A 57,280-nucleotide genomic window follows, 5' to 3' on the forward strand; every position below is an offset into this window, starting at 1 on the left:
CGGCGGGATCATCCCGGACGACGACATCGCCGAGCTCAAGGCGATGGGCGTCGCGGACATCTTCACCCCGGGCACGTCCACCCGGGACGTCGTGGCCTGGGTCGCGGCCAACCTGCGCGCGGCCGGCTGAGGTTGACGGTGCGGGACGGGCCGGCCCGGCCCCAGGCTTCGGCGGGGCCGGCCCGTCCTGTCGTTCTGCCGTTCTGCCGCTTCGGGAGCGGGCGCCGGACACTCGCTAGGCGTCAGGCGTCAGGCGTCAGGCGTCGAGTTCGGCGAGCATCGCGGCCCGGAAGCGCAGCGTCCCGGCCAGCCGGGCGAAGGTCTCCGACCAGGCGGAGTCGGGCGCGGCCCCGGCGGCCAGCTCCTCCACGGCGGACGCCGTCTCCGGGGCGAGCGCGCGTTCCGTCATCCCGAGCACTCCGCTGTGGCTCCACGGGTACGCGCCGGAGCCGGCGGCGCGGGCCAGGGCCGTCACCACGGCGGTGGACAGCGGCGGCGTCCACGGCGTGCCGCAGGCGCCGAGCAGTTGGAAGGCCTCGCCCAGGCCGTGCACCTCGATGAACGCGGCCGTCCAGGCGGCCCGCTCCTCGGGCGGGAGGACGGCCAGCAGCTTGGCGGGGGCGCCGGTGACACGGGGCGCGCGGGCCCGTCCGGCGCCGCGGGCGGGCGGTGCGGGCGCCGGGCCGAGCAGCGCCCGGGCCCAGTCGGCGTCGTGCTGGCGGACGGCGGCGCGCGCCCAGGCCTCGCGCAGGTCGTCGGCCCAGCTGCTGCTGGTCTCGTCGATGCTGTCGCCGACCCGCAGGGCGAGCAGCTGCTCGGGTGTCAGGCCGGTGCTCTCGGGCCAGAGCCGCAGCGGCGCGGCGGCGATCACCTCGCCGAACCACCAGGCCCGTTCGCCGCGCCCGGTGGGGGACTTGAGCGGTATGCCGTCGCGCTGCATGGCCGCGTCGCACTCGGCGGGCGGGGTGACCAGCAGGTGCGTCCCGGTCGCGGCGAGGCGGACGGCGGCCCCCGCCCGCTCGGCCATCCGCCGGGCGAGGGCCGAGCCGGGCAGGGTGGAGAGCAGTTCGGCGGCGGTGGCGCGGACGTTCTTGCTGCGGTCGCCGAGGGCGGCCTCCAGGAAGGGCTCGTCGGCGGCGGAGAGGCCGTCCTGGAGGGAGTCCAGGAAGAGCAGGCGGTCCTCGGCGCGCTCGGTGGACCAGGTGCCGCTCAGCAGCTCCAGGCCGGCGGCCGGATCGCGGCGGCGCAGCAGGGTGAGGTGGGTGACCCGCTCGGCGAACAGGCCCTCGTGCCACAGCTGGTGGTCGACGGGGCCGCCGGGCTGCTCGGCCGGATCGGGGGCGGCGGTGCGCAGCACGAAGCGCCAGTCGGGGTTCTGTTCGGCCAGCCAGCGGCCCAGCGGTCCGGCCAGCGCGACGGCGTCGGAGCGCAGTTCGCTGCGGGCGCGGGCGGCGTCGAGCAGGCCGGGTATCAGTGCGCCGGGCGGGCGCAGGCCCCGGGTGCGGGCGGTGGCGAGCCACTGCGGGAGCAGTTCGGCGAGGTTGGCCAGGGTGGCGCCGCCGCTGCCGCCGGACCGGCCGGCCAGCAGGACGGCGAGCCGGCGGGCGGCCGCCGCGGGCAGCTCGGGGCGCCCGTCCTCGGGCGCGGGCGGGCCGGGCGGTCCGGCGGCGGGGACGGGCAGGGCGCCGGCCCGGCGGCGGACGGTGGCGAGGGCGGCCAGCTCCAGCAGCGCGGTGGCCGGGTCGGCCTGGTCGACGGTGTCGGCGAGCGGCAGGGTGGTGGCCGGGAGCGGGCGGCGGTCGGTGCCGAGCAGGGCGGTGGTGTGCAGGGTCTCCCACGGGTCCTGGGTGATCGTCATCTTCGATGCTCCTGAGGTGTGCTGGACGCTAGACGGTGGTGAGGCCGATCGGGCGGTCGTGGCCGGCCCAGGCCGTGACCGGGGCGAAGCCCTGGTGGCCGTACTCGCCGAAGACCGTCAGCGGGCGGCCGGTGGAGACCGCGGCCAGCCGCCACAGGGCCGCCTCCGGGAGGGCCGAGGTGCGGACGGGCAGGGTGTGGTGGCCGTCCGTCAGGTACCAGCCGTCCGGGGTGCGGACGGGCATGGCGCCGGCGAGGACGGTCGGCCAGCTGTCCAGCCACGGGTCGTCGGCGACGGCGGTGCCGTAGCCGGCCACCGCCTCGGCGACGGTGAGGCCGTCGGGCGGGCCGGCCGGGCCGGGCCCGGGGGCGCCGTAGCGGGTGCCGAGGGCGGCGCGCAGCGGGCGGGCGCCGGGGTGGAAGGCCAGGTCGGCCTCCAGCAGGTGGCCGGTGGGCAGGGCGAGGTCGGGGGCCTGGCCGGGGCGGCCGAAGGCGAGCAGCAGGGCGGGGCGGCCGGTCTTGGCGCCGCGCAGCCAGACCCGGCGGGTGGTGAGCCGCTCGTCGGCGGAGTCGCGGCTGCCGAGCACCTGCCAGCGGTCGCGCACGGTGGGGCCGGCCAGGATCTCGGCGGTGTCGGTGGGGTAGCCGACCCGGGTGCGGACGGTGGCGGCCAGTTCGGCCGGCAGCTCGTCGACGCGGGTGGCGGCGGTGGCGAGCAGGTGCAGCATCGCGTACTCCTCCAGGAGCCGGTCCTGCGGGGCGGCGTCGAGTTCGCGGACCCGGGTGGCCAGGCCGGGGGCCTGGGCGTCGACCATCCGGGCGGCGACCTCCTCCCAGGGCCCGGCGGTGGACTGGTCGGCCAGGCCGTGCCGGATCCGGTCGGCCAGGCGCAGCCGCAGCTCGGCCGCGCCGGCCGCCACCCGGGCGCCGCGCCGCTCGGCCCGGCGGCGGGCGGCGACCGGGTCGGCCGGGGGTGCGGCGCGCTTCTCGGCGCGCTCCTCGCGGGACGTGAGCCAGTCGGCCGCCCACGCGGCGGGTTCGGCGGCGGGGACGGTCTCCGGGGCGCCGCTCCACAGCAGGAGGAGCCCGAGCGCGTGCTTGCACGGGAACTTCCGGCTGGGGCAGCTGCACTGGTAGGCGGGCGTGGCGAGTTCGATCACGGTGCGGTACGGCGTGCTGCCGCTGCCCTTGCACTCGCCCCAGAGCGCGGTGCCGTCGGTGCCCGCCCCGGACCAGGACGCGGGCGAGGAGAGCTTGCCGGCCGCCTTCTGCGACGCGGCGTCAGGTGCCAGGGACAGGACGTGTTCGGTGCTCCAGCGTTCCTCCATGCGACCGACGGTAGGCGGTGCCACTGACATCGGCTGACTGCCCGTCGGGAGCGCCCCGGGGTTTGTCAGTGCCGGGGTGCAGGGTGGTTCCCACAGGCCGGGACGCCGGCCCCAGCTCCCCCCGATCACCCTGCCGCCGGGGCACCCGTGTGCCCGGCGGCCGACCCGAAGGAGCCCCCGTGACCGACGTTCTGCGGCAGCATGCCGAGGACGCCTTCGCCGGTGAACTGGCCGCGCTGGCCGCGCAGGACGACCGTCCGCGCCCGGAGCGCTGGAAGCTCTCGCCGTGGGCCGTGGCGACGTACCTGCTCGGCGGCGAACTGCCCGACGGCACCCCGATCACCCCCAAGTACATCGGCCCGCGCCGGGTGGTGGAGGTCGCCGTCACGACCCTGGCGACGGACCGCGCGCTGCTGCTGCTCGGCGTGCCCGGCACCGCGAAGACCTGGGTGTCCGAGCACCTGGCCGCCGCGATCAGCGGCGACTCCACCCTGCTGGTGCAGGGCACCGCCGGCACCCCGGAGGAGGCCGTCCGGTACGGCTGGAACTACGCCCGGCTGCTCACCGACGGCCCGAGCCGGGACGCCCTGGTGCCCTCGCCGCTGATGCGGGCGATGGCGGACGGCAAGCTCGCCCGGATCGAGGAGCTGACCCGGATCCCGGCCGACGTGCAGGACAGCCTGATCACCATCCTGTCCGAGAAGACGCTGCCGGTGCCGGAGTTGGGCGGCGAGACGCAGGCGGTGCGCGGCTTCAACGTGATCGCCACCGCGAACGACCGCGACCGCGGCGTCAACGAGCTGTCCAGCGCGCTGCGCCGGCGGTTCAACACCGTCGTGCTGCCGCTGCCGGGCTCGCTGGAGGAGGAGGTCGACATCGTCACCCGCCGGGTGAACCAGCTCGGCCGCTCCCTGGAACTGCCCGAACTGCCCGGCGGCGCCGAGGAGATCAGGCGGGTGGTCACCGTGTTCCGCGAGCTGCGGGCCGGGATCACGACGGACGGGCGGACGAAGGTCAAGAGCCCGAGCGGCACCCTCTCCACGGCGGAGGCGATCTCGGTGGTGGCCAACGGCCTCGCCCTGGCCACCCACTTCGGGGACGGCGTGCTGCGCGCCGGGGACGTGACGGCCGGCATCCTCGGTGCCGTCGTCCGGGACCCGGTGGCGGACCACGCGGTGTGGCGCGAGTACGTCGAAGGGGTGGTGCGCGAGCGCGACGGTTGGAAGGACTTCTACCGGGCCGCCCGCGAGGAGGTGCGATGACCGAGGACGTCGCGCTGCTCGGCATCCGGCACCACGGCCCGGGCTCGGCCCGGGCGGTGGCCGCCGCGCTGGAGCGCTGGCGGCCGGACGCGGTGCTGATCGAGGGCCCGCCGGAGGCCGACGGCATCGTCCACCTCGCGGCCGGGAACGGCCTGGTGCCGCCGGTCGCGCTGCTGGCCCACGCGGTGGACGACCCGGCGAGGGCCGCGTTCTGGCCGTACGCCGAGTTCTCCCCGGAGTGGGTGGCGATCCGCTACGGCGTCGAGCGGGAGCTGCCGGTCCGCTTCATCGACCTGCCCGCCGGGTACGGCCTCGGCCCCGCCCCGGAGGCCGGGGAGCCCGGGGAGCCGGGGGAGCCCGCCGGGCCGGTCGCCGACCCGCTGGCGCTGCTCGCCGAGGCGGCCGGGTACGACGACCCGGAGCGCTGGTGGGAGGACGTGGTCGAGCACCGCGCGCCCGCCGCGCCCGGTGCGGACGGCGGCGGGGACGACCCGGACGGACTGGCGCCGTTCGCCGCCGTGGCGGAGGCGATGGCGGCGCTGCGCGCGGAGGGCCTCGGCGAGTCCCGGCGGGACGACCTGCGCGAGGCGTACATGCGCCAGCAGATCCGGGCCGCCCGCCGCGCCGGGCACCGCCGGATCGCCGTGGTGTGCGGGGCCTTCCACGTGCCCGCGCTGGCGGTGCTGCCGACGGTCGCGCACGACCGGGCGCTGCTCGCCGGACTGCCGCGGAAGGTGAGGACGGACATCACCTGGGTGCCGTGGACGCACCGCCGGCTCTCCCAGGCCACCGGCTACGGCGCGGGCGTGCGGTCACCGGGCTGGTACCACCACCTGTTCAGCACCGAGGGCGATCCGGTGCCGCGCTGGCTCGCCCGGGCCGCCGAACTGCTGCGCGCCGAGGACCACCCGGTCTCCTCCGCCCACGTCATCGAGGCGGTCCGGCTCGCCCGCACGCTGGCGGTGCTGCGCGGCCGCCCGCTGGCCGGGCTGACCGAGACCCTGGACGCCGTCCGCGCGGTGCTCTGCGAGGGTTCGGACATCGCCCTGGAGCTCGTCCGGGACCGTCTGGTGGTCGGCGACGCGCTCGGCGAAGTCCCGGACGCGGCACCGACGGTGCCGCTCCAGCGGGACCTCACCCGCTGGCAGCGCACGCTGCGGCTCAAGCCCGAGGCCGCGCCGAAGGACCTCGACCTCGACCTGCGCAAGGACACCGACGCGGCCCGCTCGCGGCTGCTGCACCGGCTGCGGCTGCTGGGCGTCGACTGGGGCGTGCCGGCCCGCTCGGCGGTCAACTCGACCGGGACGTTCCGGGAGAGCTGGCGGCTGTGCTGGCAGCCCGAGTTCGCGGTCCGGATCGCCGAGGCCGCCCAGTGGGGCACCACGGTGGAGGAGGCGGCGACCGGCAAGGCCGTCGGCACCGCCCGCGCCGCCGTCGAACTCGCCGAGCTGACCGGGCTGGTGGAGACCTGCCTGCTGGCCGGGCTGGCCGGCGCGCTGCCCGCCGTGATGCGGGTGCTCGCCGACTGCGCTGCCCTGGACACCGACGTCGCGCACCTGGCCGGGGCGCTGCCTGCGCTGGTCCGGGCGCTGCGCTACGGCGATGTGCGCGGCACCGACCACGGCGCGCTCGGCGAGGTCGCCACCGGCCTGGCCGACCGGATCTGCGTCGGACTGCCGCCCGCCTGCGTCGGGTTGGACGCCGAGGGGGCGGCGGCGATGCGCGGCCGGCTCGACGAGGTGCACGGCGCGATCGGCCTGCTCGGCCCGGCCGCTCGTCCGGAGCCGGAAGGCCCGGAAGGCCCGGACGCCCCGGACGAATCAGCGGGCCCGGGCACCCCGGCAGCCTCCCCGGGCCCGGACGGTTCAGAGGGCCTGGCCGGTTCCGAGGGCCTGGCCGACCGCTGGGCCGCCGCCCTGCGTTCGCTGGCCCGCCGCGAGCCGGCCGGCGGCCCGGCCACCGGAGCCCCCGGCCTGCTGCGCGGGCGCGCCGTCCGGCTGCTGCTGGACGACGGCCGGCTCGACTCCGAGGAGGCCGCCGGCCGGCTGCGGCTGGTCCTGTCCACCGCCAACGCCCCGGCGGACGCGGCCGGCTGGATCGAGGGCTTCCTCACCGGCGGCGGCGCCCTGCTGCTGCACGACCCGCGCCTGCTCGCCCTGCTCGACGAGTGGCTGACCGGCGTGCCCGGCGAGGTCTTCACCGACGTCCTGCCGCTGCTGCGCCGCACCTTCGCCGGGCTGGAGGCGGGCGTCCGCAGCACCATCGGCGGCCGGGTCGCGGCCGGCCCGCTCGGCGAGGCCCCGGCGGCCCGGACCCCGGGCGGCGCCCTCGACCGGGCCCGGGCCGACGCCGCCGTCCCGGTGGTGGCCCTGCTGCTCGGCGCCCGCCCCCGGATCCCCCGGCAGGCCGCCGGCCGCAACACCTGACACCCGTGAAGGAGGACCTGATGGCGACCACGACCGACGAACGGCTGCGCCGCTGGCGGCTGGTGCTCGGCGGCGAGGCCGACGGCACCGGCTGCGCCCTGCGCGGCCGGGACGCCGCGATGGACGGCGCCCTGGCCGCGCTCTACCGCGGCGCGCCCGAGGAGGGCGGCCGGGCGGCCCGCGGCGGCCGGCGCGGCGCCGGGCTGGGCGGCTCGGCCCCGCAGGTGGCGCGCTGGCTGGGCGACATCCGCGAGTACTTCCCGTCCACCGTCGTCCAGCTGATGCAGCAGGACGCGATCGCCCGGCTCGGTCTGGAGCGGCTGCTGCTGGAGCCCGAGATGCTGGAGGCCGTCGAACCGGACGTGCACCTGGTCGGCACCCTGCTGTCGCTCAAGCACGCGCTGCCCGAGACCACCCGGGAGACCGCCCGGACCGTGGTCGGCAAGGTGGTCGCCGATCTGGAACGCCGGCTCGCCGACCGCACCAGGGCCACCCTGGGCGGCGCCCTCGACCGCAGCGCCAAGGTCAACCGGCCCCGCCACCGCGACATCGACTGGGACCGCACCATCCGGGCCAACCTGAAGAACTACCTGCCCGAGCACGGCACCGTCGTGCCCGAGCGGCTGGTCGGCTACGCCCGCGCCCAGCGCGCGGTGAAGAAGGACGTCATCCTCTGCATCGACCAGTCCGGCTCGATGGCCCCGTCGGTGGTGCACTCGGCGGTGTTCGGCGCGGTGCTCGCCTCGATGCGCACGCTGGACACCCGGCTGGTCGTCTTCGACACCTCGGTGGTCGACCTCACCGAACAGCTCACCGACCCGGTCGACGTCCTGTTCGCCACCCAGCTCGGCGGCGGCACCGACATCAACCGCGCGCTCGCCTACTGCCAGTCGAGGATCACCCGGCCGTCCGAGACCGTGGTCGTGCTGATCAGCGACCTCTACGAGGGCGGTATCCGGGACGGCATGCTCAAGCGCGTCGCCGCGATGAAGGCGGCCGGCGTCCAGTTCATCGCCCTGCTGGCGCTCTCCGACGAAGGTGCGCCCGCCTACGACCACGCCCACGCCGCCGCCCTGGCCGCCCTGGGGGCCCCGGCCTTCGCCTGCACCCCGGACGCCTTTCCGGAGATCATGGCCGCGGCGATCGAGAAGCGCCCGCTGCCGGTGCCTGACCAGGGAGTGTGAGGATTCACCCGGACGTGCGAACCGGCCGACCGGCGGACGGGGGGTGCGCCGACCGCCCCCGTAGGCTGTCTGTGACGGTTCTCACCACGGACGGGCAGGCCCCGGGCGAAACAGTCCCGTCGTACGGGGATAACCTGCCAGACGGACGTGACGCGCGTGTTGATTGACGTGTGCGCCCGTGGCTGTGTGGGCCGCAAGGCCGTACCTCTGCGTACCCGCACCGCCCCGACGACCCGCAGCGAAGATCCTGCCGTGGCACGCTCGTAGAGACACAATCCGCGACCACGAACAAGGACAAACACGTGGACCTGTTCGAGTACCAGGCGAGGGACCTCTTCGCCAAGCACGGTGTGCCCGTGCTTGACGGTGATGTGATCGAGACCGCCGCAGACGCTGCCGCCATCGCGGAGCGCTTCGGCGGCCGCGCCGTCGTCAAGGCTCAGGTGAAGGTGGGTGGCCGAGGCAAGGCCGGTGGCGTGAAGCTCGCCTCCGACCCGGCTGACGCCGTCGCCAAGGCCGAGGCGATCCTCGGCATGGACATCAAGGGCCACACCGTCCACAAGGTGATGCTGGCCCAGACCGCGGACATCAAGGACGAGTACTACGTCTCGTTCCTGCTGGACCGCACCAACCGCACCTTCCTGGCGATGGCCAGCGTCGAGGGCGGCGTGGAGATCGAGGTCGTCGCCGAGGAGAACCCCGACGCGCTCGCCAAGATCCCGGTCGACGCCAACGAGGGCTGCACCCCGGAGAAGGCCGCCGAGATCGTCGCCGCGGCGAAGTTCCCGGCCGAGATCGCCGACCAGGTCGCCGACGTCCTGCAGAAGCTGTGGAAGGTCTTCATCGCCGAGGACGCCCTCCTCGTCGAGGTCAACCCGCTGATCAAGTCCGGCGAGGGCAAGATCATCGCGCTTGACGGCAAGGTCTCGCTGGACGAGAACGCCGAGTTCCGCCAGCCCGAGCACGAGGCCCTGGAGGACAAGGCCGCGGCCAACCCGCTGGAGGCCGCCGCCAAGGCCAAGGGCCTGAACTACGTCAAGCTCGACGGCCAGGTCGGCATCATCGGCAACGGCGCGGGCCTCGTGATGAGCACCCTCGACGTGGTCGCCTACGCCGGTGAGAAGCACGGCGGCGTCAAGCCCGCCAACTTCCTCGACATCGGCGGCGGCGCCTCCGCCGAGGTCATGGCGAACGGCCTGGAGATCATCCTGGGCGACCCCGACGTCAAGTCGGTGTTCGTCAACGTCTTCGGCGGCATCACCGCCTGCGACGCGGTCGCCAACGGCATCGTGCAGGCCCTGGAGCTCCTGAAGAGCAAGGGCGAGAACGTCACCAAGCCGCTGGTCGTCCGTCTGGACGGCAACAACGCGGAGCTGGGTCGCAAGATCCTCGACGACGCCAACCACCCGCTGGTCCAGCGCGTGGACACCATGGACGGCGCCGCTGACCGCGCCGCCGAGCTGGCCAACAAGTAAGGAAGGGGACTTTCACACCATGGCTATCTTCCTTACCAAGGACAGCAAGGTCATCGTCCAGGGCATGACCGGCTCCGAGGGCATGAAGCACACCCGCCGCATGCTCGCCTCCGGCACCCAGATCGTCGGCGGTGTCAACCCGCGCAAGGCCGGCACCACGGTCGACGTCGACGGCACCGAGGTGCCCGTCTTCGGCGGCGTCGCCGAGGCCATGGAGAAGACCGGTGCCGACGTCACCGTCATCTTCGTGCCGCCGAAGTTCACCAAGGACGCCGTCGTCGAGGCCATCGACGCCGAGATCGGCCTGGCCGTCGTCATCACCGAGGGCGTCCCGGTGCACGACACCGCCGCCTTCTGGGCGTACGCCGGTTCGAAGGGCAACAAGACCCGGATCATCGGCCCGAACTGCCCCGGCCTGATCAGCCCCGGACAGTCGAACGCCGGCATCATCCCGGCCGACATCACCACCTCCGGCAAGATCGGCCTGGTCTCGAAGTCCGGCACCCTGACCTACCAGCTCATGTACGAGCTGCGGGACATCGGCTTCTCCTCGGCCGTGGGCATCGGCGGTGACCCGGTCATCGGCACCACCCACATCGACGCCCTCAAGGCGTTCCAGGAGGACCCGGAGACCGAGCTCATCGTCATGATCGGTGAGATCGGCGGCGACGCCGAGGAGCGTGCCGCGGCCTACATCGCCGAGCACGTCACCAAGCCGGTCGTCGGCTACGTCGCGGGCTTCACCGCCCCCGAGGGCAAGACCATGGGCCACGCCGGCGCCATCGTCTCCGGCTCCTCGGGCACCGCCCAGGCGAAGAAGGAGGCCCTCGAGGCCGCCGGTGTCAAGGTCGGCAAGACGCCGTCCGAGACCGCCCGCCTGGCGCGCGAGATCATCGCCGGCTGACGTCGGTCGACCGCGCAGCGAGCGCCCCTGCCCTTCACGGGCAGGGGCGCTCGCGCGTCCGCGGACGCCGTCAGTACGGCGTGGGCCCGGTCGTGCACGGCAGCGGTGACCACAGCGGGCAGACCTCCGGACCCTGCGGCGGCGGGGCGCCCGCCCCCCGGGCGACCGCCGGCAGCTCCCACCGCGCGGCGGCCTGCGGCGCCGACTCCATCACGACCGCCTCCACCCCCGGCGTCGGGCTGCACCACAGGCTGCGGACGACGTTCGGCGGCCCGCCCGGCAGCGCCGGCACACCCGGCTCGCCCGGGCCCGCCGCCGACAGGCACATCGCCGGCTCCGGCGGCTCCGGGGACCGGAACAGCGTCACCGGCCGGATCCCCACCAGCGTCGCCAGCGCCGCCCCGCCCACCGCCGCCGTCAGCAGCGCCGCCGCCCCCGTCCGGCTCGCGGTCCACAGGCGGTGCCGGGCCCGCAGCACCGGCACCGGGGGCCGGTGCGGTTCCGGGCAGCCCCGGACCGCCGCCCGGTGCAGCAGCCCGCTCAGGCCGTCCGCGAACCCCGGCGCCGCCGGATCCGGCCCCAGCAGTTCCGGTACCCACCGGGCCAGTGCCGCCCGGGCCGCCCACACCCGCCCCTCGGCCGCCGCCAGCGTCGACTCCACCTCCACCGCGACCGCCGCCGCCGGCAGGCCCAGCCCGTCGTGCAGCACCAGCGCCCGGCGCTGCGGCCGGGACAGCCGCCGCAGTGCCTTCAGCAGCGCCCGGTCCCGGTCGGTCAGCCGGTCGTGATCGGGCAGCACCGCCTGCGACTCGTCCGCCGGCCGCACCCGGATCCGCCGGTGCGGCAGCTTCCAGGCGTGCATCCGCCGGGGCCCGCCCCGGTGCCACGGGGACAGTGCCAGCTCGCACGCCCGTACCCGCACCCACCCTTCCGGATCCCCCGTCGCGGCCACCTCCGCCCAGCCCCGGCGCGCCGCCCCGAACGCCAGCCGGACGCAGTGCGCCGCCCGGTGCCGGCAGGCGGTCAGCAGGAACACCTGCTGCACCAGCCGGGTGTGCGCCTGCTCGTACAACTCCTCGAAGCTCCCGGCCGGCCCGGCCCGCTCGCCGTCGGCCGGCGTGGCCACGTGGGCGGGCCGCCCGGGGTCGGCGGCCGGGCCGTCGGGTCGGTCCTGCGCCGCGGGCGGGGTGTCGCGGGTGCCAGGCGGTGTCGTGGTGACGGCGGGTGTGCTGATGCTCCCTCCCGGGGCGTTCGGGGCGTTCGGGGCGGTCTGGGCGTGGGCGTGGGCGTGGGCGGCCTGGCCGGGGTGCGCGAGGGCGGGCCCGGCGTGCTCTCCTCCGGTGCCGAGGACGGGCGGGCGCTGCGGCGCGGGGTCGGGGGTACGGGGGTCGGCGGCAGGGCCCGCCTGGACGTCGCCCGGTGCGTCGGGGCGGGGTGGTGCGTCGGGGCGGGGTGGTGCGTCGGGGCCGGGCGGTGCGGGGTCGGGCGGTGCGGGGTCGGGGCTCTTCGGGCGGGCGGTGGTGAGGGCGACGGCCTCGGCCTCGGTGGCCGCGCCGAGTTTGCGCATGGCCCGCTGGACGTAGCTGCGGGCGGTGGCCGGGGTGACGCCGAGGGCGGCGGCCGACTGCTGGAGGTCGCGGCCGGCGGCGAGGTGGGCGAGCACCTGGGCCTCACGGGGCGTCAGTTTCCGTAGGAGGCGGGCCGCGTCCTGGTCGGGGTGGGTGGTCCGGGGCTTGCGGGCGCGGTTCCCGGGGGTGGGGGAGTCGGCGCCGGCGGGGTGTTCGGCGGTGGGTGGCGTGGTCATCAGACGCTCCGGGCCGGTCCGCCGGCGGCTTGGGGATCGGGTCTGAAAATGCGCATAAGCCAATAATCTGGGACACGGCGGCGGTTTGCCGCTTCACGAGGCATGGCGAGTCGCCTTGGCACCATGAGGCGCATGACGCAGCTGATGGGCCGTCCGATCCTGGAACTGCCGGGCGAACTGGGCGGACGCCCGTTGCCGGCCGACCTGTTGGCGGGGGTGCGGACGGCGCTGGTCGGCCTGGCGGTCGTCGGGGTACCGGTGCTCGGGCTCTGGGTGGCGACGCCGTACGCGGACAACGGGGCGACCGGCGCCACCCGGTTGGCGGGGGCGTTGTGGCTGCTCGGGCACGGCGCGCCGGTGCTGCGGGGGGACGCGGGCGCGCCGCTGACCGTCACCCCGCTGCTGCTGGGCGTGCTGGCGGTGGCTCAGCTGTACCGGGCCGCCGCCGGGGTGGCGTCGCGGCGCGGGCCCCGGCCGCGCTGGGGCGGTCCGGTTGCGGTGTGGGCGGGCTACTGCGCAGTCGCGGTGGCGGTGGTGCTGCACTGCACGGGCGCCGGGCTGTTCCGGGCCAGGGTGCTGCCGGACGTGCTGGTGGTGGGGTTGCTGGCCGGGCTGGCGACGGCGGCGGGCGCGCGTTCGGCCCGGGCCGCCGGCCCCGACGCCCCGCCCCGCCGCCCGGCGTGGCAACTGCTGGACCGGCTGCCCGCGCCGCTCCGACCGGTCGGCGGCGCGGCGGCGGTGCGCGGCGCGGTGCTGGCGGCCGGGGCGGGCCTGGTGGCGGCGGGCGGGGTGCTGGTGGCGGTGGCGGCGGCGCTGGACGCGGCGTCCGGGGGCGGGCACGGGATGGCGGTGCTCGGGCGCGGACCGGCGGCCCTGGTCGGGCTGCTGCTGCTCGGGGTGGTGCTGCTGCCGAACGCGGTGCTCTGGGGGACGGCGTACGCCCTGGGCCCGGGGTTCGCGGTGGGTTCCGGGACGGTGGTGGCGCCGGGCGGCACCGTGCTGGGCCCCGTCCCGGAGTTCCCGATGTTCGCCCTGCTGCCGGCGGAGGGCCCGGGCGGCTGGCGGCTGGCGGCACTGCTGCTGCCGGTGCTGGCGGGGGTGGTGCCGGCGGTGCTGCTGGGCCGGGCGGCGGCCGGCCCGTGCGCGGCGGCCGGGGCCGACGACAGCGATGGCGTCGACGACGGTGACGGGGGCGGCGACGGACCGTGGCCGCTCGCGGCGACGGTGGTGGCGGTGCTGGCGGCGGCGCTGCTGACGGGCGTCGCGGTGGCGGCGGCGGGCTGGCTGTCGGGTGGCGCGCTGGCGGGCGGCCGGATGGCCCGGCTGGGACCGGCGCCCTGGTGGACGGGACCGGCGGCGGCGGGCTGGTTCGCGCTGGTGGCCGTGCCGGGCGCGCTGCTGGTCCGCCATCGGGCGCTGTGCCCCGCAACGGTCCTGGAGGCCGACGAAGAGGTCGACAGAGAGGTCGAGGGGCAGACCGCCGAGAAACTCGACGCGGACGCCGACGAGGAGGTCCCGCCCGCGGCCCGCGCCCGGTCGGCCGAGCGGCTGCGCCGGGGGGTGCTGCTGCTGCGGGCCCGCGGGTACGCCGCGGTGCTGCGCCTGGGCGGGCGGGCCCCCGGGAACGACTAGCCCTGTCCGTCCTGGGCCTTGTCCGGCAAGACCGGACGGACAGGATCTAGCCCGCGTTCCCGGTGAAGTCGACGTACCACTTGGGCGCGAACCGGTCGCAGTTCTCGGCGCCGACGGAGGTCAGCGAGTCCCGGACGCAGGTGACGTAGTCGTTGTAGTACATCCCGAGGCCGATCACCGAGGTCGCGACCACGACGGTCATCGCGCCGGTGAGGATTCCGGCGAGCGCGGCCGGGGTGAGCGGGTTCGGGGCGGCGGGCTGGTGGGCGGTGCCGGTGACGGCGGCGGCCGGGGCGGGCTTGGGGGTCCGCAGTGCGCTGATGCCCCACACGATGCCGAGCGCGCCGACGAACAGGGCGGCCCAGTGGAAGCCGACGAACAGGCAGACCAGCGCGAGCGGCCCGGCCAGCGCGGCGTTGCGGGCCCGGCGCTGGGCGGGGTCGGCGGGGTCGAGCTTGGGCGGCTGCGGGGCCGGGGGGTTGGGGCGGCCGTCCTCGGGCCGGCCGAGGCCCCAGGGATGCGGCGGCGGGAGCTGCGGGCGTTCGCCGGCGCCCTGGCCGCCGGTGTCGTCCCGGCCCTCGCCGGGCCAGGGGTTGCGCGGCTGCCACGGCTGGTCCGGGGCATCCGCCGGCGGCGGCGCGAAGGGGTTGCGCTCGCCGGTGTCGTCACCGCTGCTCATGGTTCAGCCATTCCTTCTCGGTCGGAGGGGCGGTCTCCCGCCTCCCCTATGATCCCGCAGCCGTTCGCCGCTCCTCCGGCGGCCTGCCCGCTGCGCGGGTGCCGGGCGGGCCCGTGCCCGGGGCAACTCCGCCGCGCGGGACGGAGGAGATCCCCGTCTCAACTACGCGCGTAGCGCCGCCAGGAGGGTGCGGAGGCCGTCCGACCAGCCGTTATCGTGGTGACGGTCAGCAGCTCGCAGAGGTTCCCGGGTGCCCGCGTCGCGGTGGGTTCTCCTGGTGTTCCCCCTCGCTCGACCTGCCGTTCGTAGTGGCCCCACCACCGGTGGACGTACCAGCGGGCGGCGCCCGACCTACGGAGAATCGCGCAGTGGCCGCCGCCCCCGCCCAGCTCTTCCCGCCCCGTACGCCCGGACCGGCCCGCCTGGTGGTGCTCGTCTCCGGTTCCGGCACCAATCTGCAGGCGCTGCTCGACGCCGCCGCCGATCCGGCGTACGGCGCCGAGATCCTCGCCGTGGGTGCGGACCGTGACGGCATCGCGGGCCTGGAGCGGGCCGAGAAGGCGGGCCTGCCGGTCTTCGTCCACCGGGTGAAGGACTTCGCCGACCGGGCCGACTGGGACCGCGCGCTGACCGCCGCCGTCGCCGCCCACGAGCCGGACCTGGTGGTCACGGCCGGTTTCATGAAGATCCTCGGGCCCGAGTTCATCGCGGCCTTCGCCGGGCGGATCGTCAACACCCATCCCGCGCTGCTGCCCTCCTTCCCCGGCGCCCACGGCGTCACCGACGCGCTCGCGTACGGGGTGAGGGTCACCGGTTGCACCGTCCACCTGGTCGACGCCGGGGTGGACACCGGGCCGATCATCGCGCAGGGCGTCGTCGAGGTCGTCGACGCCGACCACGCCGATGGCGGCGAAGCGCTGCACGAGCGCATCAAGACTGTCGAGCGCAAGCTGCTCGTCGACGTCGTGGGCCGGCTGGCCCGCGAGGGTCACCGCATCGAGGACCGAAAGGTATGGATTCCGGCACATGAGTGAGCGGAGCGAGCGAATCATCGAGAATGGTGCCCGGCGCGCAGCGCCCACCGAGCGCAGCGAGGTGGGAGCATGAGTGCCAGCTCCACCACGCCCCCCGTTTCGGAGAACATCCGTCCGATCCGTCGCGCGCTGATCAGCGTGTACGACAAGACCGGTCTGGAGGAGCTGGCCCAGGGCCTGCACGCCGCCGGGGTCGCGATCGTCTCCACCGGCTCCACCGCCGGCCGGATCGCCGCCGCCGGCGTCCCGGTGACCGAGGTCTCCGAGCTGACCGGCTTCCCGGAGTGCCTGGACGGGCGCGTGAAGACGCTGCACCCCCGCGTGCACGCCGGCGTGCTCGCTGACCTGCGGCTGGAGTCGCACCGCGCGCAGCTGGCCGAGCTGGGCGTCGAGCCCTTCGACCTGGTCGTGGTGAACCTCTACCCGTTCAAGGCCACCGTCGCCTCGGGCGCCACCCCGGACGAGTGCGTCGAGCAGATCGACATCGGCGGCCCGAGCATGGTCCGCGCCGCGGCCAAGAACCACCCGTCGGTGGCCGTGGTGGTCGACCCGGCCCGTTACGACGACGTGCTGCGCGCCGTCCAGGAGGGCGGCTTCGACCTGGCCACCCGCAAGCGCCTGGCCGGTGCGGCGTTCGCGCACACCGCCGCGTACGACGTCGCGGTCGCCTCCTGGTTCGAGGCCGGCTACGCGCCGAGCGACGAGCGGTTCCCGGAGTTCCTGGGCGCCACCTGGGAGCGGCAGAACGTGCTGCGCTACGGCGAGAACCCGCACCAGGGCGCCGCGCTGTACAGCGACGGCAGCGGCGGCCTGGCCGGCGCGGAGCAGCTGCACGGCAAGGAGATGTCGTACAACAACTACGTCGACACCGACGCCGCCCGCCGCGCCGCGTACGACCACGCCGAGCCGGCCGTCGCGATCATCAAGCACGCCAACCCGTGCGGCATCGCGACCGGCGCGGACGTCGCCGAGGCGCACCGCAAGGCGCACGAGTGCGACCCGGTCTCGGCGTACGGCGGCGTGATCGCGGTCAACCGCCCGGTCACCGTCGAGCTGGCCGAGCAGATCGCCCCGATCTTCACCGAGGTCGTGGTGGCCCCCGGCTACGAGGACGGCGCCGTCGAGGTGCTGGCCCGGAAGAAGAACCTGCGGGTGCTGCTGGCCCCCGAGGCGCCGGCCAACCGCCAGGAGCTGCGCCCGGTCTCCGGCGGCGTGCTGCTCCAGGACGCCGACCGGGTGCAGGCCGAGGGCGACGACCCGGCGAACTGGCGGCTGGCCACCGGCGAGGCGCTGTCCGAGGCCGAGCTGGCCGAGCTGGCCTTCGCCTGGCGGGCCTGTCGGGCCGTCAAGTCCAACGCGATCCTGCTGGCCAAGGGCGGCGCCTCGGTGGGCGTCGGCATGGGTCAGGTCAACCGGGTCGACTCCTGCAAGCTCGCGGTCGAGCGGGCCGGGGAGCGGGCCAAGGGCGCGTACGCGGCCTCGGACGCGTTCTTCCCGTTCGCGGACGGCCCGGCCATCCTGATCGCGGCCGGCGTCAAGGCGATCGTCCAGCCGGGCGGTTCGATCCGGGACGAGGAGGTCGTCGCGGCGGCCGCCGAGGCCGGGGTGACGATGTACTTCACCGGTGCCCGGCACTTCTTCCACTGATCGCGTTCCACCGCTCGCCCGGCGCACCGCCCGGGTGACGGCATGACAGAGCGGCCCGGCTCCTCCGGAAGGGGAGCCGGGCCGCTCGTCGTCCGATCGGCTCGGACGGGGCCGGTCAGTAGTGCGGCCGGTCAGCGACCCGGCCGGCCAGCGCGGCCGGTCAGTAGCGCGGCCGGGCGAACCAGGCGACGCCGTCCTTGACGCTCATCCCGACGATCATCGTGATCGAGACCGCGAGCCACATCAGCGTGAAGACGATGCCGACCGGGTTGGCGTTGTTGGCGAACGAGCCGGCCAGCCCCAGCAGGCCGAGCAGCGCGCCGAACGAGCCGTACACCAGGGTGGTGATGCGGACCGCGGGCCCGCCCTTGCCGAACTTCACGCCCAGCGTGATGGAGAAGGCCGCGAACAGCGCGCACACGATGCCGACGACCACCAGCACGCCGGCCGCCGCATTGCCGAAGCCGTTGAACGGGTCGCTCCCGTCGATCTCCTGGGCCCGGTTGGTGACCTCCTTGGCCGCCGCGGCGGCTATCAGGTAGATGCCCCCGCCGATGATCTGCACGGCGCCGATGATGAACAGCAGCACCCGGGTGGTGACCACCAGGCCCGGCATGTTCTGCGGGACGGCCGGCGGGTAGCCGTAGCCCGGTCCGCCGTAGCCCGGCGCGGGCGGCGGGTAGCCGTACCCGGCCGGCGGGGCCTGCTGGGGGTAGCCGTAGCCGGGAGCCTGCGGGGGCTGGCCGTACGGGTTGTTCGGGTTGTTCGGGTCGGGCGGGTAACTCATCGATGCCTCCGGGCAGTTGCGGGGACGTGGGGACGGGACGGAGGGCCCGGTTCCGGTTGGCGAGTCGGGTCGCCGGTGGAACGGGACGCTAACGGAGGGGAGTGACAGCCCGGAGCGGAGCCGGGCGCGGCCGGCTCAGACGCGCGGTGAGAGCGCTGAGAATGGTGAGAACGGTGAGAGCGGAGTCGTCGACGGGCCCGCTGCGGGCAGGACTGCGCCGCAGTGGTCGGGCGGCTCGGTCTGAAGTGGTCGGCTCACGTGCTCTTTCCCCCGGGTACGCCCCCGCCGGGTGTCCGTCGGCCCGTCACCGGGCCGGGTCGCGGCAGGGAATGCCCGCATATCGTCAACCGGACGGCGGGGCCGTGTCCAGCCGGTTCCGCGCGCCGGACCGAGACTGTGGCGCAACCGCAACGTGGTCCAGGCCTTCCGTACCCGTCCGACCGGAAGCCGGAGGTGGGGCCCGCCTCCGGCTCCCGCCCGCCGAGCGCCCGCCGAGCGCCCATCGAGCGCCCATCGAGCGCCCATCGAGCGCCCATCGAGCGCGCGCCGAGCGGACGGCGGGAGGACGGCGGGAGCTCGAAGACGGGCCCTGGTACGGCGGCTTGCCCCGATCCGGGAGAATGGGGTCATGACTGCCCAGATTCTCGATGGCAAGGCCACCGCCGCCGCGATCAAGTCCGAACTCGCCGCCCGCGTGGCGGTCCTCAAGGCGAAGGGCGTCACGCCCGGCCTCGGCACCGTCCTGGTCGGCGACGACCCGGGCAGCCGCTGGTACGTCAACGGGAAGCACAAGGACTGCGCCGAGGTCGGCATCGCCTCGATCCAGCGCGAGCTGCCCGCCACCGCCACCCAGGAGGACGTCGAGAACGTCGTCCGCGAGCTCAACGCCGACCCCTCCTGCACCGGCTACATCGTCCAGCTGCCGCTGCCCAAGGGCCTGGACCAGAACCCGGTCCTGGAGCTGATGGACCCGGACAAGGACGCCGACGGCCTGCACCCGACCTCGCTCGGCCGGCTCGCCCTGGGCATCGAGGGGCCGCTGCCGTGCACCCCGCTGGGCATCGTCGAGCTGCTGCGCCGGCACGACGTCGAGATCGACGGCGCCGAGGTGGTCGTGATCGGCCGCGGCGTCACCGTCGGCCGCTCGATCGGCCTGCTGCTGACCCGCCGCAGCGAGAACGCCACCGTGACCCTGTGCCACACCGGCACCCGGGACCTCGGCTACCACCTGCGCAAGGCCGACATCATCGTGGCCGCCGCGGGCGTGCCGCACCTGGTCAAGCCGGAGGACGTCAAGCCGGGCGCGGCGGTGCTGGACGTGGGCGTCAGCCGCAGCGAGGGCAAGATCGTCGGCGACGTGCACCCGGGCGTGGCCGAGGTGGCCGCCTGGATCTCCCCGAACCCCGGCGGCGTGGGCCCGATGACCCGCGCGATGCTGCTCAACAACATCGTCGTGGCGGCCGAGCGCCGCGCCGGCGTCTGACCCCGCGACCGACACCACCACGAGGGACGGCGAGCATGACGGAACCGCGACCGGCGCGGACCCCGCGCAGGCCGGTCAAGACCACCGGCACCCTGCCGCCCGAGGGCGCGGCCGCAGCCCTCGGGCGCGACCACACCCTGCCGGTCCGGCAGTGGCCGATAACGCTGGTCCTGCTGGTGGTCGGGGCCGGCCTCGCGGTCACCTGGTTCGCCGACTTCAAGGACGGCTTCAAGTACGGGCTGCTGATCCTCGGCTGCGGGGTGCTGCTCGGGGCCGTCCTGCGGCTGGTGCTGCCCGAGGTCGGGATGCTGGCGGTGCGCAGCCGCTTCACCGACGTGATCGTGCTGACCTTCCTGGGAGCGTCGATCGTGCTGCTGACCCTGGTGGCGCAGCCGAACCCGTGGCTGGAGATCCCGCTGCTCGACAACATCGGCAAGTTGATCGGCCGGCCCAAGCACTGACGCCGGGGCGACCGTGACGGCCCCCGCCCTGCGAGCCAGGGCGGGGGCCGCCGTCCGTTGTGACGCATCAGCCAGGCCCGCACCCGCGGCGTACGCTTCCCTTTGCGATAACCTGACGCCGGTCTCTCGATGTCGAGAGATCATCCTCGGCTCCAGCGCGCCGGTGTGCCTGGGGCACCTGGCGATCTGCTGGAGAAGGTAGAAATGACCCGCACCCCCGTCAACGTCACCATCACCGGAGCGGCCGGCCAGATCGGCTACGCGCTGCTCTTCCGCATCGCCTCGGGCCACCTGCTCGGTGCCGACGTCCCGGTGAACCTGCGCCTCCTGGAGATTCCGCAGGGCCTCAAGGCCGCCGAGGGCACCGCCATGGAGCTCGTCGACTGCGCGTTCCCGCTGCTGCGTAACATCACGATCACCGACAACCCGAACGAGGCCTTCGACGGCGCCAACGTCGCGCTGCTGGTCGGCGCCCGTCCGCGCACCGCCGGCATGGAGCGCGGCGACCTGCTGCAGGCCAACGGCGGCATCTTCGGCCCGCAGGGCAAGGCGATCAACGACCACGCCGCGGACGACATCAAGGTCCTGGTCGTCGGCAACCCGGCCAACACCAACGCCCTGATCGCCCAGCGCAACGCCCCGGACGTCCCGGCCGAGCGCTTCACCGCGATGACCCGCCTGGACCACAACCGCGCGGTCGGCCAGCTCTCCATCAAGACCGGTGCGCCCGTCTCCGACATCAAGCGCGTCACCATCTGGGGCAACCACTCCGCCACCCAGTACCCGGACGTCTTCCAGGCCGAGATCGCCGGCAAGCCGGCCTTCGAGGCCATCGGCAGCGACCAGGCCTGGCTGGACGAGACCTTCATCCCGACCGTCGCCAAGCGCGGCGCGGCCATCATCGAGGCCCGTGGCGCCTCCTCGGCCGCCTCGGCCGCCAACGCCGCCATCGACCACGTGTACACCTGGGTCAACGGCACCGCCGAGGGCGACTGGACCTCCATGGGCGTCGTCTCGGACGGCTCCTACGGCGTCCCGCAGGGCCTGATCTCCTCCTTCCCGGTCACCACCAAGGCCGGCAAGTTCGAGATCGTCCAGGGCCTGGAGATCTCCGACTTCTCGCGCGCCCGCATCGACGCCTCGGTCAAGGAGCTGACCGAGGAGCGCGACGCGGTCCAGGAGCTGGGCCTCATCTGAGCCCCGCGGCACCGCTTTCCCGACGGCCCGCCGTCTCCTTCCCGGAGGCGGCGGGCCGTCGTGTGACCGGCCGTCGCTCGTTCTTCCACTCCCCGGGCGCCGGCCGGTCTTACACTGACCCGCTGTGAACGAAACCCTCGGGGACGCCCTGCTCGTCCTCGTCTTCATCCTGCTGGGCGGGCTGTTCAACGTCGCCGAGATCTCGCTGATCTCGCTGCGCGAGGGCCAGATCCGGACGCTGGAGGCGCTCGGCACCCGGCGGTCCGCCCGGGCCGCGCACCTGGCCGCCGACCCCAACCGCTTCCTGGCCGCCGTCCAGGTCGGCGTGACCTGCATGGGCTTCCTGTCCGCCGCCTTCGGCGCGGACACCCTGGCCGGCAAGGTCGCGCCGCTGTTCGTCCGGGCCGGGCTCACCGAGGGCGTCGCCGACGCGGTCGCCCTGGTCGGCCTCACCCTGGTGATCAGCTACGTCTCGCTGGTTCTCGGCGAACTCACCCCCAAGCGGATCGGCCTGCAGCGGGCCGAGTCGATCGCGGTGATCGCGGCCCCGGTGGTGGACGTGATGTCGGTGGCGCTGCGCCCGGTGATCTGGCTGCTCGGCCACTCCACCAACCTGATGGTCCGCCTGCTGGGCGGCGACCCGGCCGCCGGCCGTGGCTCGATGAGCTCCGAGGAGCTGCGCGGCCTGGTCGCCGCCAACACCGAACTCGGCAGCGACGAACGGGCGTTGATCGCGGACGTGTTCTCCGCCGGGGAGCGGCAGCTGCGCGAGGTGATGGTCCCGCGCACCGAGGTGACCTTCCTGGACGCCGAGCGCCCGCTGGCCGCCGTCCGGCACCAGGCGGACACCTCGCCGCACTCGCGCTACCCGGTGGTCGAGGGCAGCGCCGACGCCGTGGTCGGCTTCGTGCACGTCCGCGACCTGTACGGCGCGCGCGGCGAGCAGGCCGCCAAGGTCCGCGACCTGGCCCGCCCGGTGAAGCTGCTGCCCGGCACCAAGCGGGTGCTGGAGGCGATGGGCGAGATGCGCCGCGAGGGCCACCACCTGGCCATCGTGGTGGACGAGTACGGCGGCACCGCCGGGATCGTCACCCTGGAGGACCTGGTCGAGGAGGTGATCGGCGAGATCCGGGACGAGTACGACCGGCCGGAGACCGCCGCCACCCGCCGGCTGGTCGGCGGCGGCATGGAGCTGGACGGCCTGCTCAACCTCGGCGACTTCACCGAGGAGACCGGCGCCACCCTGCCCGAGGGCCCGTACGAGACGGTGGCGGGCTGTCTGGTCGCCTCGCTCGGCCGGCTGCCCCGGGACGGCGACCAGGTGCGCGTCCCGGTCGAGGGCGGTGGCGGGGTGCTGCTGACGGTGGCCAAGCTGGAGGGCCGGCGGATCGCCCGGGTGAGGGTGAGTGCGGTCACACTGGCGGAACCTCCTGGGGCGGACGTTTCCTGAGCGCCCGGTGGAACTGGAACAATGGCCCGCATGGTCAACGCAGCGGTCACTGGTCCGGTCAAGGACCGTCCCCGGGTTCTCTCCGGCATCCAGCCCACCTCCGGCTCGTTCCACCTCGGCAACTACCTGGGCGCGGTGCGCCAGTGGGTGGACCTGCAGAAGGAGAACGACGCCTTCTACATGGTCGTCGACCTGCACGCGATCACCGTCTCGCAGGACCCGAAGGAACTGCGCGAGAACACCCGGGTCTCCGCCGCCCAGCTGCTCGGCGCCGGCCTGGACCCGGAGCACTGCACCCTGTTCGTCCAGTCGCACGTGCCCGAGCACGCGCAGCTCGCCTGGGTGATGAACTGCCTCACCGGCTTCGGCGAGGCCTCCCGGATGACCCAGTTCAAGGACAAGTCCGTCCGACACGGCGCGGACAGCACCACGGTCGGCCTGTTCACCTACCCGGTGCTGATGGTCGCGGACGTCCTGCTCTACCAGGCGGACGCCGTCCCGGTCGGCGAGGACCAGCGCCAGCACCTGGAGCTCACCCGCGACCTCGCCGACCGCTTCAACACCCGCTACGGCCAGACCTTCACGGTGCCGAAGCCGTACATCCTCAAGGAGACGGCGAAGATCCAGGACCTCCAGGACCCGGGCGCCAAGATGAGCAAGTCCGCCTCCTCGGACAAGGGCCTGGTCAACCTGCTGGACGAGGCGAAGGTCAGCGCCAAGAAGTTCAAGAGCGCCGTCACCGACACCGGCACCGTCGTCTCCTACGACGAGGACGGCAAGCCCGGCGTCTCCAACCTGCTGCGCATCCACTCCGCGCTCAGCGGCCAGTCGATCGACCAGCTGGTCGCGCACTTCGAGGGCAAGATGTACGGCGCCCTGAAGACCGAGCTGGCCGAGCTGTTCACCGAGTGGGTCACCCCCTTCCAGGAGCGCACCCGCTCGTTCCTGGACGACCCGGCCGAGCTGGACCGGGTGCTGGCGATCGGCGCCGAGAAGGCCCGCGAGGTGGCCGCGCAGACGCTGGAGACGGTGTACGACCGGGTCGGCTTCCTCCCGGCCGCCAAGCGGTGACTCCCCTCACACGCCTGCCCGATGGTGACGGTCTCCCCGAGGCCGTCACCATCGGCGTGTCCGTGAGCGTTCCGGATCCGTACGGTGCGCAGATCCAGGACGCCCGGGCCGGGCACGGCGATCCGCTGGCCCGGTCGATACCGACGCACGTCACCCTGCTGCCGCCGACCGAGGTGCCGGCCGAGGCGCTGCCGAAGATCGAGGAGCACCTGGCGGCGGTGGCGGCCGCGCACCGGCCGTTCCGGATGCTGCTGCGTGGCGCCGGCACCTTCCGCCCGGTCTCCCCGGTGGTGTTCGTCCGGGTCGAGGAGGGCGCGCAGGAGTGCCGGCTGCTGGAGGCGGACGTCCGCTCCGGCCCGCTGGCCCGCGAGCTGGCGTTCCCGTACCACCCGCACGTGACGGTCGCGCACGGCCTGCCGGATGACGCGCTGGACCAGGCGTACGCGCAGGCGCGCGGCTTCCGGGCGGCCTTCCCGGTGCCGGGCTTCGGCCTCTCCCGCTTCGACGCGGACGAGGTCTGGCGGCCCTGGCGGAGCTACCTTTTCTCCTGAACTACGGGACTGACCTTCCGAGTTCGAGCATCCGGTCGACCACCCGGCGGGACGCGCCGCCGTCGTCCAGGACGCAGTGCTCGGCCCGGAAGCGCCGGTGGCGCTCCGCGTACCCGGGCGGCAGGTCCGCGCCGGAGTCGGCGAGTTCGCGCAGCGCGCCGAGCAGTCCGGCCGAGGTGGGGACGAGCGGGCCGGGGGCCTGCGGCTCGAAGTCGAAGTAGAAGCCGCGCAGGGTGTCGCGGTAGTGCTCCAGGTCGTAGGTGAAGAAGAGCACCGGGCGGCCCGTGACGGCGAAGTCGAACATGATCGACGAGTAGTCGGTCACCAGGACGTCCGCGACCAGCAGCAGCTCCTGCGGGTCGGGGTAGTCCCCGCAGTCGTACAGGAAGCCGTCCCCGGCGCCCGGCAGCGGCTCGCGGACGTGCGCGTGCGGGCGGATCAGCAGCACGTGGTCCCGGCCGAGCAGGCGCCGGGCGTGGTCGAGGTCCAGCCGCAGGCCGAGCCGGAAGCCGTCGCCGTCACCGCGCTGCTGGTCCTCGCGCCAGGTCGGCGCGTACAGCACGATCCGCTTGCCGTCCGGGATGCCGAGCCGGCGGCGGACGGCCGCGGCGGCGGCCTCGTCGGGGCGGGCGAGCACGTCGTTGCGCGGGTAGCCGGCCTCCAGGATCTCGCCGTCGTAGCGGAACGCGCGGCGCAGGATCGGGGTGGCGAACGGGCTGGGGGAGAGCAGCAGGCTCCACTGCGGGGTCTCCCGGTCGAGCGCCTCCAGGTAGCCGTGGTCGGCCAGCCAGGGGTTGTCGACGTCGTGGGCGATCCGCTTCAGCAGCGAGCCGTGCCAGGTCTGGAGCACCACCTGGCCGGGGCGGCGCTCCAGGAAGTCCGGGAAGTGCGTGTTGCCGACCAGGTACCGGCAGGTGGCCAGCGCGCGGTACCACTCCGGGCTCCAGATCCGGACGGCCCGGACCCCGGGCGGCAGTTCGGCCTGGGCGTCGTCGACCACCCAGAGGTGTTCCAACGGCGCTCCGCGGCGGGCCAGTTCGGCGTGCACCGCGCGCGGGGAGTCGGCGTAGCCGCGGCCGCCGAACACGTCGTACAGCACGGCCTCGCGCAGCGGTTCGCGGCGGGCGGCGGGGTAGTGGACGGCGCGCTGGCGGCTCTGCGTCCAGGCGCTGCGCTCGGTGGGGGTGAGCACCGGGGTGGAGTCCACCAGCAGGGTGTCGTGCCAGCGGCGCTGGAGCAGGATCCGCTTGCCGCCGGCCGTGGTGGCGGCGGGCAGCGCGGGCAGGGCGGCCGGTGCGGCGAGCAGCGGGCGGCTCGGGCCGGGCCGCCCGGCGGGCGTCAGCGCGGCCTCCCAGATGCCCTTGCGCAGGGGCAGCGCGGTGCCGTCGGCGCCGGTGCGGGTGGCGGGCAGCAGGACCTTGAAGCGGCCGTCCTGGTCGGCCTCGACGGGGGAGCGGACCTCGCTCGCGGTGCCGGTGTGCCGCAGGACGAGTTCCAGCCGGTCCGCGGCGCGGTCCGGGCAGCGGCCGGTGAGTTCGAAGCCGCCGGCCCGGACGGCGATCCGCTCGACCAGGCCGGCCGCGGGCTGGACGCACACCTGGAGCCGGCCGTCGGCGAGGTGCTTGAGGTAGAGGGCGCGGTCCGGGGTGTCGGGCAGTCGGTGCTGGCCGGCCACCGGGCCGCCGCGCTCGTCCGGGCAGAGCTGCTCGGTGCTGCCGTCGGGGTGCAGGAACTCGGTGTCCCAGTGCTCCAGTTCGCCGCTGCCGCGGCCGTCGGCGGTGAACGGCCGGTACGGCAGGTGGACGGCGAAGGTGTTGCCGGTGCGGGCGACCGGCCGTTCGATCACGGCGTCGCTCTGCCGGTGGCGCAGCCGCAGCACGGTGCCGGACGGGCAGGTGTCCGCGCTGCCGCGCAGGTCGAGGCCGTCGGCGGTGGGGGTGGCGTGGGTGAGCCGGACACTCGGGCGTTCGAGCCGCAGGTGGAGCCGGCCGTCGGTGAAGTGCGGCTGGAGACGGACGTCGTGGTCCACCCAGTGGGCGGGCGGGTACTCGCCGGAGCCGCACCAGTGCGGGGCGAGGGCGCCGTACCGGCGGCGCAGCCGGGTGGGGCGCGGGCGGGTGAACAGGGTGGTCTCGATCTGCCAGTCGCCGAGCAGCCAGTCGGTGCCGTGGCGCAGCCGGCCGGGCTCGATCAGGGCGGTGAAGCCGGACCAGTCGTGGTTGAACTCGGGCTGGGCGCTGTCGTCGGTGACCTCGGGCAGCCGGCGGGGCCGGGAGCGCAGGTGGACGGGCGGCCTGCTCCCGTCGGCGTGGCGCAGGGTCAGCCAGGTCCAGGCGGAGCCGGGGCGGCCGGTGTCGAGGTCGTCCGGGCGGGCGAAGCCGGTGAGCTCCAGGCCGCGGCCGGTCCAGCGGGCGCGCAGCAGGCCGAAGGTGACGTCCTCGTCGGCGGCGGGCTGGTCGGTGCTCACGCGGGGGTCGGCGTGCGGAAGGACGAACCGTGTGAGCGCAGGCATGGCAGGGGTCCTTCGGGACGGGGGCCGGGCCATGGGCGGTGGACCGGGGCCGCCGGACCGATGCCGAGAGGAAACCGGGGCCGAATTCATATCCCATACCGGGACGCCGTCCGGGGTCAACAGTGTGGACCAGAGAATTTCCCGTGAAATTCACCGACAAAACACTAGTTCGAGTGCAATGCGCAGGCAAAGGCCGGGGATATTGTCAGGGAATTCCCAGGAAAACGCGGAGGCGCCCGACGCGGTTCGCGTCGGGCGCCTCTGCGGGGCTCTCGGGGTTGCTCCGGGCTACCCCGTACTGCTCGGTGCTACTCCGCGCGGAGCATCGCGTCGACCACCCGGGCGGAGGCCTTGCCGTCGTCCAGGTCGCAGTACGCCGTGCGGAACGCGGCGGCCTTGTCGGCGTACTCGGCCGCGACCTCGCCGACCCGGCCGAGCGCGTCGACCAGTTCCTCGGAGGTGGCCAGCAGCGGGCCGGGCGCCTCAGCCTCGAAGTTCAGGCTGAAGCCGCGCAGGTTGTCGCGGTAGTGCTCCAGGTCGTAGGTGAAGAACAGGATCGGCTTGCCGGTCGCGGCGAAGTCGAACACGCTGGCGGAGTAGTCGGTGATCAGCACGTCGGCGATCAGCAGCAGCTCCGCCATGTCGGGGTAGCTGCCGACGTCCCAGATGTAGCCGTTGCCGGCGCCCGGGATCTGACCGCACATCATGCTGTGCCGGCGCACCAGCAGTACCTGGTCGTCGCCGAGCGCGGCCTTGGCCGCCGCCAGGTCGAGCCGCAGGTCCAGCTGGTACCCGCCGTTCGGCCGGCGCCGGTCCTCGCGCCAGGTCGGCGCGTAGAGCACGACCTTCTTGCCCTCGGGCAGGCCGAGCCTTTCGCGCACCTGTTCGGCGGTCTTCTCCCGGTCGGCCGCGAAGAGCAGGTCATTCTTGGGCGAACCGCTTTCGAGAATCTCGCCCTTGTAATCGAACGCGCGTCGCAGGATCGGGGCCGACCAGCTGTTGCCGGCCGCCAGCAGACTCCAGCTCGGCACCTCCCGGGCGAGGCCCTTCAGGTAGTTCGCATCCGTGAACCAGACCTTCTCGAAATCGAGGCCGATCTGCTTCAGCGGGCTGCCGTGCCAGGTCTGCAGGACCACCTGTCCGGGGCGGCGGACGAAGAAGTCGGGCAGGTGGGTGCTGGTGACGATGTACTTGGCGGTCGCCAGCGCCTCGAACCACTCCGGGCTCCACAGCCGGATCGCGCTCGCCGACTGCGGCAGATCGGCCTGGAGGTCGTCACTGCCCCACAGGTGCTCCAGCGGCAGGCCGCGGCGGACCAGCTCCTCGTGGACCGCCCGCGGCGAGTCGGCGTACAGGCCGCCGAGGCCGACGTTGTACAGCACGGTGTCGCGCACCGGGTGCCGGCGGGCGTTCGGGTAGTCGACGAACCGCAGCTGGCGCAGCCGGTAGCCGCTGCGCTCCTCCGGCAGCAGCGCCGAGTGCGACTCCAGGGAGAGGCCGTCGTGGTGGCGGCGCTCCAGCACGATGCGCTTGCCCCGGGACTCCACCTCCAGCGGCATCGCGCCGAAGCAGTCCGGCGAGATCAGCGCGTACGAGCTCGGAAGCTCCTCGGCCGGGGCACCGACCGGGCGGAAGAAGACGTTCCAGGTGCCCTGGGCGAGCGGCACCCGGCCGGCGAAGGAAGCCGTCGGCACGGCGGGCAGCGCGGTCCGGAACCGTCCGTCCGCGATCTCCACCGGGTAGACGTGCTCCTCCTCGCGCCAGTCGTGGCGGACCACCAGCTCCCAGCGGTGCGCGCCGGACAGCGGGAACGAACCGCTGAGCAGGAAGCCGTCCGCGCCGCGGGTGGAGACCTCGTCCACCACCGGCTGGAGCAGCTGGTCGGAGAACTGCAGGTACCCGCTGGGGGAGGGCTTGGAGTAGAGCGCCCGGCGCTGGTCGGCCGGGGCGTCCGGGTTGAGCGGCAGGTGCAGCTGCGCCGGGGCGTTGCGGTCGTCCCAGGTCACCGGGACGGTGCTGCCGTCGGCCAGCAGCAGCGCGGTGTCCCAGCGGTCACGGCCTCGCTCGGCGGCCACCGGGTCCAGCTCGGCCCAGGCCTCGCGGACGGCGGTCAGCTCGGCCGCCGGGAAGGACACGCTGAACGGCTGCAGGCTGCCGACCGGCGCGCCCAGCTCCAGCGGGAAGGCCAGCTCGCGGTCGGACTCGACGTGGGTGAGCCGCAGCCGGGCCCCGGCGAAGCTGGAGCCGGAGCGGGCCGCGCCCGACACCTCGACCCGGCCGCCGTGCGAAGCCAGGCCGGTCACCCGGGCCTTGACCGTCTCCACCCGCAGGTAGACGGAGCCGTCCCGGACCCACGGCACGATCCGCACGTCCGGCTCGACCCAGTGCGCCGGGATGTAGTGCGCGGTGTCGCTCCAGCCGGCCCAGACCCGGCCCTTGTAGACGCCGCCCTTGCCCGCGCCGGCCACCAGGACGCGCCAGTTGCCGTCCTTCCACTGGCCGCGGTGCTTGAGCTTCTTCGGGTCGACGCCGACGGTGAAGCCGGCCCAGTCGCAGCTGTACAGGTCGTGGTGGCAGCTGGCGGTGGCCTCGGGGCTGTACTGGGTCTTCATCGGCACCGCGATCACCCGGCGGCCCTTGGCCTCGCGCAGCACCAGGGTGCGGACCATGTCGTGCTTGCCGGCCGCGCCCAGCTGCTCCGGGTACGCGTGCCCGGTCAGCTGCAGCCGCCCGCCGACCCAGGCCGTCTCGTACAGCCGGCTGCGCATGACCAGTGAGTTGTCCAGCTTGAGCACGCCGGACGGCACGCTCTTGCGCCCGCCGCGCAGGAACGGGTAGTCGGCGTACGGGCGCAGCAGACCGCGGGCCTGGACGCCGCCGTTGCTCTCGCCCTCGTACTTGATCTGCTCGACGAACTCGTCGATCCGGCCCTGGAGGGTCAGGTGGTACTTGAGCCGCAGCGGCGCCCGCAGCTTGCGGACCTGCTCGGGGCCGATCGCCCGCAGCAGCCGGCTGACGTTCTTGACGTAGGCGTCCCGGTACTCCTTGTCGCCGTCCACGACGGACCAGAAGAACATCGGGATCTCCTCGACGAGGGTGTTCTCGTCGTAGGAGCGCAGGTACTGGGCGAAGCGCGGATCGGTCTGCTTGCGCAGCCAGCCGCGGACCAGCTCGACCGAGGTGACGCGGTCGATCAGGCCCTTGGGGTTGGTGCGCATCTGGGTGATCGACATCTCGCCGACCTCGCGCTCGCGCCAGTGGTAGATCGGCTCGCAGAGCACGTCCACGCTCTTGGCGAGGTAGTGGTGCGGCACGCTGACCGGCGCGTCCTCGTACAGGATGCCCTCGGGGTAGAGGATGCCGGCCGCGTCGAAGAAGGAGCGGCGGTACACCTTGTTCCACGCGGTGCGGTCGGTGACCAGCGCCGGGATCTCGGTGATGTGCGTCTTGAGCTTGGTCTCCCTGAACGGCTTCGAGTGCCCGCCGGACTGGTAGTAGCCCACCGCGCGGAACCGCAGCACGTTGCCGGTGGCGAAGTCCGAGCCGGTCTCGTCCAGGGTGTTGATCATCAGCTCGTACGCGCTCGGCGGCATCGAGTCGTCACTGTCGACGAAGCACAGGAACTCGGCGTCCGGGTCGATGTGCCGGATGCCGGTGTTGCGGGCCGCGCCGAGGCCCTTGTTCACCTGGCGGACCAGCCGGAACCGCGAGTCCTTGGCCGCGTACGCCTCGGCGAGGGCCGCGCTGTCGTCCTTCGAACCGTCGTCGACCATGACGCACTCGAAGTCCGTGAAGGTCTGGGCGGCGATCGAGTCGAGGCATTCGACCAGGTAACGCTCGACGTTGTAGATCGGAACGACGATGGAGAGGCGGGGAGCCATCGGCTACGCAGGCCTTTCTCGGGAAGGAGCGTGGCAGCCCGGTGAGGGCCTGACCGCACTTTGGATCGGTGCGTACGTGCGCACCGATCCTACCTCCGGGCCATGGGGCCCTTCGGGGCCACTACGCTGGGCCCGTGCCCCGCTTCAGCGTGATCGTCCCCGTGTACCAGGTTGAGGACTACCTCGCCGAGTGTCTCGACTCGGTGCTCGGCCAGGGCGGCCCCGACCTCGAACTGATCGCGGTGGACGACCGCTCCCCGGACGGCTGCGGCCCGATGCTCGACGAGGCCGCCGCCGCCGACCCGCGGATCCGGGTGCTGCACCTGCCCGAGAACGTCGGCCTCGGCCGGGCCCGCAACGCCGGCCTGGAGGTCGCCACCGGGGACTACGTGATCTTCCTCGACAGCGACGACACGCTCACCCCCCAACTGCTCAAGAGCGTCGACGACCGGCTCGCCGCCACCGGCGACCCGGACGTCCTGGTCTACGACTACGCCCGCACCTACGCCGACGGCCGGATCACCCGGGCCGCCTCCGCCCACGTGTTCGGCGCCGCCTCCCCGGACGTCTTCGACCTCGCCGCCCGTCCCGACCTGCTCGACCTGCTCCAGGTGGTCTGGAACAAGGCCTACCGCCGCGACTTCGTCACCGCCCAGCAGCTGGTCTTCCCGGCCGGCTACTACGAGGACACCCCCTGGACGTACCCGGTGCTGCTCGCCGCGGCCCGGATCACCCTGCTCGACGAGGTCGGCGTGCACTACCGCCAGCGCCAGGAGGGCGGCAACATCCTGGCCACTGCCAGCCGCAAGCACTTCGACGTCTTCGCCCAGTACGACCTGGTCTTCGCCTTCCTGGACCACCGCCCCGACCTCGACCACTGGCGCCCGGTCGTCTACGGCCGGATGCTGCACCACCTGAACACCGTCGTCTCCAAGCCCGGCCGGATCCCGCCCGGCGACCGCCGCGAGTACTTCCGCCGCGCCGCCGCCCACTGCGCCCGGCTCCGGCCGGCCGGCTACCGCCCGCCGCCCGGCGTGGACGGCGTGCGCACCGAACTGCTCAGCCACGGCCGCTACGGCGCCTACCAGGCCGTCCGCGCCCTCGCCCGGGCCCGCCGCCTGGTGAAACGCTAGAATCTGCGCCGAGCCTGACGGCCATTCGGAGGACGGGCCGGTATAACCGGTCGGGTGGACTTCCTGACCCGCCTCCCGGTCATCGGCCCGCTCGTCACGTGGGTGCTGCGCAGCCGCCCGTACCGGGTGTACGAGCACTTCTCCGCGGCCCGGGGCAACCGGCTGGCCGGTGCGGTCACCTTCTTCGGCTTCCTCGCCCTGTTCCCGCTGCTCACGGTGGGCCTGGCGATCGCCGTCTCGACGCTCAGCAGCAGCCAGGTCGCGGACCTGCAGAAGCACATCTCCGACCAGCTGCCGGGCATCTCGGAGGCGCTCAACCTGCCGTCCCTGGTGGCCAACGCGGGCGCCGTCGGACTGGTCAGCGGGGCGCTGCTGCTGGTCTCCGGCCTCGGCTGGGTGGACACCATGCGCACCTCGATCCGGGACGTCTGGCAGCTGCCCGACGACGACACCAACGTGGTGCTGCGCAAGGGCTGGGACTGCGCGGTGCTGGGCGGCCTCGGCGTGGTGTCGCTGATCTCGGTGGGCGTCTCCACCGCCGGGACGACGCTGGCCGGGCGGATCGCCGACTGGACCGGCCTGCCCAGCGGCTACCTGCTGACCGGGGTCGGCGTGCTCGTCGCCATAGCGTGCGACACGCTGCTCTTCGCCTACCTGCTGGCGCCGTTCCCCGGGATCGGCGGCCAGCGCCGGCGCGACGTGCTGCAGGGCGCGCTGATCGGCGCGGTCGGCTTCGAGCTGCTGAAGGTCCTGCTCGCCTCCTACCTCGGCTCCGTCGCCGGGAAGAGCCTGTACGGGGCCTTCGGCGTGCCGGTGGCGCTGCTGCTGTGGATCAACTTCGTCTCACGGCTGCTGATGTACTGCGTGGCCTGGACGGCGATGGCCGATCCGGTGGCCGCCCGGGAGCGCACCCGGGAGCACGCCCGGGCGCTGCTGGCGGCGGCCGACGAGGCGGAGGCGGCCGCGGACACGACGGCGGCCCGGCCCCGGGAGGAACCCTGAGGCCGGGCCGTCCGTCCGGCCGTCACCAGCCGGAGGCCCCGCGGCGGCCGCGCCGCAGGACCAGCACCCCGTAGCCGGCCGCGGCCGTCACCAGCACGACGGCCAGCCAGCCGCCGAGGCCGAGCCCGTCGTCCTCGGCGGCGGCCGGGGCGGCAGTGGGGGCGGTGCCGGGCCGGGTGGCGGGGGTGGAGTGCGGCGGGGGCGCGCCGGCGGTGCCGCCGGCCTGGCCGGAGGGCTCGCCGTCCGGCGGGAGCTCGTCGACCAGCTTGCCGACCGGCTGCACCTTGCCGGCCGCCGCGAAGCCCCAGTCCAGCAGGGCCGCGGTCTCGTCGTAGACCTTCTGGTAGCTGTCCGGGTGCATCACGGTCACCAGCAGGGTGCGGCCGTTGCGTTCGGCGGCGCCGACGAAGGTCGAGCCGGCGTTGGTGGTGAAACCGTTCTTCACCCCGATCAGGCCGGGGTACTTGCCCAGCAGGCGGTCCGTGTTGGCGATCCCGAAACTGCCGCGCTGGCCGGTGTTCTTGTCCACCGCGCCCGGGAACATCGCCTGCCGGGTGGCGCAGTACATCCGGAAGTCGGGGTTGCGCAGGCCGGCCCGGGCGAACAGCGACAGGTCGTAGGCCGAGGAGAGCTGCCCGTCCATGTCGTAGCCGTCCGGGGAGATCACCCGGGTGTCCCGGGCCTGGAGGGCGTCGGCGCGGGACTGCATCTCGGTGACGGTCTGCTCCACGCCGCCGTTCATGTGCGCCAGGACGTGCACGGCGTCGTTGCCCGAGCTCAGGAACACCCCGCGCCACAGGTCCTCGACCCGGTAGTCCAGGTTCTCCTTGATGCCGACCAGGCTGCTGCCCTCACCGATCCCGAGGATCTCCTCGTCGGCGACCTTGTGCACCGTGTTGCGGTCGAACTTGGGCAGCACGGTGTCGGCGAAGAGGATCTTCAGGGTGCTGGCCGGGGCGAGCCGCAGATGCGGGTTGCTGGCCGCCAGCACGTCGCCCGACGTGGCGTCGGAGACTATCCAGGACTGGCCGGTGAGGTCCCTCGGCAGGGCCGGGGCTCCGGCCAGCGGCGAGACCTGGACCCCGGAGCGCCCGAGCCGCTCGCCGCCGACCGCGGAAGCGGCCGGGGGCGGCTCCTGCGGGGCAGCGACCGCCCCCGGGGCGGCGAGCAGGGCCGGGAGGACCGCGGCGGTCGTGACGAACAGATGCGCGAATTTCTGACGACGTGTGGACACGCGCAGACCGTACCCACTCCGGGGCATCCGCTGTGCGCCACACCGGGCCGGTCCTCCGTACGAGGGGCCCGCCCTACGCCGATCGGCGGTCCGCGCATACTGGGGGACGCACCCCGCCCCCACACCCCCGACGAGGACCCCCATGAAGCTCAGCCGCCGCACCTCCTGGTTCCTGACCGCCTTCGGCGTCTGGTCGATCATCATCTGGACCACCTTCGTCAAGAACCTCTGGAAGGACTCCGGCGGCCAGGCCTTCACCAACGGCGACCACTCCCAGCCCACCGCCTTCTTCTGGATCCACCTCCTCCTCGCCGTCACCTCCTTCCTCCTCGGCATCGCCGTCGGCGCCATCGGCCTGCGCGGCCTCCGCGCCACCCGCCGCACCCCGGCCACCGACTGAATCTCCGTTGCCGCTGTCGGTCCCCACTGGAAAGATCCTCACCGCTCGTACACGTAACGAGATCTCTCGATCAAAGGGGTGGGGTACTTCCATGACACTTCGGCATGCCCGCAGACTCGGCGGGGTCACCGCAGCGGCGCTCGCGGCCGGTCTGCTGGTTGCACCGGGGGCGGCTGCGGTACCGGGAACGGCAGTCACTGACCCGAAGGCACTGCCCGCACCGGGCTTCGCCGCCACGGGCCTGCACACCGACGCCTGTGACGACACCACCGCCCCCGGCTGGCTGGGGGTCGCGAACCCTGCGCTGACCGTCACCGCCACCTCCGCACAGGTGCGCTTCGCGGTTTGGGACGACTCGACCCCGGGCCACGACCAGATCGTCGACACCACCACCGACACCAGCGCCGGCACGGCCAAGCTCCCCACCAGCGGCCTGGCGGACGGCCACAGCTACTCGTGGAAGGCCTGGTCCGCGGACTCCTCGGGTACCGGAGAGCCGACCGCGACCTGCCACTTCCGGGTCGACCTCACCCGTCCGGGCCTGTCCGTCTCCTCCACCGACTTCCCGGAGAGCGGCTCGGGCACCGCGCCCGGCAAGTACGCGGGCGAGAACGGCATCTTCACCCTCAAGGGCACCGACGCCGCGCCGGCCGGCGGCGCGGCCTCCGGGGTGGCCTGCTACCAGTACGTGCTGAACGGCACCCTGGGCGTCGGCTGGGACTGCGCCTCCGCGCACACCGTGAAGGCGGGCGCCGACGGCAGTGCCGCGCTCACCCTCAAGCCCAAGGACTGGGGCACCAACGTCCTCACCGTCCAGGCGATGGACAACGCCGGAAACGTCGGCCAGCCGACCACCTACACCTTCTACGCTCCTTGGGACTCGCGCCCCAAGCCGGCCGCCCCGGGTGACGTCAACGGCGACGGTGTGCCCGACATCCTGCTCCCGGACGCCCAGGGCAACCTGCAGATCATCAGCGCCGGTGCGACGGACGCCACTCCGAGCTCCACCATCCCGGGCGCGCTCGCTCCGCTGCGGGCCGGCTGGCAGGACGACCTGGTGCTGCACCGGGGCTGGGCCAACACCCACGGCCCCGGTGATGACCTGCTGGTGCGTCCCAAGGGCAACCCGCAGTTCCTGTACGTCTACGCCAACGGGCACCAGGGCGACTTCAGCGGCCAGAACCCCACCCTGGCGGGGAAGCCGTCCCAGTGCATCGACTCGGCCGGGGAGTCGATCACCTGCCCCGGCGACTACGCCGCGGACTGGTCGGGCGCCGACCAGCTCGTCCCGGTCGGCGGTCGCTTCGGTGCCGCCCGGCCGTCCCTGCCGGTTCTCGTCTCGGTCGAGCACGGCAAGCTCTACGCCTATGTCGACAGCTCCCGCAGCTACGTCGCCGCCCAGCCCATCGCCACCACCGGCGACTGGAGCGGCTACGACCTGATCGCCCCCGGCGCGGACGCAGCCGGCAACCTCATCCTGTGGGCGCGCGACCGGGCCACCGGCGACCTGCATGCCTACCCGGTCTCGAAGAAGTCGAACGGACTGCTCGACTTCTCCGCGCTCGCGGACCCGAAGGCGAACGTGGTCGCCACCGGCTTCACCACCGCCGCCTACCCGACCCTCGGCAGCTCGGGCGACGGTGACGGGGACGGCACGCCGGACCTGTGGGCCGTGACCGCCGACCGGCACCTGGTGACCTTCAGCGGCTGGTCCGCCCCGAAGGACCTCGGCGCGCTGCGCTGAGCCCACGGCGAAGGCCCCCGTCCGATCGGATGATCGGACGGGGGCCTTCGCCGTGTCAGGCGGAGATCAGAAGCGGCGGGTGACCAGCGCCCGCTTCACTTCCTGGATCGCCTTGGTGACCTCGATGCCGCGCGGGCAGGCCTCGGAGCAGTTGAAGGTGGTGCGGCAGCGCCACACGCCCTCACGGTCATTGAGGATCTCCAGGCGCTGCTCGGCGCCCTCGTCGCGCGAGTCGAAGATGAAGCGGTGCGCGTTCACGATCGCGGCCGGGCCGAAGTACTGGCCGTCGTTCCAGAACACCGGGCAGGACGACGTGCACGCGGCGCACAGGATGCACTTGGTGGTGTCGTCGAAGCGCTCGCGCTCCTCGGCGGACTGCAGGCGCTCGCGGGTCGGGTCGTTCCCCTCGGTGATGAGGAACGGCATGACGTCCTTGTACGCCTGGAAGAACGGGTCCATGTCCACGACCAGGTCCTTGAGGACCGTGAGGCCCTTGATGGCCTCGATCGTGATCGGCTTCTCCGGGTTGACGTCCTTGATCAGGGTCTTGCACGCCAGCCGGTTGCGGCCGTTGATCCGCATGGCGTCGGAGCCGCAGATGCCGTGCGCGCAGGAACGGCGGTAGGTGAGGGTGCCGTCCTGCTCCCACTTGATCTTGTTGAGCGCGTCCAGAACGCGCTCCTTCGGGTCCAGCGTCAGCTGGTAGTCGACCCACACCGGGTCCGGGTGCTCCTCCGGGTTGAACCGGCGGATCCGGAAGGTGACGGTGATCAGCTCGACGCCGCCCGCCTCGACCGCGTCCAGAGCGGCCGAGTGCTTCTCCACGGTAGGAGTGCTCATCAGTACTTACGCTCCATCGGCTGGTAGCGGGTCGTGACGACCGGCTTGTAGTCGAGGCGGATGGAGGTGCTGCCGTCGGCGGCCACCTCCTGGTACGCCATGGTGTGCTGCATGAACTTCACGTCGTCACGGGTCGGGAAGTCCTCGCGGTAGTGGCCGCCGCGCGACTCCTCGCGGGCCAGCGCGGAGACGGCCAGCACCTCGGCCAGGTCGAGCAGGTTGCCCAGCTCGACGGCCTCCAGGAGGTCCGTGTTGTACCGGAAGCCCTTGTCCTGGATCGAGACGTTCTTGTAGCGCTCCTTCAGCGCGGCGATGTCCTCGACCGCCTGCTTCAGGGTGGCGCCGGTGCGGTACACCATCGCGTTGGCGTCCATGGTCTCCTGCAGCTCCTTGCGGATCTGCGCCACGGACTCGGTGCCGGCGGCCTCGCGCAGGCCGTCGACCAGGGCCTGGACCTTCTCGGCCGGGTTCTCGGGCAGCTCGACGAACTCGTGCACGTTGGCGTAGTCGGCGGCGGCGATGCCCGCGCGACGGCCGAACACGTTGATGTCCAGCAGCGAGTTGGTGCCCAGGCGGTTGGCGCCGTGCACGGACACGCAGGCGACCTCGCCGGCCGCGTACAGGCCCGGGACGACGTCGGTGTTGTTGCGCAGCACCTCACCCTCGACGTTGGTCGGGATGCCGCCCATGGCGTAGTGCGCGGTGGGCTGGATCGGGATCGGGTCCGTGTAGGGCTCGATGCCGAGGTAGGTGCGGGCGAACTCGGTGATGTCCGGGAGCTTGGCGTCCAGCTGCTCCGGCGGCAGGTGGGTCAGGTCCAGGTAGACGTGGTCGCCGTCCGGACCGCAGCCGCGGCCTTCGCGGATCTCGGTGTAGATCGCGCGGGAGCAGACGTCACGGGACGCGAGGTCCTTCATGACGGGGGCGTAGCGCTCCATGAAGCGCTCGCCGTCCTTGTTGCGCAGGATGCCGCCCTCGCCGCGGGCGCCCTCGGTGAGCAGGATGCCCATGCGCCAGATGCCCGTCGGGTGGAACTGGAAGAACTCCATGTCCTCCAGCGGCAGGCCGCGGCGGTACACCAGGGCCTGGCCGTCACCGGTGAGGGTGTGGGCGTTGGAGGAGACCTTGAAGAACTTGCCGGTGCCGCCGGAGGCGAACACGACGGACTTGGCCTGGAAGACGTGGATCTCGCCGGTGGCCAGCTCGTAGGCGACGACGCCGGCCGTCTTGCCCTCGTTGATCAGCAGGTCGAGGACGTAGAACTCGTTGAAGAACTCGACGCCGTGCTTGACGCAGTTCTGGAACAGCGTCTGGAGGATCATGTGACCGGTGCGGTCGGCCGCGTAGCAGGAGCGGCGGACGGGGGCCTCACCGTGGTTGCGGGAGTGCCCGCCGAAGCGGCGCTGGTCGATCCGGCCCTGCTCGGTGCGGGAGAAGGGCAGGCCCATCTTCTCCAGGTCGAGGACGGCGTCGATGGCCTCCTTGCACATGATCTCGGCGGCGTCCTGGTCGACCAGGTAGTCACCACCCTTGACCGTGTCGAAGGTGTGCCACTCCCAGTTGTCCTCCTCGACGTTGGCGAGGGCGGCGCACATGCCGCCCTGGGCCGCGCCGGTGTGGGACCGGGTGGGGTAGAGCTTGGTCAGGACGGCGGTGCGGGTGCGCTGCGTCGACTCGATGGCCGCGCGCATGCCGGCGCCGCCGGCGCCGACGATGACGGTGTCGTACTGGTGAATCTGCATGGGGGTTCTAACTCGCCTCTGGCCTCTGCCGATTGCCGATTAGATGCTTTGTCGTCAGATGTTGGGGTCGAAGGTGAAGATCACCAGGGTGCCGAGCAGCACGGTGAAGACCGTGGCGGTACCCATGAGCCCCTTCAGCCAGAGCCGGGTCGAGTCCTTCTCGGCGTAGTCGTTGATGACCTGCCGCATGCCGTTGGCGCCGTGGAGCATGGCGAGCCAGAGCATCGTGAGGTCCCAGACCTGCCAGAACGGCGAGGCCCAGCGGCCGGCCACGAAGGCGAAGCCGATCTTGGAGACGCCGCCGTCGAGCACCAGCATGATCAGCAGGTGGCCGAGGATCAGGACCACGAGGACGATGCCGGACAGGCGCATGAAGAGCCAGGCCAGCATCTCGAAGTTGGTGCGGGTGCGGCGCGGGGTCTTCGGGGTCCGCTTGCGCGGCGGCTCGATGACGAACGCGTCGGCCGGGTTGCCGGTGCCGAGGCCCTTGCCGGTGTGCGCCTGCGCGGAGGGGACGACCAGCGCGTCGGAGTATTCCGTGGACATGTGTCAGCTCACTTCCCGAACCAGGAGATCAGCGTGTGCTGCAGGATCCCGTAGAAGGAACCGGCCATCAGCACGACCCAGACCGCCACGACGGTCCAGAGCATCTGCTTCTGGTACTTCGGGCCCTTGGACCAGAAGTCCACGGCGACGACCCGCAGGCCGTTGAGGGCGTGGAACAGGATGGCGGCCACCAGGCCGTACTCCATCAGGTTCACGAGAGGAGTCTTGTACGTCTGAATGACGGTGTCGTACGCCTCGGGCGACACGCGCACCAGAGCGGTGTCCAGGACATGGGCGAACAGGAAGAAAAAGATGAGGACGCCGGTGACTCGATGAGCCACCCAGCTCCACATGCCTTCCCGGCCGCGGTACAGCGTTCCAGCCGGCACGGAAAAACCCTCCGGAAGCGATTGGGGGCTCGGCCGGCTTCGGTGTCGGTCAGCCCGGCCAGGTACGGTCCACCGGCCGCCAGCATCCTATCGACGCCGCGTCGCGAACCGCCTCCGGGGGTCTCAGGTGTGATCAATCAGGCACGACTGGCCTAGCCGGACGGGAACCGGCGGCGCTTTGGTCGCTCTGGGTGACTGCTCGGCTGCGTTACGGTGGCGGCCCGCTCCGCCGCCGACACCCTGCCGAGGCCCCCGTGCCGCTTCGCCCTGTCCGACCGCCCGCCGCCGCCCTCGCGGCTCTGCTGATGCTCGCCACGGGCTGCACCGCGGTCGGCGGCTCCTCCGCGGACCGGGCCGGGCCCGGCCGCGAGCTGTCCGCGGCCGAGCTGCGGGCGGCCGCGGTGGCCGACTCCGACCTCGGGGCGGGCTACACGGTGACGGTGATGACGCCCGGCCACGGCGACACCGGGGCGGGCGCGGGGCGGGAGGTCGCGGACGTCCCGGCCTGCCAGCCGCTGCTGGACGCGGTGACCCCGGCCACCCCGGCCGCCTCTGCCTCGCCGGCCGCCCAGGCCCCGGGCTACCCGTACGCGGAGACGGACCTGAGCGTGGCCCGGGCCGCCGACCCCAGGGGCGGCGTGTACGGCGGGCTGCTCGGCTACCGGACGGGGCGGGCGGCCGTGCTCCAGGCGGAGCTGGAGAAGCTGTTCGGCCCGTGTGCCGCGTTCACCTCGATGGCCCCGGCGCCGCCGGCCGAGAAGCCGGGGAAGAAGGCGCCGATCCGGACCAGGCACCGGCTGAACCGTGAGGACACGCCCACCCCCGGGGGAGCGGACGCCGCGCTCGGATTCACCCTGACGAATGAATCGGGGAGCGCGGTGCTCTCGCAGCGTGCGGTGCTGGCCCGGATCGGGCCGGCGCTCGCGGTGTTCACCACCTTCGGGGTCGCCGCCGAGCCGGCCACCGCGCCGGACGAGGTGATCGTCCGGCATCAGGTGGCCAAGCTGCGGGCCGCGCAGGCGAAGAAGAAGTAGCAGGCGGAGAGGGAGTGAGCGGGATGGGGGAGGAGTCGGCGGCTCAGCGCGCCCCGGCCTCCGAATGGGTGGCGACCAGGTGCTCCAGCCGGGTGAGGGAGATCCGGCGGAGCTCGTCCGCCGAGATCAGCCGCTCCTCGTCGGGGTCGTTGGCCAGCCGGGTGCGGATCGAGGAGAGCACGGTGTCGAGCATCTCCTCCGGGGCCACGCCCTCCAGGCAGACCACGAAGACGTGGCCGAACCTGGCCTCGTACGCGGCGTGGGCGGCCCGCAGCGCGGTGTGCGCGGCCTGGCTGCCCGGTGCCCGCATGCCGAGCAGCGGTTGCGGCATCCAGCTCTCGTCGGCGAGCGCCTCGGCCAGGTCGGCCGGGCGGAGGTCGTAGGAGGCCTCGCTGGCGGCGGCCAGCAGGGACTCTATGTCGGGGTAGGGCCGGTGCGCGGTGAGCCGCAGGGCCCAGCGGTGGCTGCCGCAGCAGGCCAGGAGGGCCTCCTCGGCGGCGCCGGCATCGGCTTCGTTGAAGCGGTGCAGCCCGAGGAGGGTCGGCTCGGAGCTTGGATCGAGCCGCTGTGGTGGGACGTCGCTGGCCAGCGGGTCCTCCTCGTGAGGGCGGGAAGGTGCCGGTGAAGTGGGGTGGGGTGAAGCAGCTGAAGTATGGGGGCTGCGGGCGGCGTCGCGGCGCCGGTCGGGCAGCTCCTCAAAGGTAGTTGAGCGGTCATCAGTTGGGGAGGGCGCGCGCGGAATTCATCCGGACGAGCTATCAAGTTGTGACGTTGACATCTTTGTGTCAGCGCCCTCCCCACATTCATCCGTTAATCCGGCATCTGTTGACCCGGCACCCCCGCCTCAGGAGGGTGGCTCTGGCGAGGCTCGCCAGAGGCGTACGGGGTGGCCGGGTCGCCGGTGGATCCGACCGCCGTCAGCCGCGGTGGACCTTGTGGTTGGCGGCCTGGGCGCGGGGGCGGACGACCAGGAGGTCGATGTTGACGTGCGGGGGGCGGGTGACCGCCCAGGCCACGGTGTCGGCGATGTCCTCCGAGGTCAGCGGCTCGGCCACGCCGGCGTACACGGCCGCGGCCTTCTCCTCGTCGCCGCGGAAGCGGGTGACCGCGAAGCCCTCGGACTTCACCATGCCGGGGGCGATCTCGATCACCCGGATCGGCTCCCCGCACAGCTCCAGGCGCAGCGTCGCCGCGATGGTGTGCGCGGCGTGCTTGGCCGCGACGTACCCGCCGCCGCCCTCGTACGCGGCCAGCGCGGCGGTCGAGGAGAGCACCAGCACGGTGCCGTCGCCGGTGGCCCGCAGGGCCGGCAGCAGCGCCTGCGTCACGTGCAGCACGCCGAGCACGTTCACCTCGTACATGGCCCGCCAGTCGGCCGGGTCGCCGTGCTCGACCGTCTCGGCGCCGATCGCCCCGCCGGCGTTGTTCACCAGCACGTCGACCCGGCCCACCTCGGCCGCGAAGGCGTCCACGGCGGCCCGGTCGGTGACGTCGAGCGTGACCGCCCTGGCCGAACCGCCCCCGTCGCCGATCTCCTTGGCCAGCGCCTCGATCCGCTCGGTCCGCCGGGCGGTCAGCACCACGTCGAAGCCCTCGGCCGCCAGCCGGCGGGCGGTCGCCGCGCCGATTCCGCTGCTGGCACCGGTGACCACGGCCACCTTCTGCTCGGTCATTGCCACTCCCTGGGGCTCATCCGGTCGTTCACCCGATCATCTCAACCGCGTCCGCGCCCGCGCCGACCGGTCCCGCTCCGGGTCCTGTCCTACATTGCGAGGACCGACCGATGCCCCCGCCGATCCCGTGGAGGGACCTCATGGCAGCCGAGCCGCGCCGCGCCGAGTCAGGCTTCCCGATCGAGCCGCTGTACGGCCCGGAGGCGCTGGCCGACTGGGATCCGGCGAGCAGACTCGGCCGGCCGGGGGAGTACCCGTACACCCGGGGCGTCTACCCGACGATGTACGCCGGGCGGCCGTGGACGATGCGCCAGTACGCGGGCTTCGGCACCGCCGCCGAGTCCAACGCCCGCTACCGGCAGCTGATCGCGGGCGGCGGCACCGGCCTGTCGGTGGCCTTCGACCTGCCCACCCAGATGGGCTACGACTCGGACGCGCCGCTCGCCGCCGGGGAGGTGGGCAAGGTGGGCGTGGCCGTTGACAGCGTCGAGGACCTGGCCGTCCTGTTCGACGGCATCCCGCTGGGCGGGGTGTCCACCTCCATGACCATCAACGCGCCCGCCGCCCTGCTCCTGCTGCTCTACCAACTGGTCGGCGAGGCCCAGGGGGTGGCGCCGGCCCGGCTGACCGGCACGGTCCAGAACGACGTGCTGAAGGAGTACATCGCCCGGGGCACGTACATCTTCCCGCCGCAGCCCTCGCTGCGGCTGGTCGCGGACGTCTTCCGGTACTGCCGGGCGGAGATCCCGCGCTGGAACACCATCTCCATCTCCGGCTACCACATGGCCGAGGCCGGGGCGGATCCGGCGCAGGAGATCGCCTTCACGCTGGCCAACGGCATCGCCTACGTCCGTACCGCGATCGCCGCCGGGATGGCGGTGGACGACTTCGCCCCCCGGCTCTCGTTCTTCTTCGTGGCCCGGGTCACGCTGCTGGAGGAGGTGGCCAAGTTCCGTGCCGCCCGCCGGATCTGGGCCAGGGTGATGCGGGAGGAGTTCGGCGCGAAGGACCCGCGCTCGTGGATGCTGCGCTTCCACACCCAGACCGCCGGGGTGCAGCTCACCGCCCAGCAGCCCGAGCTGAACCTGGTCCGGGTCTCGGTGCAGGCGCTCGCCGCGGTGTTCGGCGGCACCCAGTCGCTGCACACCAACGGCTTCGACGAGGCGATCGCGCTGCCCACCGAGAAGGCCGCCCGGCTCGCCCTGCGTACCCAGCAGGTGCTCGCCCACGAGACCGACGTGACCGCCACCGCCGACCCGTTCGCCGGCTCGTACGCGGTCGAGTCGCTGACCGACGAGGTGGAGGCCGCCGTGCTGGCGCTGATGGCCCGGGTCGAGGAGCTGGGCGGCGCGGTGGCCGCGATCGAGCGGGGCTTCCAGAAGGCCGCGATCGAGCGCACCGCCTACCGGCTCCAGCAGGAGACCGACTCCGGCGAGCGGACGGTGGTCGGCGTCAACCGCTTCCGGCTGGACGCCGAGGAGCCGTACCGGCCGCTGCGGGTGGATCCGGCGGTCGAGCGGCAGCAGGTCGAGCGGCTGTCCCGGCTGCGCGCCGGGCGGGACCGCGTGGCCGTCGCCCGGGCGCTGGACGGGCTGCGCCGCACCGCGGAGGGGGCGGGGAACGTGCTGTACCCGATGAAGGAGGCGCTGGCCGCGCGGGCCACCGTCGGCGAGGTCTGCGACGCCCTGCGGGAGGTGTGGGGCGTGTACGCCCCGGTGGAGCGCTTCTGACGTCACGTCAAGATTGGGGCGGCCGTGACCGCCGCTCCGGGTGATCGTTGCACAGGGCAAGCAACCGGGGAAGGCGGCTGAAACGAGATGTCATACCCACCTGTTCGGCCGGTATGCGCCCATCCGGGGACTAGTTTTCCAGAAGTCGGGCCAAATCCCCCCAACAGGCCTACCCTTGTTGAGATGAACCGTCCTGAGCCCGCTCAGCCGGGCGCCACTCTGGCCACCGCCCGCCCCGCCGCCGAACTGCGCGCCCGGGTCCGGGGGCTGGAGTCCGAGCTGATCACCTTCCGCCGTGACCTGCACCGGCACCCGGAGCTCGGCCGCCAGGAGTTCCGCACCACCGGCCTGCTCCGCGACCGGCTGGTGGCGGCTGGCCTGAGCCCCCGGGTGCTGCCCGGCGGCACCGGCCTGATCGTCGACGTCGTCCCGGCCGGCACCGCCCCCGGCACCGAGTTCCTGGCCTTCCGCGCCGACATCGACGCGCTGCCGATCGACGACGCCAAGACCGACGTGCCGTACCGCTCGACCGTCCCCGGCCGGGCCCACGCCTGCGGCCACGACGTGCACACCGCGGTGGTGCTCGGCACCGCCCTGGTGCTGGCCGAGGCCGTCCGCACCGGCGAACTGCGCCGCCCCGTCCGGCTGGTGTTCCAGCCGGCCGAGGAGGTCTTGCCGGGCGGTGCGCTGGACGTGATCAAGGCCGGGGGGATGGACGGCGTCGGCCGGATCTTCGCGGTGCACTGCGACCCCAAGGTGGAGGTGGGCCGGATCGCCCTGCGCACCGGGGCGATCACCTCGGCCTGCGACCGCCTGGTGCTGCACCTGGACGGCCCCGGCGGGCACACCGCCCGCCCGCACCTGACCACCGATCTGGTGACCGCGGTCGCCCGGATGGCCGCCGACCTGCCGGGCGCGCTGGCCCGTCGGATGGACCCGCGCTGGGGCGTGAGCCTGGTCTGGGGCCGGATCGCCTCCGGCTCCGCGTCCAACGTCATCCCGCAGCACGCCGAACTGGAGGGCACCGTCCGCTGCCTGGAGCTGGACGGCTGGCGCGAGGCGCCCGACCTGCTGCACGAGCTGATCGCCAAGCTGGCCGAGACCTACCGGGCGAAGTGGACGCTGGACTACCACCGGGGGGTGCCGCCGGTGGTCAACGAGGCGGTCTCGGTCGCCCTGCTGGACGCGGCGATGACCGACCGGTTCGGCCGGGAGGGCGCGCGGGTGGTGGAGAGCACCGAGCAGAGCCTGGGCGGCGAGGACTTCTCCTGGTACCTGGAGCACGCCCCGGGCGCGCTGGCCCGGCTCGGCGTCCGCGCCCCCGGTGACACCACCGTCCGCGACCTGCACCAGGGCCGCTTCGACGCCGACGAGCGCGCGATCGGGATCGGCGTGGAGCTGTTCGCGGCGCTCGCCCTGGACGAGCCGCGGGACTGAGCTGCGGGACTGAGCTGCGGAAACCGAACGGCAGGACCCAGCCGCAGGACCGAGCCGCGGAAACCGAACAGCAGGACTGGGCCGCGGGATTGAGCGGCGCACGCCGTCCCCGGACATCTCCTCGGGCACCGTGTGAACGCCCCCTCGGGCGACCCCCCGGACGACCGGTCGGCACCCCATCGGGGTGACCGGCCGGTTTACCGCCATCCGAGCTAATCGAACGGTTCCGTAGACTGAGCCGCAAAACCAGCTTTGGATCACCGTCGCGCACGGGAAATAGGGCCTCGGGAAGACCGTGAGACCACGGTTTGATAACAACCCGAATGCTCCGGCACCCCGTAACCCAACCGTGTTCTACGCGCGTTACGGTGGCGTCCGACCACGCTAATCAGGTGCGTGTGAGAAGGAGATACTCCCTTGCGCCGTTCAATGAAGCTCGCTGCGGTTGTGCTCTCGGGTTCCCTGGGCATGGCCTCGCTCGCCGCTTGCGGCGCAAAGAGCACTGACAGCAACACCTCCTCCGGTTCGGGCGACGGCTCGATCAAGGTCGGTATGGCCTACGACATCGGCGGCCGTGGCGACCAGTCGTTCAACGACTCCGCCGCTCGCGGTCTCGACAAGGCCAAGGCCGAGCTCGGCGTCGCGGTCACCGAGGCCGACGCCAAGACCGGTGAGGCCGAGGCTGACAAGGAGACCCGCCTCAAGAACCTGATCGACGGTGGTTACAAGACGATCATCGCGGTCGGCTTCGTCTACCAGCAGGCGGTCGACAAGGTCGCCAAGGACAACCCGAACGTCAAGTTCGCGATCATCGACTCGAACGACAAGGACCAGCCGTCCAACGTCACTTCGCTGGTCTTCGCCGAGCAGGAGGGTTCGTACCTCGCCGGCGTCGCCGCCGCGAACAAGTCGAAGTCCAAGCACGTCGGCTTCATCGGCGGTGTGCAGACCGAGCTGATCAAGAAGTTCGAGGCCGGTTACAAGGCGGGTGTGAAGTCCGTCGACGCGAACATCCAGGTCGAGACCACCTACCTGACCACGCCTCCGGACTTCACCGGCTTCAACTCGCCCGACAAGGGCAAGGAGGCCGCGCAGGGCCAGCTCGACAAGGGCGCGGACGTCATCTACGCCGCCGCCGGCTCCTCCGGCAACGGCGCCATCGAGGCCGTCGCCAACAAGCCGGGCGCCTACGCCATCGGCGTCGACTCCGACCAGGCCGCCCAGCCGGCCCTGGCGAAGTACAAGAACAGCATCCTCACCTCGATGGTGAAGAACGTCGACAACGCCGTCTTCTCCTACATCGAGTCGATCAAGAAGGGCCAGCCGTTCACCGGCATCAAGCTCTTCGACCTGAAGGCCGAGGGCGTCTCGCTCGCCACCACCGGCGGCAAGCTCGACGACATCCAGGACAAGCTGAAGGCCGCCGCCACGGCGATCACCTCCGGCGCCACCACCGTCCCGACCGCGCCGGCCCAGTAAGGCCCGCGCGTCCCGGACGCACCAGCGACTGCCGCCTGCCCGGCAGCGCGATGAACGGCAAAGCATCACGGGAGGGGCCCGGCAGGGTGCGCTCAACGCGTACCCCCGGGCCCCGTCCCGTCCCCCCGTCTTCCCCTTGGCCCTCCCAGCGCAACGACGCGCCTCCAGACCACCAGGAGATCGCCATCACCGCATCCGACCCCGTCCCCCCGCGCGAGGACGGTACCCCCAGCGCGGGGACGGCGACATCGGCCGTCGAACTGCGCGGCATCACCAAGCGCTTCCCCGGTGTCGTGGCCAACCACGACATCAACCTCACCGTCCGCAGCGGTACCGTGCACGCCCTGATGGGTGAGAACGGCGCCGGCAAGTCGACGCTGATGAAGATCCTCTACGGCATGCAGAAGCCGGACGAGGGCACCATCGCGATCAACGGCGAGCCGTGCGAGTTCAACACCCCGGGCGACGCCATCTCCCGCGGCATCGGCATGGTCCACCAGCACTTCATGCTGGCCGACAACCTCACCGTGTGGGAGAACGTCGTCCTCGGCGGCGAGAAGCTCCACGGCATCGGCGCCAAGGCGAAGGCGAAGATCAAGGAGATCTCCGACCAGTACGGCCTGGGCGTGCGCCCGGACGCCCTGGTCGAGGACCTCGGCGTCGCCGACCGCCAGCGCGTCGAGATCCTCAAGGTGCTCTACCGCGGCGCCAAGATCCTGATCCTCGACGAGCCGACGGCCGTGCTCGTCCCGCAGGAGGTCGACGCGCTGTTCGACAACCTGCGCGAGCTCAAGTCCGAGGGCGTCACCGTCATCTTCATCTCGCACAAGCTGCACGAGGTGCTGGCGGTGGCCGACGCGATCAGCGTGATCCGGCGCGGTACCACGGTCGGCGACGCCGACCCGAAGGCCGTCACCGCCCGTCAGCTGGCCGAGATGATGGTCGGCGCCGAGCTGCCCTCCCCGGAGAGCCGCGAGTCGACCGTCACCACGACCGAGATGCTCGACGTCAAGGACCTGCGGATCGCCAAGACCGACGCCGAGGGCATCGAGCGCGTCGTCCTCGACGACATCTCGTTGCGCATCCACAAGGGCGAGATCCTCGGCATCGCCGGCGTCGAGGGCAACGGCCAGGCCGAACTGGTCGAGGCCATCATGGGCATGCTGCCGCTGGACGGCGGCACCGTCACCCTGGACGGCAAGGACCTCTCCGGCTCGCTCACCCGGGCCCGCCGCGAGGCCGGCATCGGCTACATCCCCGAGGACCGCCACAAGCACGGCCTGCTGCTGGAGGCCCCGCTCTGGGAGAACCGGATCCTCGGTCACGTCACCGAGGCGCCCAACTCCAAGGGCGTCCTGCTCGACCCGGGCGCCGCCCGCAAGGACACCTGGCGGATCGTCGAGGACTACGACGTCCGCACCCCGGGCATCGAGGTCACCGCGGCCTCCCTCTCCGGCGGCAACCAGCAGAAGCTGATCATCGGCCGCGAGATGAGCCACCAGCCCAAGCTGCTGATCGCCGCGCACCCCACCCGTGGTGTGGACGTCGGCGCGCAGGCGCAGATCTGGGAGCACATCCGGGTCGCCCAGCGGGCCGGTCTGGCCGTCCTGCTGATCTCCGCCGACCTGGACGAGCTGATCGGCCTGTCCGACACCATCCGGGTCATCTACCGCGGGCGCCTGGTCGCCGACGCCGACCCGGCCACCGTCACCGCCGAGGACCTCGGTACCGCCATGACGGGTGCCGCCAGCGGCCACATCGAGTCCGATGCGGAGGCCGTCGAGCAGTTCCACGAGATCCTCGTGGAGGGCACCGAGGCCGAGTCCGACGCTGGCCCCACCGACACCGCCGACGACCCGCAGGCGGGGGAGTAACCCACATGACCAGTCCCAACACCGCCGCCAAGCGCAGCCTGGCGCAGCGGATCAGCGGTGAGCGGATCGTGCTCGCACTGGCGGCGCCGGTGCTCGCGGTCGTGCTCTCCATCGTGATCTGTTCCGTCCTGCTGGCGACTTCGGGCAAGAACCCGTTCGACGCGTGGAACGTGATGCTCACGTACGCCGGCAAGTCGGACGGCCAAGTGGGGATCCTCAACCGGTCCACCACGTACTACCTGGCCGCCGCTGCCGCCGCCTTCGGGTTCCGGATGAACCTGTTCAACATCGGCGTCGAGGGCCAGTACAAGGTCGCGGCGCTGTTCGCGGCCTTCGTCGGTGCCAAGGTCGACCTGCCGGCGATCATCCAGATCCCGCTGCTGCTGGTCACCGCCATGCTGGTCGGCGGCCTGTACGCGAGCATCGCCGGTCTGCTGAAGGTCTACCGCGGGGTCAGCGAGGTCATCTCGACCATCATGCTGAACTCGATCTCGATCGCGGTCGTCGGCCTGCTGCTCGTCCCCGGCATCTTCGCGCCGAAGACGAGCGCCACCAGCAACTCGATCCAGACCGACCCGATCTCGCAGTCCAGCCACTTCTTCACGATGGAGACGGCGGGTGGCCCGCTCTGGGGCTTCATCTTCATCGCCGCCCTGGTCGGCGTGGTGTTCCAGTTCGCGCTGACCCGCACCCGCTTCGGCTTCGACCTGCGCGCCACCGGCCGCTCAGAGTCGGCCGCGACCGCGTCCGGCGTGAACGTCAAGCGCATGGTGATCATCTCGATGGCGGTCTCCGGCGCGATCGCCGGTCTGATCGGCATGCCCGAGCTGGTGCAGAACTCGTTCTACTACGGCCAGAGCTTCCAGCCCGGTCTGGGCTTCCTCGGCATCTCGATCGCCCTGCTGGGCCGCAACAGCCCGATCGGCATGGCCTTCGCGGCCCTGCTGTTCGCGTTCCTGGACACCACCGGCTCCCAGCTGCCGCTCCAGGGCGGCTTCCCCTTCGAGATCGTCGACGTCATGAAGGGCACCATCGTCATCTGCGTCGTCGTCGCCTACGAGCTGGTGCGCCGCTACGGCCTGAAGCGCCAGCAGCAGAAGGTCGGCGCCCAGCTCGCCGCCCAGCTCGCGGCTCAGCTCGCGGCCACTGAGAAGAAGGAGGTGTCCGCATGAGCACGGCTACCGCCGCGCGTCCGAAGGCGCCGGGCGCGCCCACCAAGAAGCGCAAGATGTCCTGGCCGGTGGTGCTGCTGCTGATCGCGGGCGCCCTGGTCCTGTTCTCCGCCGTGGGCATGGCCACCGGCAACCACGCGCTGACCTCCTCCGGTCAGATCACCGCCGCGCTCAGCGCCGCCGTGCCGATCGGCATGGCCGGTCTGGGTGGTCTGTGGTCCGAGCGGGCCGGCGTGGTCAACATCGGCCTCGAAGGCATGATGGTCGCCGGCACCTTCTGCGGTGCCTGGGCCGGCTACCTGGTCAACCCGTGGGTCGGCCTGCTGGCCGGCATGCTCGGCGGCGCGCTCGGCGGTCTGCTGCACGCGCTCGTGACCGTCACCTTCGGCGTCGACCACATCGTCTCCGGCGTCGGCATCAACCTGCTGATCCCCGGCATCTGCGCGTACGTCAACCGGATCTACTACAAGGACTACATCGCGGTCGGCGCGGGTGCGAACCAGTCGCCGCCGGCGGATCCGCTGCCGTACATCACCGTCCCCGGGCTGTCCTCGTGGCTGTCCGACATCGAGAAGCACCACTGGTTCCTGGTCTCGGACGTGGCCGGCGTGGTCGGCGGCCTGGTCACCAACATCTCGGTGGTCGTGCTGGTGGCCGGCGCGATGATCGTGGTCAGCTACTTCGTGCTCTGGCGCACGGTGTTCGGCCTGCGGCTGCGCTCCTGCGGTGAGAACCCGACCGCCGCCGAGTCGCTGGGCGTCAACGTCTACAAGTACAAGTACCTCGCGGTCATCGCCTCCGGCGCCTTCGCCGGTCTCGGCGGTGCGTACCTCTCGCTGGTCGCGGCGCACTTCTACAAGGACGGGCAGACCCTCGGCCGCGGCTTCATCGGCCTCGCCGCGATGATCTTCGGCAACTGGATGCCGGGCGGCCTCGCCATGGGCGCCGGCCTGTTCGGCTTCACCGACAGCCTCCAGCTGCGCGACCCGGAGTCGGTGCACGTGCTGATCCTGACCGTCGCCATCGCGATGGCGCTGCTCGCGCTCTGGCAGCTGTACCGGCGCAAGTTCACCGGTGCGGCGATCTCCTTCGTGGTCGCCGGCGGTCTCGGCGCCTGGTACGCGCTCACCGACGAGGTGCAGCGCCCGCTGATCGTCGCCACGCCGTACGTGATCACCCTGGTGGTGCTCTCGCTGGCCTCCCAGCGGCTGCGGATGCCGAAGGCCGACGGCCAGATCTACCGCAAGGGCCAGGGCAAGTGACGGCGCCTGCGGCGTCGGCCGCGATCGACTGGGAGCGGCTGCGCGCCGCCGCGCGCGAGGCGATGACCCACGCGTACGCCCCGTACAGCAAGTTCCCGGTCGGCGCGGCCGCGCTGGTGGACGACGGGCGGCTGGTCACCGGCTGCAACGTCGAGAACGCCTCGTACGGGCTCGGGCTGTGCGCCGAGTGCGGGCTGGTGTCCGCGCTGCACGCCACCGGCGGCGGCCGGCTGACGGCCTTCACCTGCGTCGACGGCGCGGGCGAACTGCTGATGCCGTGCGGGCGCTGCCGCCAGCTGCTCTACGAGCACGGCGGGCCGGAACTGCTGATCGAGCTGCCCTCGGGGATCTGCCCGATGAGTGAGGTCCTGCCCGACGCGTTCGGGCCGGAGCGGCTCTAGCTTCGACAATTGTTACGCGCGTAGAGTGTCGCGAGTGGGCCGGAACCCGGTCATCTCGCGACACTCTTCGCTTTTGAAACCCCTCTTGGAGCACGCATGGACGCCATCTCCGTCATCAGGACCAAGCGCGACAGCGGAGAGCTGAGCGACGCTCAGATCGACTGGGTCATCGACGCCTACACCCGCGGCGAGGTCGCCGACGAGCAGATGTCCGCCCTGGCCATGGCGATCCTGCTGAACGGCATGAAGCCGCACGAGATCAGCCGCTGGACCGACGCCATGATCCGCTCCGGCGTCCGGATGGACTTCTCCTCGCTGCCGCTGCCCACCAGTGACAAGCACTCCACCGGCGGCGTCGGTGACAAGATCACCCTCCCGCTCGCCCCGCTCGTCGCCGCCTGCGGCGCCGCCGTCCCGCAGCTCTCCGGCCGCGGCCTCGGCCACACCGGCGGCACCCTCGACAAGCTGGAGTCCATCCCCGGCTGGCGCGCCCTGCTCTCCAACGAGGAGATGCTCGACGTCCTGCGCTCCACCGGCGCGGTCATCTGCGCCGCCGGTGACGGTCTCGCGCCCGCCGACAAGAAGCTCTACGCGCTGCGCGACGTCACCGGCACCGTCGAGGCCATCCCGCTGATCGCCTCCTCGATCATGTCCAAGAAGATCGCCGAAGGCACCGGCGCCCTGGTCCTGGACGTCAAGGTCGGCTCCGGCGCCTTCATGAAGAACCTCGGCGACGCCCGCGAACTCGCCCGCACCATGGTCGGTCTGGGCACCAGCGCCGGCGTGAACACCGTCGCCCTGCTCACCGACATGTCCACCCCGCTCGGCCTCACCGCCGGCAACGCGCTGGAGGTCCGCGAGTCGATCGAGGTGCTGGCCGGCGGCGGCCCCGCCGACGTCGTCGAGCTCACCCTCGCCCTCGCCCGCGAGATGCTCGCCGCGGCCGGCGTGCACGGCAAGGACCCGGCCGACGCGCTGCGCGACGGCTCCGCGATGGACCACTGGCGCCGCATGATCGCCGCCCAGGGCGGCGACGTCGACGCCCCGCTCCCGGTCGCCCGCGAGCAGCACGTCATCCCGGCGCCCGCCTCCGGCGTCCTCACCGAGCTCGACGCCTACGCCGTCGGCGTCTGCGCCTGGCGCCTCGGCGCCGGCCGCGCCCGCAAGGAGGACCCGGTCCAGGCCGGCGCCGGCGTCGAGATGCACGCCAAGCCCGGCGACACCGTTGTGGCCGGCCAGCCCCTGCTGACCCTGCACACCGACACCCCCGAGCGCTACGACTACGCCATCGAGGCGCTGGCGGGCGGCATCGCGGTCTCCCCGGCCGGCACGGCCTTCACCCCGAACCCGATCGTCCTCGACCGCATCGCGTAGTCATGTGATTACCTTTGTGCGGCAGCGTGCCGGCTGTATGAGGGACCGACGAGGAGCCCGCACCCGGGTTGCCGGGTGCGGGCTCCTTCCGTGTGCTCGGGCCCGGTCGGCCGGTGTCCTGCGGGTGCGGGTTCAGGCGTAAGTCCGCAGGAAGCTGGTGTCGAGCGTCCAGGGACCGACGGTGATCTCGTCGCCGAAGACGAAGTCCTTGCGGCGGGTGTAGCCGGGCTCGTCGTGCACGATGCCGGTGCCCTTGCGGGGATCGACCAGGAGGTACAACGGGATGCCCATCGCCGCGTAGTCGCGGACCTTGTCGCGGTGGTCGTTCTCGGGGTTGGACTCGGAGACGACCTCCACGACCAGGACCACCTCGTGGGGGAGCAACGCTGCTCTCTCGCTCTCAAGGGTCGCTTCGGCGAACACCATCAGATCCGGATTCCGCAGCCTGCCCAGGCCGACTTCTTCCAGGTCCGCGCCGCCGTGGGCGATGTAGCCGGGGTGGGTCTGGGGTAGCTGGGCATTGAGCTGTTGAGCGATCCGCAGTACCGCGAGCTCGTGCCGTTTGACCGGCGACAGCATCAGGACGACCGCTCCGTCGGCGATCTCGACCTTCCCCAGTCCCGGCAGCCGGGGAAGCTGTTCGGCGATCTTCCGCAATCGGGCGTACGCCGCCGGATCGACGCTCATGTCCCGGAGTGTATCCGCGGTGACTGTCAGGGGCGGTTGAAGGCGTCGTGGGTGCCGATCCGGCGCCAGACGATGCGTGGTTCCCCGCCCTGGACGGGGTGGCCGTAGTGGAAGGTGGCCCGGCCGTCCGGGGCCCAGGTCAGCTCCCAGATGTCCGGGTGGCCCTGCATCTTCCTCACGCGCAGGCCGCGTCGGAAGCCCTGACCGGCCCGCAGGTCGGTGACGAACTGGGCGACGGCGACGAGGAATTCGGCCTTCTGCGCGGGAGTCAGGCCCTTCCAGTCGCGGAGGAAGTGGGCCGGCGACTCATGCGTCGGCACGGCGCTTGATCTCCTCCAGGTCCAGGCCGCCCTCGTCGGCGAGGGACTGCAGGAAGGCGTCGCCGTCCTGGAAGACCTCGCCACGGTCGCCCTCGGCGATCGCCTCGTCGACCTCCTGCTCCTGCCAGGCGGCGCCCCAGAACCACGCCTGGTCGTCGGGGATCACGGAGGCGGGGGTCAGCACGATGCGGCCGTCCTCGACGGCGACCACCAGTTGGTCGCCCTCCTGGAGGTCCAGTTGCTCCCTTATCTCCTGCGGGATGGTGACCACGCCCTTCTTCCGCACGGGCGTGGACACCAGGTGGGGGCGGCGGCGGCGCTTGAGGTCTACCTGGCGGAAAGTCTGCCCAGTCGGTCCTCTCGCCGGGCCGCGTGGGCCCGGCGGGTGGCGTAGAGGGTGACGGCGGCGGCGAGGGTCATGGCGGTGAGGCCGACGGTGGCGGCGCCCGGCCAGCCGGTGGCGTGGTAGGCGTCGGCGCCCAGGGTGCCGCCGAGGCTGTTGCCGAGGTAGTAGGCGATCAGGTAGAGGGCGGAGGCCTGGGCGCGGCCCTCGGTGGCGGTGCGGCCGACCGCGGAGGAGGCGGTGGCGTGGCCGGCGAAGAAACCGGCGGTGATCAGGACCAGGCCGAGCAGGGCGCAGACCAGGGACTCGGTGAGGGAGAGCAGCAGCCCGGCGGCGGTCACGCCGATGGAGACGTAGAGCGCGCCGCGGCGGCCGAGCCGGGCGGCGAGGCGGCCGGCGGCGGCGGAGGTGCCGGTGCCGACCAGGTAGACGACGAAGATCGAGGCGGCGACGGACTCGGGCAGGTGGAACGGCGCCGAGATCAGCCGGTAGCCGACGGTGTTGTAGACCGCGCCGAACACGGCCATGAACAGCAGTCCGAGCGCGTACAGCCGCACCAGCAGCGGGTTGCGCAGGTGCCGGCCGACGGTGCGGGCCAGGGCGCGGGCGTCCACCGGGGCCGGGGTGAAGTGCCGGGCGGCGGGGATCAGCAGCCGGAAGGCGAGCGCGGCGAGCAGGGCGAGGGCGGCGGAGGCGGCGAGGCCCCAGCGCCAGCCGAAGGCCGCGGCGGTCCAGCCGGAGAGCAGTCGGCCGCCCATGCCGCCGATGCTGCTGCCGGCCACGTACAGGCCCATCGCGGAGGCCAGGGCGCTGGGGTGGACCTCCTCGGCAAGGTAGGCCATGGCGGTGGCGGGCAGCCCGGCCAGCGCGGCGCCCTGGAGGACGCGCAGTACGACGAGGGTGGTGAGGTCGGGCGCGAACGGCAGGGCGAGGGCGAGGGTGGCGGCGGCGAGGGTGGAGGCCGTCATCACGGCGGTGCGGCCGTACCGGTCGGACAGGGCGCTGGCGGGGAGCAGGGCGAGCGCGAGTCCGAGGGTGGCGGCGGAGGCCGTCCAGCTGGCCTGGCCGGGGGTGAGGTCGAGGTCGGCCGAGAGGATCGGCAGCAGGCCCTGGGTGGAGTAGAGCAGGACGAAGGTCGCGACTCCGGCGGCGAACAGGGCGAGGTTGGCGCGGCGGAAGGCGCGCTGGCCGGGGCGGTGGCGGTCGTCGTGCGAGGGGGCGGGGGCGGGGGCATCCGGGGTGGTCACGGATGCCCTGGTATCGGCGGGCTGCATGTCGTCGACGGTAGGCGCGCCGCGGTTGATGCGTCCAATGCATGAACGGTGGATGATCGATGCGTTGTCGTATGAGTCGAGGTGGTGGCGGGATGGCCGGGGTGGACCGGGCGGACGTGACGGACGGCACGGAGCCGCGGTACCGGGTGGCGGAGTTGGGGCCGGACGAGCCGGCGGTGCTGCTGGCGCCCCGGCTGGCCCAGTTCGCGGCGGTGGCCCGGCTGGAGCACGTGACGCGGGCGGCCGCGCTGCTCGGGGTGCCGCAGCCGACGCTGTCGCGGGCGGTGGCCCGGCTGGAGGAGGAGCTGGGCGTGGACCTGCTGGCCCGTCAGGGCCGGACGGTCCGGCTGACCAGGGCCGGCCGGCTGCTGTTGGCCTCGGTGGAGCGGGCGCTGGCGGAGGTCGAGCGGGGGGCGGAGGCGGCCCGGGCGGAGGCCGATCCGGCGGCCGGGCGGGTGGCGTTCGGCTTCCTGCACACGATGGGGACGGACGCAGTGCCGGCGCTGCTGCGCGGGTTCCGGGCGGGGCATCCGCAGGTCCGGTTCCAGCTGGTGCAGGACTACGTCGGGGCGATGCTGGAGCGGTTGCGGGCGGGGGAGTTGGACCTCTGCCTGGTCGCGCCGCTGCCGGACGATCCGGCCTTCACGGCCCGCCCGCTGGACGAGCAGCGGCTGCACCTGGTCGTCCCGGCGGACCACCGGCTGGCGGGCCGGCGGCGGATCCGACTGGCGGAGGTGGCCGAGGAGCCGTTCGTCGGGCTGGAGCAGGGGTACGGGCTGCGCGCGATCACGGACGGCTTCTGCGCGCAGGCCGGGTTCGTGCCGCGGCTGGCCTTCGAGGGGGAGGAGGCGGAGACGCTGCGCGGGCTGGTCGCGGCCGGGCTGGGGGTGGCGCTGCTGCCGCCGGCGCTGGTGCCGCGGCCGGGGGTGGTGGAGCTGGAGGTGACGGCGCCGCGCACCCGGCGGGCGATCGGGCTGGCCTGGGCGGCGGGGCGGCCGCTGACCCCGCCGGTGGCGGCGTTCCGGGACTTCGTGCTGTCCCGGCGGGGCCGGTTGCTGCAGCACGACTGAGCCGCGACTGAGCCGCGACTGGGCCGTAACCGGGCCGCAACCGGGCCGAATGTGTCGCGGATGGCCCGGGCGGTGGAATTCCCGGTGGACTTTCGCCGAACCGGCCGTGTCAACAGTGGTGGGTCTACGCGCGTAGGGGCTATATTTCCGCAATGGAGAAGCAGATCCCTGTCACCGCCGCGGGCGCCGGCCCGCGCATCCCCACCCCCGACCAGATCCGCCGCGCGCCGAAGGTGCTGCTGCACGACCACCTCGACGGCGGGCTGCGCCCGGAGACGGTCGTCGAGCTGGCCGCCGCGGTCGGCTACGAGGGCCTTCCGACCACCGACGCCAAGGAGCTCGGCGAGTGGTTCCGCGAGGCCGCCGACTCCGGCTCGCTGGTCCGCTACCTGGAGACCTTCGCGCACACCTGCGCCGTGATGCAGACCCGCGAGGCCCTGATCAAGGTCGCCGCCGACTGCGCCGAGGACCTGGCCGCCGACGGCGTCGTGTACG

General features: G+C 73.0%; 48 protein-coding genes (2 of these 48 cut by a window edge). 30 read left to right on the forward strand and 18 right to left on the reverse strand.

Features of this window, described 5'->3' with window-relative positions; genetic code table 11:
* Positions 1–130: the 3' end of a cobalamin B12-binding domain-containing protein gene (locus tag AB0O82_RS04650; protein WP_063351339.1), read on the forward strand. 278 nt of this gene lie to the left of the window's left edge; 130 of the gene's 408 nt are visible here — the last part of the coding sequence; its start codon lies off the left edge, out of view; its stop codon occupies positions 128–130.
* Positions 131–256: 126 nt separating this feature from the next.
* On the opposite strand, the gene AB0O82_RS04655 is transcribed toward AB0O82_RS04650, so the two are convergent.
* Together AB0O82_RS04655 and AB0O82_RS04660 are read right to left on the reverse strand one after the other, a co-directional pair.
* Positions 257–1,858, reverse strand: a complete 1,602-nt coding sequence (locus AB0O82_RS04655; RefSeq protein ID WP_363580178.1) for a DUF5691 domain-containing protein — start codon at positions 1,856–1,858, stop codon at positions 257–259.
* Positions 1,859–1,886: 28 nt separating this feature from the next.
* Positions 1,887–3,185, reverse strand: coding sequence for an SWIM zinc finger family protein (locus AB0O82_RS04660; RefSeq protein WP_363580180.1), 1,299 nt, complete (start codon positions 3,183–3,185; stop codon positions 1,887–1,889).
* Between the two features lie 179 nt (positions 3,186–3,364).
* Between AB0O82_RS04660 and AB0O82_RS04665 the strand changes: the two genes are divergently transcribed.
* The 5 genes from AB0O82_RS04665 (at position 3,365) to sucD (ending at position 10,436) form a co-directional block, all read left to right on the forward strand.
* Positions 3,365–4,447, forward strand: coding sequence for an AAA family ATPase (locus AB0O82_RS04665; protein WP_350877198.1), 1,083 nt, complete (start codon positions 3,365–3,367; stop codon positions 4,445–4,447).
* Positions 4,444–6,873 carry a DUF5682 family protein gene (locus tag AB0O82_RS04670; protein WP_363580182.1) on the forward strand — a complete coding sequence of 810 codons (2,430 nt, stop codon included), beginning with the start codon at positions 4,444–4,446 and terminating at the stop codon, positions 6,871–6,873. The genes AB0O82_RS04665 and AB0O82_RS04670 overlap by 4 nt, the downstream gene beginning before the upstream one ends.
* Positions 6,874–6,893: 20 nt before the next feature.
* Positions 6,894–8,057, forward strand: a complete 1,164-nt coding sequence (locus tag AB0O82_RS04675) for a VWA domain-containing protein (protein ID WP_363580184.1) — start codon at positions 6,894–6,896, stop codon at positions 8,055–8,057.
* Between the two features lie 302 nt (positions 8,058–8,359).
* Entirely contained in the window at positions 8,360–9,532 is a 1,173-nt protein-coding gene (sucC, locus tag AB0O82_RS04680; protein WP_363580186.1) for an ADP-forming succinate--CoA ligase subunit beta, read from the forward strand.
* Between the two features lie 19 nt (positions 9,533–9,551).
* On the forward strand, positions 9,552–10,436 hold the full coding sequence (gene sucD / locus AB0O82_RS04685; protein WP_063349021.1) for a succinate--CoA ligase subunit alpha: 885 nt from the start codon (positions 9,552–9,554) through the stop codon (positions 10,434–10,436).
* Between the two features lie 70 nt (positions 10,437–10,506).
* Here sucD and AB0O82_RS04690 read toward each other — a convergent pair whose 3' ends face one another.
* Complete coding sequence (locus AB0O82_RS04690; RefSeq protein ID WP_363580188.1) at positions 10,507–12,240, reverse strand: sigma factor-like helix-turn-helix DNA-binding protein; 1,734 nt, start codon at positions 12,238–12,240, stop codon at positions 10,507–10,509.
* Between the two features lie 132 nt (positions 12,241–12,372).
* On the opposite strand from AB0O82_RS04690, the gene AB0O82_RS04695 reads away from it, so the two are divergent.
* Positions 12,373–13,872 carry a DUF6350 family protein gene (locus tag AB0O82_RS04695; protein WP_363580190.1) on the forward strand — a complete coding sequence of 500 codons (1,500 nt, stop codon included), beginning with the start codon at positions 12,373–12,375 and terminating at the stop codon, positions 13,870–13,872.
* Positions 13,873–13,918: 46 nt separating this feature from the next.
* Here AB0O82_RS04695 and AB0O82_RS04700 read toward each other — a convergent pair whose 3' ends face one another.
* Positions 13,919–14,551 carry a hypothetical protein gene (locus AB0O82_RS04700; protein ID WP_363580192.1) on the reverse strand — a complete coding sequence of 211 codons (633 nt, stop codon included), beginning with the start codon at positions 14,549–14,551 and terminating at the stop codon, positions 13,919–13,921.
* 368 nt (positions 14,552–14,919) lie between these two features.
* Here AB0O82_RS04700 and purN point away from each other — a divergent pair, with 368 nt between their 5' ends.
* Both purN and purH read left to right on the forward strand, forming a co-directional pair.
* Positions 14,920–15,585: a phosphoribosylglycinamide formyltransferase gene (gene purN / locus AB0O82_RS04705; protein WP_063349026.1), complete on the forward strand. Its 666-nt coding sequence runs from the start codon at positions 14,920–14,922 to the stop codon at positions 15,583–15,585.
* Positions 15,586–15,654: 69 nt separating this feature from the next.
* Complete coding sequence (purH, locus tag AB0O82_RS04710; RefSeq protein ID WP_363580194.1) at positions 15,655–17,232, forward strand: bifunctional phosphoribosylaminoimidazolecarboxamide formyltransferase/IMP cyclohydrolase; 1,578 nt, start codon at positions 15,655–15,657, stop codon at positions 17,230–17,232.
* A 160-nt stretch (positions 17,233–17,392) separates the two neighbouring features.
* Here the strand turns inward: purH and AB0O82_RS04715 are convergent, their stop codons facing one another.
* Complete coding sequence (locus AB0O82_RS04715; protein WP_363580196.1) at positions 17,393–18,019, reverse strand: hypothetical protein; 627 nt, start codon at positions 18,017–18,019, stop codon at positions 17,393–17,395.
* Between the two features lie 628 nt (positions 18,020–18,647).
* Here AB0O82_RS04715 and AB0O82_RS04720 point away from each other — a divergent pair.
* From AB0O82_RS04720 to AB0O82_RS04745, 6 genes are all read left to right on the forward strand, one after another.
* Positions 18,648–19,502 carry a bifunctional methylenetetrahydrofolate dehydrogenase/methenyltetrahydrofolate cyclohydrolase gene (locus AB0O82_RS04720; protein WP_363580198.1) on the forward strand — a complete coding sequence of 285 codons (855 nt, stop codon included), beginning with the start codon at positions 18,648–18,650 and terminating at the stop codon, positions 19,500–19,502.
* A 35-nt stretch (positions 19,503–19,537) separates the two neighbouring features.
* Complete coding sequence (locus AB0O82_RS04725; RefSeq protein WP_063349030.1) at positions 19,538–19,963, forward strand: DUF3017 domain-containing protein; 426 nt, start codon at positions 19,538–19,540, stop codon at positions 19,961–19,963.
* 204 nt (positions 19,964–20,167) lie between these two features.
* Complete coding sequence (locus AB0O82_RS04730) at positions 20,168–21,160, forward strand: malate dehydrogenase (RefSeq protein ID WP_363580200.1); 993 nt, start codon at positions 20,168–20,170, stop codon at positions 21,158–21,160.
* Positions 21,161–21,284: 124 nt separating this feature from the next.
* Positions 21,285–22,610, forward strand: a complete 1,326-nt coding sequence (locus AB0O82_RS04735) for a hemolysin family protein (RefSeq protein ID WP_363580202.1) — start codon at positions 21,285–21,287, stop codon at positions 22,608–22,610.
* A gap of 30 nt (positions 22,611–22,640) precedes the next feature.
* Entirely contained in the window at positions 22,641–23,681 is a 1,041-nt protein-coding gene (trpS, locus tag AB0O82_RS04740) for a tryptophan--tRNA ligase (RefSeq protein ID WP_363580204.1), read from the forward strand.
* Between the two features lie 62 nt (positions 23,682–23,743).
* Entirely contained in the window at positions 23,744–24,232 is a 489-nt protein-coding gene (locus tag AB0O82_RS04745) for a 2'-5' RNA ligase family protein (RefSeq protein WP_347878545.1), read from the forward strand.
* A 1-nt stretch (position 24,233) separates the two neighbouring features.
* Here the strand turns inward: AB0O82_RS04745 and AB0O82_RS04750 are convergent, their stop codons facing one another.
* Together AB0O82_RS04750 and AB0O82_RS04755 are read right to left on the reverse strand one after the other, a co-directional pair.
* Entirely contained in the window at positions 24,234–26,744 is a 2,511-nt protein-coding gene (locus AB0O82_RS04750) for a CDP-glycerol glycerophosphotransferase family protein (RefSeq protein WP_363580206.1), read from the reverse strand.
* 308 nt (positions 26,745–27,052) lie between these two features.
* The gene (locus AB0O82_RS04755; RefSeq protein WP_363580208.1) at positions 27,053–30,625 is read right to left on the reverse strand and encodes a CDP-glycerol glycerophosphotransferase family protein; all 3,573 of its coding nucleotides are present in this window, start codon (positions 30,623–30,625) and stop codon (positions 27,053–27,055) included.
* 134 nt (positions 30,626–30,759) lie between these two features.
* Between AB0O82_RS04755 and AB0O82_RS04760 the strand changes: the two genes are divergently transcribed.
* Complete coding sequence (locus AB0O82_RS04760; RefSeq protein WP_363580210.1) at positions 30,760–31,758, forward strand: glycosyltransferase; 999 nt, start codon at positions 30,760–30,762, stop codon at positions 31,756–31,758.
* 54 nt (positions 31,759–31,812) lie between these two features.
* Positions 31,813–32,760, forward strand: a complete 948-nt coding sequence (locus AB0O82_RS04765; RefSeq protein ID WP_363580212.1) for a YihY/virulence factor BrkB family protein — start codon at positions 31,813–31,815, stop codon at positions 32,758–32,760.
* 22 nt (positions 32,761–32,782) lie between these two features.
* On the opposite strand, the gene AB0O82_RS04770 is transcribed toward AB0O82_RS04765, so the two are convergent.
* Positions 32,783–33,994 (reverse strand): D-alanyl-D-alanine carboxypeptidase, encoded by a 1,212-nt coding sequence (locus AB0O82_RS04770; RefSeq protein ID WP_363580214.1) that lies wholly within the window; start codon positions 33,992–33,994, stop codon positions 32,783–32,785.
* Between the two features lie 142 nt (positions 33,995–34,136).
* Between AB0O82_RS04770 and AB0O82_RS04775 the strand changes: the two genes are divergently transcribed.
* Positions 34,137–34,394 (forward strand): SCO4848 family membrane protein, encoded by a 258-nt coding sequence (locus AB0O82_RS04775; RefSeq protein WP_063349038.1) that lies wholly within the window; start codon positions 34,137–34,139, stop codon positions 34,392–34,394.
* Between the two features lie 91 nt (positions 34,395–34,485).
* On the forward strand, positions 34,486–36,138 hold the full coding sequence (locus tag AB0O82_RS04780; RefSeq protein ID WP_363580216.1) for a hypothetical protein: 1,653 nt from the start codon (positions 34,486–34,488) through the stop codon (positions 36,136–36,138).
* A 66-nt stretch (positions 36,139–36,204) separates the two neighbouring features.
* Here AB0O82_RS04780 and AB0O82_RS04785 read toward each other — a convergent pair whose 3' ends face one another.
* From AB0O82_RS04785 to sdhC, 4 genes are read right to left on the reverse strand one after another with little or no spacing between them, the layout of a single operon-like run.
* Positions 36,205–36,978 carry a succinate dehydrogenase iron-sulfur subunit gene (locus AB0O82_RS04785; RefSeq protein WP_350877240.1) on the reverse strand — a complete coding sequence of 258 codons (774 nt, stop codon included), beginning with the start codon at positions 36,976–36,978 and terminating at the stop codon, positions 36,205–36,207.
* A complete protein-coding gene (gene sdhA, locus AB0O82_RS04790) occupies positions 36,978–38,720 on the reverse strand; it encodes a succinate dehydrogenase flavoprotein subunit (protein ID WP_063349041.1) in 1,743 nt (580 codons plus the stop codon). Before sdhA ends, AB0O82_RS04785 begins: the two co-directional genes overlap by 1 nt.
* A 54-nt stretch (positions 38,721–38,774) precedes the next feature.
* Positions 38,775–39,266 carry a succinate dehydrogenase hydrophobic membrane anchor subunit gene (locus AB0O82_RS04795; protein ID WP_350877244.1) on the reverse strand — a complete coding sequence of 164 codons (492 nt, stop codon included), beginning with the start codon at positions 39,264–39,266 and terminating at the stop codon, positions 38,775–38,777.
* Positions 39,267–39,274: 8 nt separating this feature from the next.
* Complete coding sequence (sdhC, locus tag AB0O82_RS04800) at positions 39,275–39,655, reverse strand: succinate dehydrogenase, cytochrome b556 subunit (protein WP_063349043.1); 381 nt, start codon at positions 39,653–39,655, stop codon at positions 39,275–39,277.
* Between the two features lie 254 nt (positions 39,656–39,909).
* On the opposite strand from sdhC, the gene AB0O82_RS04805 reads away from it, so the two are divergent.
* Positions 39,910–40,689: a hypothetical protein gene (locus AB0O82_RS04805; RefSeq protein ID WP_363580218.1), complete on the forward strand. Its 780-nt coding sequence runs from the start codon at positions 39,910–39,912 to the stop codon at positions 40,687–40,689.
* A 43-nt stretch (positions 40,690–40,732) separates the two neighbouring features.
* Here the strand turns inward: AB0O82_RS04805 and AB0O82_RS04810 are convergent, their stop codons facing one another.
* A complete protein-coding gene (locus AB0O82_RS04810; protein ID WP_363580301.1) occupies positions 40,733–41,218 on the reverse strand; it encodes a 2-oxo-4-hydroxy-4-carboxy-5-ureidoimidazoline decarboxylase in 486 nt (161 codons plus the stop codon).
* Between the two features lie 388 nt (positions 41,219–41,606).
* Complete coding sequence (locus tag AB0O82_RS04815) at positions 41,607–42,362, reverse strand: SDR family oxidoreductase (protein WP_363580220.1); 756 nt, start codon at positions 42,360–42,362, stop codon at positions 41,607–41,609.
* Between the two features lie 140 nt (positions 42,363–42,502).
* Between AB0O82_RS04815 and AB0O82_RS04820 the strand changes: the two genes are divergently transcribed.
* The 8 genes from AB0O82_RS04820 (at position 42,503) to AB0O82_RS04855 (ending at position 53,091) form a co-directional block, all read left to right on the forward strand.
* Positions 42,503–44,092, forward strand: coding sequence for a methylmalonyl-CoA mutase family protein (locus AB0O82_RS04820; RefSeq protein WP_363580222.1), 1,590 nt, complete (start codon positions 42,503–42,505; stop codon positions 44,090–44,092).
* A gap of 183 nt (positions 44,093–44,275) precedes the next feature.
* Positions 44,276–45,529: an amidohydrolase gene (locus AB0O82_RS04825; RefSeq protein ID WP_363580224.1), complete on the forward strand. Its 1,254-nt coding sequence runs from the start codon at positions 44,276–44,278 to the stop codon at positions 45,527–45,529.
* A gap of 417 nt (positions 45,530–45,946) precedes the next feature.
* Positions 45,947–47,008, forward strand: coding sequence for a BMP family ABC transporter substrate-binding protein (locus AB0O82_RS04830; RefSeq protein ID WP_363580226.1), 1,062 nt, complete (start codon positions 45,947–45,949; stop codon positions 47,006–47,008).
* Positions 47,009–47,268: 260 nt separating this feature from the next.
* Positions 47,269–48,882, forward strand: coding sequence for an ABC transporter ATP-binding protein (locus AB0O82_RS04835; protein ID WP_363580303.1), 1,614 nt, complete (start codon positions 47,269–47,271; stop codon positions 48,880–48,882).
* 5 nt (positions 48,883–48,887) lie between these two features.
* Entirely contained in the window at positions 48,888–50,054 is a 1,167-nt protein-coding gene (locus AB0O82_RS04840) for an ABC transporter permease (RefSeq protein WP_363580228.1), read from the forward strand.
* Positions 50,051–51,316 (forward strand): ABC transporter permease, encoded by a 1,266-nt coding sequence (locus AB0O82_RS04845; RefSeq protein WP_350877261.1) that lies wholly within the window; start codon positions 50,051–50,053, stop codon positions 51,314–51,316. The genes AB0O82_RS04840 and AB0O82_RS04845 overlap by 4 nt, the downstream gene beginning before the upstream one ends.
* Entirely contained in the window at positions 51,313–51,717 is a 405-nt protein-coding gene (locus AB0O82_RS04850; protein ID WP_363580231.1) for a cytidine deaminase, read from the forward strand. Before AB0O82_RS04845 ends, AB0O82_RS04850 begins: the two co-directional genes overlap by 4 nt.
* Positions 51,718–51,813: 96 nt before the next feature.
* Positions 51,814–53,091 carry a thymidine phosphorylase gene (locus AB0O82_RS04855; protein ID WP_363580233.1) on the forward strand — a complete coding sequence of 426 codons (1,278 nt, stop codon included), beginning with the start codon at positions 51,814–51,816 and terminating at the stop codon, positions 53,089–53,091.
* 132 nt (positions 53,092–53,223) lie between these two features.
* Here AB0O82_RS04855 and AB0O82_RS04860 read toward each other — a convergent pair whose 3' ends face one another.
* Genes AB0O82_RS04860 through AB0O82_RS04875 form a run of 4 tightly spaced genes read right to left on the reverse strand, consistent with a single transcriptional unit; the run spans position 53,224 to position 55,715 of the window.
* Positions 53,224–53,778 (reverse strand): Uma2 family endonuclease, encoded by a 555-nt coding sequence (locus AB0O82_RS04860; RefSeq protein WP_363580234.1) that lies wholly within the window; start codon positions 53,776–53,778, stop codon positions 53,224–53,226.
* 26 nt (positions 53,779–53,804) lie between these two features.
* On the reverse strand, positions 53,805–54,098 hold the full coding sequence (locus AB0O82_RS04865; RefSeq protein WP_363580236.1) for a hypothetical protein: 294 nt from the start codon (positions 54,096–54,098) through the stop codon (positions 53,805–53,807).
* Complete coding sequence (locus AB0O82_RS04870; RefSeq protein ID WP_363580238.1) at positions 54,085–54,396, reverse strand: AbrB/MazE/SpoVT family DNA-binding domain-containing protein; 312 nt, start codon at positions 54,394–54,396, stop codon at positions 54,085–54,087. Before AB0O82_RS04870 ends, AB0O82_RS04865 begins: the two co-directional genes overlap by 14 nt.
* A gap of 29 nt (positions 54,397–54,425) precedes the next feature.
* On the reverse strand, positions 54,426–55,715 hold the full coding sequence (locus tag AB0O82_RS04875) for an MFS transporter (protein ID WP_363580240.1): 1,290 nt from the start codon (positions 55,713–55,715) through the stop codon (positions 54,426–54,428).
* A gap of 92 nt (positions 55,716–55,807) precedes the next feature.
* Here AB0O82_RS04875 and AB0O82_RS04880 point away from each other — a divergent pair, with 92 nt between their 5' ends.
* Together AB0O82_RS04880 and AB0O82_RS04885 are read left to right on the forward strand one after the other, a co-directional pair.
* Complete coding sequence (locus tag AB0O82_RS04880) at positions 55,808–56,785, forward strand: LysR family transcriptional regulator (protein WP_363580242.1); 978 nt, start codon at positions 55,808–55,810, stop codon at positions 56,783–56,785.
* Between the two features lie 152 nt (positions 56,786–56,937).
* Positions 56,938–57,280 carry the 5' end (the start) of an adenosine deaminase gene (locus AB0O82_RS04885; RefSeq protein ID WP_063349058.1) on the forward strand. The gene runs 815 nt beyond the window's last position, so 343 of the gene's 1,158 nt are visible here — the first part of the coding sequence; it begins with the start codon at positions 56,938–56,940; its stop codon lies off the right edge, out of view.

Source organism: Kitasatospora sp. NPDC088264 (assembly GCF_040685715.1).
Taxonomy (GTDB): Bacteria; Actinomycetota; Actinomycetes; order Streptomycetales; family Streptomycetaceae; genus Kitasatospora.

Coding starts and splice junctions, on each gene's coding strand:
- AB0O82_RS04880 (WP_363580242.1), top strand. CDS start 55,808: ATGGCCGGGGTGGACCGGGCGGACGTGACGGACGGCACGGAGCCGCGG.
- AB0O82_RS04775 (WP_063349038.1), top strand. CDS start 34,137: ATGAAGCTCAGCCGCCGCACCTCCTGGTTCCTGACCGCCTTCGGCGTC.
- purH (WP_363580194.1), top strand. CDS start 15,655: ATGAGTGCCAGCTCCACCACGCCCCCCGTTTCGGAGAACATCCGTCCG.
- sdhA (WP_063349041.1), bottom strand. CDS start 38,720: ATGCAGATTCACCAGTACGACACCGTCATCGTCGGCGCCGGCGGCGCC.
- sucD (WP_063349021.1), top strand. CDS start 9,552: ATGGCTATCTTCCTTACCAAGGACAGCAAGGTCATCGTCCAGGGCATG.
- AB0O82_RS04755 (WP_363580208.1), bottom strand. CDS start 30,625: ATGGCTCCCCGCCTCTCCATCGTCGTTCCGATCTACAACGTCGAGCGT.
- AB0O82_RS04660 (WP_363580180.1), bottom strand. CDS start 3,185: ATGGAGGAACGCTGGAGCACCGAACACGTCCTGTCCCTGGCACCTGAC.
- AB0O82_RS04730 (WP_363580200.1), top strand. CDS start 20,168: ATGACCCGCACCCCCGTCAACGTCACCATCACCGGAGCGGCCGGCCAG.
- AB0O82_RS04695 (WP_363580190.1), top strand. CDS start 12,373: ATGACGCAGCTGATGGGCCGTCCGATCCTGGAACTGCCGGGCGAACTG.
- AB0O82_RS04725 (WP_063349030.1), top strand. CDS start 19,538: ATGACGGAACCGCGACCGGCGCGGACCCCGCGCAGGCCGGTCAAGACC.
- AB0O82_RS04720 (WP_363580198.1), top strand. CDS start 18,648: ATGACTGCCCAGATTCTCGATGGCAAGGCCACCGCCGCCGCGATCAAG.
- trpS (WP_363580204.1), top strand. CDS start 22,641: ATGGTCAACGCAGCGGTCACTGGTCCGGTCAAGGACCGTCCCCGGGTT.
- AB0O82_RS04815 (WP_363580220.1), bottom strand. CDS start 42,362: ATGACCGAGCAGAAGGTGGCCGTGGTCACCGGTGCCAGCAGCGGAATC.
- AB0O82_RS04825 (WP_363580224.1), top strand. CDS start 44,276: ATGAACCGTCCTGAGCCCGCTCAGCCGGGCGCCACTCTGGCCACCGCC.
- AB0O82_RS04875 (WP_363580240.1), bottom strand. CDS start 55,715: ATGCAGCCCGCCGATACCAGGGCATCCGTGACCACCCCGGATGCCCCC.
- AB0O82_RS04780 (WP_363580216.1), top strand. CDS start 34,486: ATGACACTTCGGCATGCCCGCAGACTCGGCGGGGTCACCGCAGCGGCG.
- AB0O82_RS04845 (WP_350877261.1), top strand. CDS start 50,051: ATGAGCACGGCTACCGCCGCGCGTCCGAAGGCGCCGGGCGCGCCCACC.
- AB0O82_RS04820 (WP_363580222.1), top strand. CDS start 42,503: ATGGCAGCCGAGCCGCGCCGCGCCGAGTCAGGCTTCCCGATCGAGCCG.
- AB0O82_RS04750 (WP_363580206.1), bottom strand. CDS start 26,744: ATGCCTGCGCTCACACGGTTCGTCCTTCCGCACGCCGACCCCCGCGTG.
- AB0O82_RS04675 (WP_363580184.1), top strand. CDS start 6,894: ATGGCGACCACGACCGACGAACGGCTGCGCCGCTGGCGGCTGGTGCTC.
- AB0O82_RS04795 (WP_350877244.1), bottom strand. CDS start 39,266: ATGTCCACGGAATACTCCGACGCGCTGGTCGTCCCCTCCGCGCAGGCG.
- AB0O82_RS04715 (WP_363580196.1), bottom strand. CDS start 18,019: ATGAGTTACCCGCCCGACCCGAACAACCCGAACAACCCGTACGGCCAG.
- AB0O82_RS04690 (WP_363580188.1), bottom strand. CDS start 12,240: ATGACCACGCCACCCACCGCCGAACACCCCGCCGGCGCCGACTCCCCC.
- AB0O82_RS04840 (WP_363580228.1), top strand. CDS start 48,888: ATGACCAGTCCCAACACCGCCGCCAAGCGCAGCCTGGCGCAGCGGATC.
- AB0O82_RS04860 (WP_363580234.1), bottom strand. CDS start 53,778: ATGAGCGTCGATCCGGCGGCGTACGCCCGATTGCGGAAGATCGCCGAA.
- AB0O82_RS04785 (WP_350877240.1), bottom strand. CDS start 36,978: ATGAGCACTCCTACCGTGGAGAAGCACTCGGCCGCTCTGGACGCGGTC.
- AB0O82_RS04700 (WP_363580192.1), bottom strand. CDS start 14,551: ATGAGCAGCGGTGACGACACCGGCGAGCGCAACCCCTTCGCGCCGCCG.
- AB0O82_RS04670 (WP_363580182.1), top strand. CDS start 4,444: ATGACCGAGGACGTCGCGCTGCTCGGCATCCGGCACCACGGCCCGGGC.
- AB0O82_RS04855 (WP_363580233.1), top strand. CDS start 51,814: ATGGACGCCATCTCCGTCATCAGGACCAAGCGCGACAGCGGAGAGCTG.
- AB0O82_RS04655 (WP_363580178.1), bottom strand. CDS start 1,858: ATGACGATCACCCAGGACCCGTGGGAGACCCTGCACACCACCGCCCTG.